Origin of the sequence: Actinomyces sp. HMSC065F12, assembly GCF_001814535.1 — a bacterium.
Taxonomy (GTDB): domain Bacteria; phylum Actinomycetota; class Actinomycetes; order Actinomycetales; family Actinomycetaceae; genus Pauljensenia; species Pauljensenia radingae_A.
Genome location: NZ_KV816968.1, coordinates 101,200 through 158,870 on the forward strand (window position 1 = coordinate 101,200; position 57,671 = coordinate 158,870).

At 56.8% G+C, this 57,671-nt stretch carries 49 protein-coding genes, 2 tRNA genes and 1 pseudogene (1 of these 52 running past the window's edge); 39 read left to right on the top strand and 13 right to left on the bottom strand.

What is annotated here, in order from left to right; genetic code table 11:
- From murJ to HMPREF2975_RS04740, 5 genes are all read left to right on the top strand, one after another.
- On the top strand, nt 1-3,205 hold a 3,205-nt coding region (murJ, locus tag HMPREF2975_RS04720), incomplete at its 5' end, for a murein biosynthesis integral membrane protein MurJ (RefSeq protein ID WP_193599990.1).
- A gap of 11 nt (nt 3,206-3,216) precedes the next feature.
- The gene (gene trxB / locus HMPREF2975_RS04725; protein ID WP_070726062.1) at nt 3,217-4,269 is read left to right on the top strand and encodes a thioredoxin-disulfide reductase; all 1,053 of its coding nucleotides are present in this window, start codon (nt 3,217-3,219) and stop codon (nt 4,267-4,269) included.
- Entirely contained in the window at nt 4,266-4,622 is a 357-nt protein-coding gene (locus HMPREF2975_RS04730) for a thioredoxin family protein (RefSeq protein WP_070726064.1), read from the top strand. Before trxB ends, HMPREF2975_RS04730 begins: the two co-directional genes overlap by 4 nt.
- Before the next feature lie 123 nt (nt 4,623-4,745).
- Nucleotides 4,746-6,065 carry an aminotransferase-like domain-containing protein gene (locus HMPREF2975_RS04735; RefSeq protein WP_070726066.1) on the top strand — a complete coding sequence of 440 codons (1,320 nt, stop codon included), beginning with the start codon at nt 4,746-4,748 and terminating at the stop codon, nt 6,063-6,065.
- Nucleotides 6,066-6,156: 91 nt separating this feature from the next.
- The gene (locus tag HMPREF2975_RS04740) at nt 6,157-7,116 is read left to right on the top strand and encodes a D-alanine--D-alanine ligase family protein (RefSeq protein WP_070726068.1); all 960 of its coding nucleotides are present in this window, start codon (nt 6,157-6,159) and stop codon (nt 7,114-7,116) included.
- A 72-nt stretch (nt 7,117-7,188) separates the two neighbouring features.
- On the opposite strand, the gene HMPREF2975_RS04745 is transcribed toward HMPREF2975_RS04740, so the two are convergent.
- The 9 genes and pseudogenes from HMPREF2975_RS04745 to rpmH all read right to left on the bottom strand — a co-directional run bounded on the left by HMPREF2975_RS04745 (nt 7,189) and on the right by rpmH (nt 14,851).
- Nucleotides 7,189-7,845 (bottom strand): HAD family hydrolase, encoded by a 657-nt coding sequence (locus HMPREF2975_RS04745; protein ID WP_070726070.1) that lies wholly within the window; start codon nt 7,843-7,845, stop codon nt 7,189-7,191.
- A gap of 418 nt (nt 7,846-8,263) precedes the next feature.
- Nucleotides 8,264-9,178, bottom strand: coding sequence for a ParB/RepB/Spo0J family partition protein (locus HMPREF2975_RS13060; protein ID WP_413772595.1), 915 nt, complete (start codon nt 9,176-9,178; stop codon nt 8,264-8,266).
- A gap of 1,015 nt (nt 9,179-10,193) precedes the next feature.
- A complete protein-coding gene (locus HMPREF2975_RS04755) occupies nt 10,194-11,078 on the bottom strand; it encodes a ParA family protein (protein ID WP_058237591.1) in 885 nt (294 codons plus the stop codon).
- Between the two features lie 48 nt (nt 11,079-11,126).
- Nucleotides 11,127-11,816 (bottom strand): 16S rRNA (guanine(527)-N(7))-methyltransferase RsmG, encoded by a 690-nt coding sequence (rsmG, locus tag HMPREF2975_RS04760; RefSeq protein WP_070726072.1) that lies wholly within the window; start codon nt 11,814-11,816, stop codon nt 11,127-11,129.
- Nucleotides 11,817-11,967: 151 nt separating this feature from the next.
- Nucleotides 11,968-12,471, bottom strand: a pseudogene (locus HMPREF2975_RS04765) (protein jag); the annotation flags it as partial.
- A 93-nt stretch (nt 12,472-12,564) separates the two neighbouring features.
- A complete protein-coding gene (gene yidC, locus HMPREF2975_RS04770; RefSeq protein ID WP_070726181.1) occupies nt 12,565-13,935 on the bottom strand; it encodes a membrane protein insertase YidC in 1,371 nt (456 codons plus the stop codon).
- Nucleotides 13,925-14,335: a membrane protein insertion efficiency factor YidD gene (yidD, locus tag HMPREF2975_RS04775; RefSeq protein ID WP_070726074.1), complete on the bottom strand. Its 411-nt coding sequence runs from the start codon at nt 14,333-14,335 to the stop codon at nt 13,925-13,927. Before yidD ends, yidC begins: the two co-directional genes overlap by 11 nt.
- Complete coding sequence (rnpA, locus tag HMPREF2975_RS04780) at nt 14,332-14,706, bottom strand: ribonuclease P protein component (protein ID WP_058237587.1); 375 nt, start codon at nt 14,704-14,706, stop codon at nt 14,332-14,334. Before rnpA ends, yidD begins: the two co-directional genes overlap by 4 nt.
- A gap of 7 nt (nt 14,707-14,713) precedes the next feature.
- Complete coding sequence (rpmH, locus tag HMPREF2975_RS11960; RefSeq protein ID WP_083314406.1) at nt 14,714-14,851, bottom strand: 50S ribosomal protein L34; 138 nt, start codon at nt 14,849-14,851, stop codon at nt 14,714-14,716.
- 473 nt (nt 14,852-15,324) lie between these two features.
- Here rpmH and dnaA point away from each other — a divergent pair, with 473 nt between their 5' ends.
- The 11 genes from dnaA (at nt 15,325) to HMPREF2975_RS13065 (ending at nt 26,772) form a co-directional block, all read left to right on the top strand.
- Nucleotides 15,325-16,731 carry a chromosomal replication initiator protein DnaA gene (gene dnaA / locus HMPREF2975_RS04785; RefSeq protein WP_070726077.1) on the top strand — a complete coding sequence of 469 codons (1,407 nt, stop codon included), beginning with the start codon at nt 15,325-15,327 and terminating at the stop codon, nt 16,729-16,731.
- A gap of 531 nt (nt 16,732-17,262) precedes the next feature.
- A complete protein-coding gene (dnaN, locus tag HMPREF2975_RS04790) occupies nt 17,263-18,396 on the top strand; it encodes a DNA polymerase III subunit beta (protein WP_070726078.1) in 1,134 nt (377 codons plus the stop codon).
- 4 nt (nt 18,397-18,400) lie between these two features.
- Complete coding sequence (recF, locus tag HMPREF2975_RS04795) at nt 18,401-19,654, top strand: DNA replication/repair protein RecF (RefSeq protein WP_070726080.1); 1,254 nt, start codon at nt 18,401-18,403, stop codon at nt 19,652-19,654.
- A complete protein-coding gene (locus tag HMPREF2975_RS04800; RefSeq protein WP_413772596.1) occupies nt 19,641-20,360 on the top strand; it encodes a DciA family protein in 720 nt (239 codons plus the stop codon). Before recF ends, HMPREF2975_RS04800 begins: the two co-directional genes overlap by 14 nt.
- Nucleotides 20,361-20,575: 215 nt before the next feature.
- Complete coding sequence (gene gyrB, locus HMPREF2975_RS04805) at nt 20,576-22,612, top strand: DNA topoisomerase (ATP-hydrolyzing) subunit B (protein ID WP_070726082.1); 2,037 nt, start codon at nt 20,576-20,578, stop codon at nt 22,610-22,612.
- A gap of 72 nt (nt 22,613-22,684) precedes the next feature.
- Nucleotides 22,685-25,270, top strand: coding sequence for a DNA gyrase subunit A (gene gyrA, locus HMPREF2975_RS04810; RefSeq protein ID WP_070726084.1), 2,586 nt, complete (start codon nt 22,685-22,687; stop codon nt 25,268-25,270).
- Nucleotides 25,267-25,671 carry a DUF3566 domain-containing protein gene (locus tag HMPREF2975_RS04815; protein ID WP_070726086.1) on the top strand — a complete coding sequence of 135 codons (405 nt, stop codon included), beginning with the start codon at nt 25,267-25,269 and terminating at the stop codon, nt 25,669-25,671. Before gyrA ends, HMPREF2975_RS04815 begins: the two co-directional genes overlap by 4 nt.
- A 122-nt stretch (nt 25,672-25,793) precedes the next feature.
- Nucleotides 25,794-25,867 (top strand) — tRNA-Ile (locus tag HMPREF2975_RS04820).
- A gap of 33 nt (nt 25,868-25,900) precedes the next feature.
- Entirely contained in the window at nt 25,901-26,053 is a 153-nt protein-coding gene (locus tag HMPREF2975_RS12505; protein ID WP_227469239.1) for a DLW-39 family protein, read from the top strand.
- A 78-nt stretch (nt 26,054-26,131) separates the two neighbouring features.
- A tRNA-Ala gene (locus tag HMPREF2975_RS04825) sits at nt 26,132-26,207 on the top strand.
- A gap of 376 nt (nt 26,208-26,583) precedes the next feature.
- Nucleotides 26,584-26,772: a cyclase family protein gene (locus HMPREF2975_RS13065; protein WP_227469257.1), complete on the top strand. Its 189-nt coding sequence runs from the start codon at nt 26,584-26,586 to the stop codon at nt 26,770-26,772.
- Nucleotides 26,773-26,799: 27 nt separating this feature from the next.
- Here HMPREF2975_RS13065 and HMPREF2975_RS12250 read toward each other — a convergent pair whose 3' ends face one another.
- Together HMPREF2975_RS12250 and HMPREF2975_RS04830 are read right to left on the bottom strand one after the other, a co-directional pair.
- Entirely contained in the window at nt 26,800-27,003 is a 204-nt protein-coding gene (locus HMPREF2975_RS12250; RefSeq protein WP_141757292.1) for a hypothetical protein, read from the bottom strand.
- A 179-nt stretch (nt 27,004-27,182) separates the two neighbouring features.
- Nucleotides 27,183-28,220, bottom strand: a complete 1,038-nt coding sequence (locus tag HMPREF2975_RS04830) for a sugar-binding transcriptional regulator (RefSeq protein ID WP_083314408.1) — start codon at nt 28,218-28,220, stop codon at nt 27,183-27,185.
- Nucleotides 28,221-28,384: 164 nt separating this feature from the next.
- On the opposite strand from HMPREF2975_RS04830, the gene HMPREF2975_RS04835 reads away from it, so the two are divergent.
- From HMPREF2975_RS04835 to HMPREF2975_RS04930, 20 genes are all read left to right on the top strand, one after another.
- Entirely contained in the window at nt 28,385-29,398 is a 1,014-nt protein-coding gene (locus HMPREF2975_RS04835) for an ABC transporter permease (protein ID WP_070726186.1), read from the top strand.
- 124 nt (nt 29,399-29,522) lie between these two features.
- On the top strand, nt 29,523-30,533 hold the full coding sequence (locus HMPREF2975_RS04840) for a substrate-binding domain-containing protein (protein WP_193599991.1): 1,011 nt from the start codon (nt 29,523-29,525) through the stop codon (nt 30,531-30,533).
- Nucleotides 30,534-30,619: 86 nt separating this feature from the next.
- On the top strand, nt 30,620-32,113 hold the full coding sequence (locus tag HMPREF2975_RS04845; RefSeq protein WP_070726090.1) for a sugar ABC transporter ATP-binding protein: 1,494 nt from the start codon (nt 30,620-30,622) through the stop codon (nt 32,111-32,113).
- Between the two features lie 125 nt (nt 32,114-32,238).
- A complete protein-coding gene (locus HMPREF2975_RS04850; RefSeq protein WP_070726091.1) occupies nt 32,239-32,859 on the top strand; it encodes an SIS domain-containing protein in 621 nt (206 codons plus the stop codon).
- A gap of 1 nt (nt 32,860) precedes the next feature.
- Nucleotides 32,861-34,330 carry a xylulokinase gene (locus HMPREF2975_RS04855; protein ID WP_193599992.1) on the top strand — a complete coding sequence of 490 codons (1,470 nt, stop codon included), beginning with the start codon at nt 32,861-32,863 and terminating at the stop codon, nt 34,328-34,330.
- 16 nt (nt 34,331-34,346) lie between these two features.
- The gene (locus HMPREF2975_RS04860; protein ID WP_070726095.1) at nt 34,347-35,090 is read left to right on the top strand and encodes a beta/alpha barrel domain-containing protein; all 744 of its coding nucleotides are present in this window, start codon (nt 34,347-34,349) and stop codon (nt 35,088-35,090) included.
- A 516-nt stretch (nt 35,091-35,606) separates the two neighbouring features.
- Nucleotides 35,607-35,891, top strand: a complete 285-nt coding sequence (locus HMPREF2975_RS04865) for an N-6 DNA methylase (protein ID WP_227469241.1) — start codon at nt 35,607-35,609, stop codon at nt 35,889-35,891.
- Nucleotides 35,881-36,933 carry a hypothetical protein gene (locus HMPREF2975_RS04870; RefSeq protein ID WP_227469244.1) on the top strand — a complete coding sequence of 351 codons (1,053 nt, stop codon included), beginning with the start codon at nt 35,881-35,883 and terminating at the stop codon, nt 36,931-36,933. The genes HMPREF2975_RS04865 and HMPREF2975_RS04870 overlap by 11 nt, the downstream gene beginning before the upstream one ends.
- Nucleotides 36,934-36,972: 39 nt before the next feature.
- On the top strand, nt 36,973-37,728 hold the full coding sequence (locus HMPREF2975_RS04875) for a cyclase family protein (protein ID WP_070726096.1): 756 nt from the start codon (nt 36,973-36,975) through the stop codon (nt 37,726-37,728).
- Between the two features lie 936 nt (nt 37,729-38,664).
- The gene (locus HMPREF2975_RS04880; protein WP_070726097.1) at nt 38,665-38,985 is read left to right on the top strand and encodes a PadR family transcriptional regulator; all 321 of its coding nucleotides are present in this window, start codon (nt 38,665-38,667) and stop codon (nt 38,983-38,985) included.
- A gap of 9 nt (nt 38,986-38,994) precedes the next feature.
- The gene (locus HMPREF2975_RS04885) at nt 38,995-40,047 is read left to right on the top strand and encodes a permease prefix domain 1-containing protein (RefSeq protein ID WP_070726100.1); all 1,053 of its coding nucleotides are present in this window, start codon (nt 38,995-38,997) and stop codon (nt 40,045-40,047) included.
- 309 nt (nt 40,048-40,356) lie between these two features.
- Nucleotides 40,357-41,466, top strand: coding sequence for a lipid II:glycine glycyltransferase FemX (locus HMPREF2975_RS04890; protein ID WP_193599993.1), 1,110 nt, complete (start codon nt 40,357-40,359; stop codon nt 41,464-41,466).
- 152 nt (nt 41,467-41,618) lie between these two features.
- Nucleotides 41,619-42,995, top strand: a complete 1,377-nt coding sequence (locus HMPREF2975_RS04895; RefSeq protein ID WP_083314424.1) for an anaerobic sulfatase maturase — start codon at nt 41,619-41,621, stop codon at nt 42,993-42,995.
- Entirely contained in the window at nt 42,992-43,873 is an 882-nt protein-coding gene (locus HMPREF2975_RS04900; protein ID WP_070726193.1) for a sulfite exporter TauE/SafE family protein, read from the top strand. Before HMPREF2975_RS04895 ends, HMPREF2975_RS04900 begins: the two co-directional genes overlap by 4 nt.
- Before the next feature lie 250 nt (nt 43,874-44,123).
- Nucleotides 44,124-45,431: an ABC transporter substrate-binding protein gene (locus HMPREF2975_RS04905; protein WP_227469246.1), complete on the top strand. Its 1,308-nt coding sequence runs from the start codon at nt 44,124-44,126 to the stop codon at nt 45,429-45,431.
- A gap of 112 nt (nt 45,432-45,543) precedes the next feature.
- A complete protein-coding gene (locus HMPREF2975_RS04910) occupies nt 45,544-46,644 on the top strand; it encodes a carbohydrate ABC transporter permease (protein ID WP_083314412.1) in 1,101 nt (366 codons plus the stop codon).
- Nucleotides 46,641-47,714 (top strand): carbohydrate ABC transporter permease, encoded by a 1,074-nt coding sequence (locus HMPREF2975_RS04915; RefSeq protein WP_227469248.1) that lies wholly within the window; start codon nt 46,641-46,643, stop codon nt 47,712-47,714. Before HMPREF2975_RS04910 ends, HMPREF2975_RS04915 begins: the two co-directional genes overlap by 4 nt.
- Entirely contained in the window at nt 47,711-49,159 is a 1,449-nt protein-coding gene (locus tag HMPREF2975_RS04920) for a GH1 family beta-glucosidase (RefSeq protein ID WP_070726104.1), read from the top strand. The genes HMPREF2975_RS04915 and HMPREF2975_RS04920 overlap by 4 nt, the downstream gene beginning before the upstream one ends.
- 10 nt (nt 49,160-49,169) lie before the next feature.
- The gene (locus tag HMPREF2975_RS04925) at nt 49,170-50,189 is read left to right on the top strand and encodes a LacI family DNA-binding transcriptional regulator (protein ID WP_058237570.1); all 1,020 of its coding nucleotides are present in this window, start codon (nt 49,170-49,172) and stop codon (nt 50,187-50,189) included.
- Between the two features lie 36 nt (nt 50,190-50,225).
- The gene (locus HMPREF2975_RS04930) at nt 50,226-53,399 is read left to right on the top strand and encodes a DEAD/DEAH box helicase family protein (RefSeq protein WP_070726106.1); all 3,174 of its coding nucleotides are present in this window, start codon (nt 50,226-50,228) and stop codon (nt 53,397-53,399) included.
- Between the two features lie 2 nt (nt 53,400-53,401).
- Here the strand turns inward: HMPREF2975_RS04930 and HMPREF2975_RS04935 are convergent, their stop codons facing one another.
- Both HMPREF2975_RS04935 and HMPREF2975_RS04940 read right to left on the bottom strand, forming a co-directional pair.
- Nucleotides 53,402-54,115 (bottom strand): response regulator, encoded by a 714-nt coding sequence (locus tag HMPREF2975_RS04935; RefSeq protein ID WP_070726107.1) that lies wholly within the window; start codon nt 54,113-54,115, stop codon nt 53,402-53,404.
- Nucleotides 54,112-55,449 (bottom strand): sensor histidine kinase, encoded by a 1,338-nt coding sequence (locus tag HMPREF2975_RS04940; RefSeq protein WP_070726109.1) that lies wholly within the window; start codon nt 55,447-55,449, stop codon nt 54,112-54,114. The genes HMPREF2975_RS04935 and HMPREF2975_RS04940 overlap by 4 nt, the downstream gene beginning before the upstream one ends.
- A gap of 115 nt (nt 55,450-55,564) precedes the next feature.
- Between HMPREF2975_RS04940 and HMPREF2975_RS04945 the strand changes: the two genes are divergently transcribed.
- The 3 genes from HMPREF2975_RS04945 to hemG all read left to right on the top strand — a co-directional run.
- Complete coding sequence (locus tag HMPREF2975_RS04945; RefSeq protein WP_227469250.1) at nt 55,565-56,482, top strand: ABC transporter ATP-binding protein; 918 nt, start codon at nt 55,565-55,567, stop codon at nt 56,480-56,482.
- Nucleotides 56,479-57,552 carry an ABC transporter permease gene (locus HMPREF2975_RS04950; RefSeq protein ID WP_070726113.1) on the top strand — a complete coding sequence of 358 codons (1,074 nt, stop codon included), beginning with the start codon at nt 56,479-56,481 and terminating at the stop codon, nt 57,550-57,552. The genes HMPREF2975_RS04945 and HMPREF2975_RS04950 overlap by 4 nt, the downstream gene beginning before the upstream one ends.
- Before the next feature lie 116 nt (nt 57,553-57,668).
- Nucleotides 57,669-57,671, top strand: the 5' end (the start) of a protein-coding gene (hemG, locus tag HMPREF2975_RS04955) for a menaquinone-dependent protoporphyrinogen IX dehydrogenase (RefSeq protein WP_070726115.1). The gene runs 537 nt beyond the window's last position; 3 of the gene's 540 nt are visible here — the first part of the coding sequence; its start codon is at nt 57,669-57,671; its stop codon lies beyond the right edge, outside the window.

Consider the following 57,671-nt stretch of genomic DNA (forward strand, 5'->3'; position numbering starts at 1 on the left):
ATTCGTGCGAACCGCGCTGCTGATCATCGCGATCGGTGAAGGTGCCGGCTCCGTGTCAGCGACCTTCCAGGTGGCCAACACGCTGCCCAACACGGTCTACAACATTCTGGCGGCAGGTGTCATCGACGCTGTCCTCGTTCCGCAGATCGTGCGCGCACTGAAGTCACGTTCTGGGGATCGTTACGTCTCGCGCCTCCTCACGCTGGCCGGACTGATCCTATTCGGCGTCACTATCGTGATGATGGTGGGCTCGCCGCTCCTGGTGACATTGTTCGCCTCCAGCTACGAGGGTCCCGCCCGCGCACTGACCATCACCTTCACATTGCTGTGTTTGCCGCAGATTTTCTTCTATGGGGTGTACAACCTGCTGGGCGAATTGCTGAACGCGCGCGGCATGTTCGGTCCCTATATGTGGGCGCCGGTGCTCAACAATGTCATCGCCATCCTGGGTCTGAGCATCTTCCTGATCTTGTGGGGCCCTCACCACGGTGTCTTCCCGATTGAAGAATTCACCTCTTCTCAGTTCTGGGTGCTGGCCGGATCGGCCACGCTCGGCGTGATCCTCCAGGCATTGATCTTGCTGATACCGCTGCGTCACGCTGACGTGAAGCTGCGCATCGACTGGCATTTCAAGGGCACGTCCTTCAAGTCCGCCTCACGCGTGGCCGGCTGGACGTTCGCCACGCTCGGCGTGAGCCAGATCGGCATTATTTCAACGACGAACCTGGCTACGCAGGCTGACCACTGGGCCACTCTGCATGACGCGTCCATTGCCGGTTACGTGGCCTACACGGCAGCGTTCATGGTGTACATGGTTCCTCAGTCATTGATCTCCGTGTCGCTGGCGACCGCGATCTTCACTCGGATGGCCAATGCGGTCACCGAAAATGATCACCGGGAGGTCGCGCGGAATTTCCACACAGGCGTCAATGTCATCACCTTGTTGACGCTGCTGGCTGCAGCCATTTTGATCGCGGCAGCTGTGCCGGTCATGCAGCTGGTGTTGCCGATGGCCTCGCCGGAGAATGTGCGCGCCTACGCGGCAGTGTTGATCGCCCTGATGCCGGGCGTTGCTTCGACCGGCATGGTGCTGATGAGCCAACGCGTCTTCTTCGCCTACGAGGATGCCAAACCTGTTTTCCTGATGGGAATCGTCCCGACGATCATTCAGATCATCGTCGGATGGTCAGTTTTCTTCCTGGCAGGACCCGGCTGGTGGACCATCGGGGCCAGCGCAGCTGAAACGGTGTGCCGACTCCTCCAGGGCTTTATCGCCGTCTTCTGGGTTGCGCGAAAGATTCGCTACGTCAACCCGGGTCTGATTGTCGCCAGCTATATCAAATACTTCACTGCCGCCGGTGTGGGGGGTCTGGCCGGTGGTGTGGCTATCTGGCTGATGGGGGCTTCCACCCCGATCGATCAGTGGGTGGCGCGTTGGCTGGTCGCAGCTGTGAAAGCCGTGGCGGTCGCCCTCGTCGTCACCATCGTGTTCGCATTGATGATGCGTCTGCTTGATCCTGCCTCCACCAGTGATGCTGTGCGCAAGGTGAACCGTCGACTACCCGTACCAGCGTTGATCCGCAAGGTGTTCGTCGTTGAAGGAGCGGGCGCATCCACCGCCTCTTTTGCTTCACACGCACGTACCACCGTGCCGCAAGCCCCCGACGCTGAGCGCGACGAGTCGGATTCAGCTGCCGCAGATCACGCGCAGCCGACAGCGGATTCTGGTGAGCAGCAAAGCACGCGGGCCGACGCGGTGGTGGACGGGTCCTCGCACGATACCGATTCGCAACGCACGCAGATTCACTTCTTTGACTGGTCAAAGTTCCTGGGTCGCGAGCAGGCTGAGGTTGGTCAGGAACTCACCGACGCGCAATACGACACCACTCTTCATGCTGACCCGTTCCCCGCTGACGCTCATCACAGTGATGACCCGGCCCAGGTGGAAGAGGATGCACAGATCCTCTCGAGCATTCTGCAAAGAGGGTTTTCACCTTCAGATCCGACGAACACGGGTGAGATGCCGGTGGTCAGCAGGTGGGGTGCCGCGACGCCGGAGCCGGATGCTCAAGACGGCCTCGCCTCGGCGGTGACGCCCGACGAAGAGACTCCACACTTAGTACAATCCCAAGCGAACGACCTGCGCGCCTCTGAACCGACGCCAGCTCACACACCTAAGGAGCATCCCGTGCCCTACCCACCCGAACCTGATGAGAACGACGAACTCGATCAGTTTGGCTCTCATGAACATGGCGCTCATCAGCCCGCGCGTCCCAGCTTCGATGAGATTGCGTTCGGCAGGCTCACCGATCATGCCTCCTCGGGTCACGAGTCGAGTGATCACTCCGTGCCGCCGGCAGCTGCCGCTTCAGGTGGCATAGGTGCGGCCGGCGCTCTAGGTACAGCCGGCACAGCAAGTACGACGGGAACAACCGAGGCTGCGGGAGCTGCGTCTGAGACCAGGCAATCTGCAGCAACCGAACAGCCCACAGCAACCGAGCAGCCCGAGCCGGCCTCGAACGCATCTTCGACGACAAGCCGTGCCCTCACCACGCGCATCAATCCCACGATTCCGACCGTGATTTTTGCGGCGATCCTGGTCATCGGTGGCGGGCTGTGGGGTGTCAAGACCATGCTCGCACCTGTATCCGGCGAAGGCTTCTCATTCAGTCCTACCCACAACGAGCAGGAATCCGGCCAATCTGCAGAACAGTCAGGATCCGGCCAGTCAGGATCCGATCAACCTGTCGAACCGGAAATCATCCGTCCGCAGGTCACCTCCGTGGATGCTTTGTCGTGGCGTAACGACAATGGTGACAACCCGGACCAGGCGATCTACGCCATCGACGGGAAACTGGACACCGCATGGAGGTCGCGTTCCTTCGACTACAACCAGTTCCCGCCCGATGAGATCGTCTCACTCAAACTGAACCTGCAGGAAAAGGCCACCGTGTCCAAGGTGACTGTCCACATGGCTCCGGGCACTACCGGAGGCGAGCTGGTCCTCACCTCCGTCGACCCGTCAGTTGACGTCACCGCTGCACGTCACGGCACAGAGCTGGCAACCACGGCAATGAGTCCGACAACTGACATCACATTACCGGAGCCTGTTGAGACCCAGGGCCTCGTGTTAATGTTCCGCTACATGCCCTCGTCTGACGAAGGTAGCAACCAGGCGTGGGTCTATGAAGTCACTGTGGAATGACAAGGTGCATCATGACTGATTTTTCCGTCTCCTCTATCCCCTCTATCAACGCAATCAGCCTGGGCGACAGTCAGGCGGACGATGCAACGGCCCCTCAAACCGCCGACCAGGCCACCGAGGCTACACAGTCTCACACCGACGGCACCGTTCATGACGTCATCATCGTCGGATCAGGCCCCGCCGGATACACGGCAGCTGTCTATACCGGGCGCGCCGGCCTGAAGCCCATCGTCATCGCAGGTGAACTGGACGCAGGTGGCGCCCTGATGAACACGACGGACGTGGAGAACTTCCCCGGTTTCCCTGAGGGTATCCTCGGGCCCGAACTCATGGAGAATATGCGTGCCCAGGCCGAACGCTTCGGTGCCGATATTCGTTTCGAGGATGCCCGCAGCGTCAGCCTCGAGGGCGACGTCAAGACCGTGACACTCGATGACGAGACACTGCAGGCTCGCACCGTGATCCTTGCGACCGGCAGCGAATACCGCCACATGAACGTGCCAGGTGAAGATGAGCTTTCCGGCCACGGCGTCAGCTACTGCGCCACCTGCGACGGCTTCTTCTTCAAGGACAAGGACCTGGCGGTCATCGGTGGCGGCGACTCCGCAATGGAAGAAGCAACCTTCCTGACTCGTTTCGCACAGTCCGTCACGATCGTTCACCGTCGCGACGAACTGCGCGCCTCCAAAGTGATGGCAGACCGCGCCAAGGCTGACCCGAAGATTTCCTTCGCGTGGAACTCGACAGTAGCCAGCGTCGAGGGCGACACCGAGGTGGAAGGCCTCGTTTTGCGTTCCACCGTTGACGACTCTGAGACCACCTTGCCCGTCCAGGGCGTGTTCGTTGCGATCGGACACCTGCCACGCACCGACATCGTGCGCGGCCAGATTGACCTGGACGAAGCCGGTTACATTACCGTGAACGAGCCGTCGACCCACACATCACTGCCTGGCGTATTCGCCTGCGGTGACGCAGTGGACCACATGTATCGGCAGGCCATTACGGCAGCGGGATCAGGGTGCCGAGCCGCCCTCGACGCTGAACGGTACCTGGCAACACTGTGAAGCGTGTCGACCTGCGTGAACTCGACACGCTCCTTTCCGACGACCGCATCGTTTTCATTGCATGCCTGGCCCACTGGAGTCCCGAATCGCGCATGGTTGAGCCGGTTTTCGACGAACTTGCAGGTGAATTCGCTGCAGATGTCACGGTTGTGGCTGTCGATACCGACGCCCCGCAGTTCGTCACCTTTGCGAAACGATGGCATGTGACGTGGGTTCCCAGCGCCGTCCTGATCAATCCGTATGACGACGAGCAGCCCACCCGCACGTGGGATGGTGCGCAACCGAAAACCGAGTTGCGTCACGGACTGGACAGTGCTTGCGCGATGAAACATCGGCGCGCTAGTGTGACCTGATTCATCATATGTCGCCTCACGAGTGTCACCGTTACTGACCGTGTGTGAAGTGGTGGCACACTGGTGATAGAACGTGTGATCAGCACTTGCGTAGCACAATGGAAGGAAATCGTTGTGAGCCAGATGCCCGGCCGGGAAGCCGCTCAGCATGGAAACCGTCTCGACCCATGGTTTGACCATTATGCCGAGCGAGCTCACAACCTGCGCGCCTCTGAAATCCGCGCGTTGTTCTCGGTAGTGTCGCGCCCCGAAGTTGTTTCACTGGCTGGCGGCATGCCCAACCTGAAGGACCTGCCTATTGAGCGCCTGGCTGACTCGGCGCGCGACTTGATTGCACGCAACGGCTCGGTCGCAATGCAATACGGCTCCGGTCAAGGCTGGGAACCGCTGCGCGAACAGATCTGCGACGTCATGTCCTATGACGGCATCGCAGGTGCCGACCCCGATGACGTTGTCATCACCACCGGTTCGCAGCAGGCCCTGGACCTTGTTTCCGAATTGTTCATTGACGAGGGTGACGTTGTCATCGCGGAGTCGCCGTCATATGTGGGAGCCCTTGGTGTGTTTCGTGCGCGTCAAGCCGATGTGGTGCACGTCGACATGGATGCCGATGGCATCATTCCGCAGGCGTTGGAGGATATGATCCACTCTCTGCGTAAGTCTGGAAAGACGATTAAGTTCCTGTATACGATTCCGAACTTCCACAACCCAGCGGGCGTGACGCTGAGCGAGGAACGCCGACCGCAAATCGTTGAGATCTGCCAGCGTGAACACGTGCTGATCGTGGAAGATAACCCCTACGGACTGCTCGGCTTCGGGTCAGATCCGCTTCCCGCATTGAAGTCCTACGCACCGGAAGTCGTGGTCTACCTGGGATCGTTTTCCAAGATGTTTGCACCGGGCTTCAGGATCGGATGGGCCTACGCACCCCACGCAATCCGCGACAAACTGGTCCTGGCCAGCGAGTCAGCGATCCTGTGCCCCTCGATGGTGGGTCAGATGGCGATCGGCGGGTACCTGGTTGATTACGACTGGTACAGCCAGGTCAAAACCTTCCGTTCCATGTATCACGAGCGTTGCGACGCAATGATGAAGGCGTTGGCTGAGTACATGCCGGACTGCACGTGGACACATCCTGAGGGCGGCTTCTACACGTGGGTCACGCTGCCCGACGGCCTGAACGCCAAGGCGATGCTGCCGCGCGCGGTGCGAGCCCAGGTCGCTTACGTGGCCGGAACTGCCTTCTACTATGATGGGCGTGGTACCAATCACATGCGATTATCGTTCTGCTACCCCACTCCCGAGGAAATTCGCGAGGGTGTGCAACGTCTGTCCACTGTGGTCAACGCTGAGAAGGAGCTGGTGGACATGTTCGGTGTCGGGTCGGTCCCTGCGAACGCGCACATCGATGTCGAGCCCACACTGCCGACTTCAGATAACTGAATAGGTCCGTGAACCTGCCTGAGCGCACTGTTCACACCACTCACGTTCTTTGACAGATATTGCCACGACTACCTCAGGAGGTATCGACGCTATGACTCGTCAGACAGATCACCCACAGCGGGTGTTGATCATTGCTGGTGGACTTACCCACGAGCGCGACGTGTCCGTGCGGTCGGGCCGCCGCGTGGCATCCACCTTGCATCACCTGGGCCACAAGGTATGCGTGTGCGACCTGGACAGTGAATTGCTGACAGGTATCAAGGATTTTCAGCCCGATGTGATCTGGCCGCTGATTCACGGCTCCCTGGGCGAGGACGGATCCTTGCAGGGCTTGCTCGAAAACCTTGATATTCCCTTCGTCGGGTCGAACTCGGCTCAGGCCATGATGGCGACCAATAAGCCCACAGCCAAGAGCCTGGTTGGTTCATCGGGTTTGAACACTCCCGGATGGGTGACACTCCCTCAGCAACTTTTCCGCCAGGTTGGCGCCTCCGGTGTGCTGGATTCACTGGATCAGACAATGCACTACCCGGCGATCGTGAAGCCGGCTGATGGTGGATCGGCCCTGGGTCTGTCGAAAGTGACCTCGGCTGAGGAGCTGCGGCTGGCGCTGGTTGACGCCTTTGCCTATGGTGAGCGCGTCATGATCGAGAATTTCGTGGAAGGCACCGAAGTTGCCGTCTCTGTTCTTGACCTGGAGAACGGGCCCACGGCCTTGCCGCCTATTGAGATCGTCACCGATGACGGGCGTTACGACTACGATGCCCGCTACACCACGGACAGCACGGAATACTTCGTGCCCGCCCGTCTTGACCAGGATGTTCTCGATCATGCCCAGGGAGCAGCGTTGGAGATCCATGCGTTGCTGGGATTGCGTCACCTCTCCCGCATTGACCTGATCGTTGATCCTGCTGGAACTGTGTGGTTCATCGATGCGAATGTGGCACCCGGAATGACAGACACGTCGTTGTTCCCTCAGGCTGCAGATGCGCAGGATTCATTCAGCGCGGTGTGCGACCGCATCGTGCATTTCGTGGCCTCAGATCTGTGAGGTTGTGGTCGAGCGTGCTTTCCGAAGGCGCCCTCGTCACTTCAGCACTTCAGCGAGTGTCTGCAGCTCGTGTCAGCTCGCTGCGACGCATTCGTCGAGCAGGTTGAGGTTGACCAGCGCCTCACGCGCGGTGGCTGGGTCGGTCCACTGAATGGTGTGCATTCCTGCCAGTGTGGCGGCGCGAATATTGGGCTGTCGATCGTCAATGAAGAGAATGCTGTCCGCTGGCACCCCTGAACGGGCGATTGCTTCTTTATAAATGCGTTGTGCCGGCTTGCACACGCCCAGCGGAGCGGAGAATGTGAAGTGGTCGAAGGCCTCAGCCCAGGACAATTGCGGGAAGCGGTCGGCAATCGCGTGCGGCGCGTTGGACAGGATCCCCAGGTTCATTCCGCGGGCTTTCAGTTCGCATACGAGTTCGAGGGCGTCCGGGTCAGGCAGGTCGAAGCGTGTAATGTCTTCCTGGACGAGAGCGGCGATCGTGGCATCGCTGAGTTCACCCAATCCGCAATCTCCTGCGACGTGGTCCCAGAATTCACGGTCTGAACAGCCAGCATCGTAGGCATCACGGTGGAACCAGATGGAATGATCAACCAGCTTGACGGTGTCTGACGGGGTGGTATCCATATTCATGACCTGAGCCATCTTCGCCGCATCAGGTCGGTGTGTGACAAGCACACCACCAATGTCGAACAATACGGTGCTGATCAGGCACTGCGCATTCCCCATTGCTGCTTAATCTCCTACTGGACCGGTGGACGGACTCACCGCTGGTTGCGCTGGTAGCGTTTCCGGCAGCTCACCCGTATTCGTATCGCTGCTCTGATTGTCTCCGTTTTTCAGATGTAATGGGATAGTTTGTGATCATTCACACCGGCTTCACGAATAGTATCGATCACAGTCTGCGGCGCACGGCCGGTGAATTCACGGGTGCATTCCTCGGCGCCTTGCGCCACCGCATCACATCATCACGGTGTGACAGCGTCATGGCACCATGCCGCTAGCGCATAGCATGACAGCGCGACACCCATATCATCTCTAGTGGTCTAGTCCTCAAGACTCATTAACCCATCCTGAGACGCTTGTTGACAATAAATGTCGGCATCACGATCGCGCACGTGCGGCCCTGTCTATATCTGCGTACGCGTTACCTGGCCTGTGCGCGCAGGACTGCTGCGATGCGTTCCAGGTCCTGTGCGCCGGCAAACTCAATGACGATCTTGCCTTTGGTGCTGCCTTCGTTCACCGTTACACGGGTATCGCACAAATCAGACAGTTCCGCTGCCACGTGGCGCCCCAACTCAGAGAGCTGCTGAGGTTTGCGGATGCGTTGTACCCGTGCAGGCTTAGGCTTGTTGAGCCGAGCGATTTCTTCCGTCGTCCTCACCGAGAGCCCTTCTGCTACGATTCGGTCAGCCAACAGCTCCATTTCATCTGGTGTTGGCAAAGAGAGCAGGGCTCGTGCGTGGCCAGCAGAGATCACGCCCGAAGCAACTTTTCGCTGCACGGCGGGTGGGAGTTTGAGCAATCGCAAGGTGTTGGCAATCTGCGGACGCGATCGTGCAATGCGCCTTGACAGCTCTTCCTGCGTTGCTCCAAAGTCCTCCATCAGCTGAGCATAGGCCGAGGCTTCTTCAAGTGGATTGAGCTGGGCGCGGTGGAGGTTCTCCAGCAGGGCATCTCGCAGAAGGTCTTCATCTTGGGTCCTTCGGATAATGGCGGGAATGGTGTCGACCTCAGCGATTTCAGAGGCGCGCAGACGTCGCTCTCCCATGATGAGTTCATAGCGCGCTTCCGGCTTTTCCTCGATGTATTCACGCAATGTGTCAGGCGTATCAGACGTGATTTCGATGGGTCGAATGACAATCGGCTGCAGCACCCCGACTTCTCGAATCGAAGCGGCCAGTTCATTGAGGTCATCTTCGTCAAAAACGCTCCGAGGCTGACGGGTATTCGGCACAATCCACTGAGTTGGAATCTCAGCAAAGGTCGCACCGGGAACTTCGACCAGGTCAGACTTCTCGTCACCAGTACCTGCGTGACCAGCGTCTGATCTCGGCACTGCTTCTGCGTTATTTGATCCCGAGTTTTCTTTCGGCGCGTGATCTCCGTCAGGTCTTGGCGAATCGGCGGCCGACGGCGGTGTTTCACGTGAAACATTCGCAGGTGTTCCTTCAAGGACCTCAGCAAAGAGCCGTGACCTCGACTGACCTTTACGAGGTGACGCACCCTCACCTTTTCGCGACACTGCGCCGTCATCCGATTGTGATTTGCGGGCTGCACCTTTTCTTGTTCCAGCAGATGTTACACGATTCTTTCTCGTTGAATCCTTGTGGGCGCGTTCAGAACCCAAGTTGCGGGACTGACTGGATGCAAATGCGTCCGACGACTCTGACACAACGGTTGTTGAACTCCCCGTACCTTCTGACTCGGGCGTGGTCGTGCCCTTCCGGGTGTGTGCTGTCCGACGTGACGAGCGCGGAGACAACAAATCTCGTTGTGACCCCCCACGAACTGGAGCATGGCTACCCGTATGCTCTGGAAATAAGACATCAAGCGGCCGCGACACCGAATGTGGATTCTCGCTCTGAGAATCTGGAATCAGTGCCGCCAATCCACGTCCCAGTCCTCCGTGCCGACGAGTCGATTTTCCTGAATCGGACGATTGATGTGCAGTGTCTTTCTTCCTGGCCATCGTTCCCAGCGCTTCACTTTCTTCGGTCGTATCGATGCTTTCGATTCTACAGTTCTCTGAGCGCCAACGAATGTTTCACGTGAAACATTGCTGTGAGCACATTCGATTGCAACCTTGTCCACCCTCCAAACAAAGGGCGCTCGATATCACGAGTTGCAGGAGTCCCTATCCACCATCATGTCGGGTTCACATCGCGCCTGGTCATCTAACTTGACCGGGCTTTTGTCATCACTGACCAAACGGGCCTCTTCGCGAATGTTTCACGTGAAACATCTCCTGCATTCGCATACAACCTGACTGACTCACAGGCCCGCCACCCGCACAGACACTGGAACTGTAATTATCCTTCACAGGTCACGGCCACGCAAAATGACGCGATCAGTTACTTCTGTGCCCATCGCTGCGTCAACTCAAGCGCCGCCTTGCGGTACGCAATAGCACCGGTCGATCGCGGATCATAGGTTACTGCAGTCTGCGAGTAACTCGGCGCCTCGGAAATGCGAACGGATCGTGGGATGACGGTTGTCAGCGTGATGTCCCCAAAGTGTTCGCGCACTTCAGCTGCAACCTCTTCGCTCAACTTGGTACGCTTATCGACCATCGTCAGCACAATCGTCGAGATCCTCAACCGCGGATTGAGTTCAGATCGAATCCGTTCGATCGTTGACCATAGCTGGGTCAAACCTTCCAGCGCGTAATATTCGGTCTGAATCGGAATCATGACCTCGTCGGCACACACCAGTGCATTGAGCGTTACCAATCCGAGCGACGGGGGACAGTCAATCAGGATGACATCCACGTCACGGTTCACTGACAAGAACTCCGAAACCGCATCGGACAGCAAAAACGCACGACGCGGCAAATCCACCATTTCAATTTCAGCACCCGACAAGTCAATGGTCGATGGGCACACCCGCAAGCCTTCCACATCAGGGCAGTCCTGAATCACGCCTGCCAACGATGCTCCCTCCACCATCACGTCATAGATTGACGGAGTGCCCACGCCATGTTCTGCACCCAACGCCGTCGACGCATTTCCCTGGGCATCAGCATCAATGACCACAACATTCAACCCGCCAAGAGCCAGAGCTGCAGCAAAGTTGACGGCGGACGTCGTCTTTCCAACGCCACCCTTCTGGTTGGCAACGGTCATGACCACAGGGCGCTCTGGCCGCGTGAAGACCGCGTGCTCGAGCATACGAAGATCAGCATAGTTCTGCTGAAGACGCCGCGATAGGGGAGCGTCACCTTGCGTCAATTCGCTCATCTCAGCCTGCCTTCTTCTTGTCTACTCTGTCAGCCGCTGGTTCCGAGGTCACACATCGCGACGGGCAACGACCACATAGGTCGATTCATCTTCCATCACCGACGGTACTTCATGAACCTCAGCGAGGAGATGATGGCGCTTCAATTCGTTGCGTGCGTCCTCAACTTCGAGCGCAGCACGACGACCTTTCAACGCCATCAACTGACCATGAGGAGCAATCAGCTTGGACGTCATTCGCACGAGCTTCGACATTTTCGCCACCGCACGAGCCGTCACCACATCAGCACGACCCTTACCGCGCAGATCTTCCGCGCGAGCCTGGTGGATTGTCACATTGTCCAAACCCAGCTCATCGATTGCGTCCGCCAACCATTCACACCGACGCTCCATCGGCTCTGCCAAGTGAACGTCAAGTGATGGTTTACAAATGGCAATAATTAGGCCAGGAAATCCCGCGCCTGAACCCACATCAAGCACCTGTCCACGCTTAGGCAGAAAATCCAATACCGCAGCTGAATTCACAATGTGGCGCGACCACAATCGTCCGGCTTCACGCGGTCCGATCAAGCCGCGCATCTCTCCCTCGTCAAGCAGCATGTCGACCAGGTGCTCCAATGCCGAGAAGCTGGTACCGAAATACTCGCGCACAGCTTCGGTGGGCTCTTCGGGGATCACCAGGTCAGCGTCGCCGGTGCCGTCAGGTACACTACCGGCCGCAGGCGCCGCATCCTCACTCATCGTCGCGCTCAGCAAGTTCCGAGGTTGCCTCCGCTACATCAGAAGCCGGAGCAACAAAGTCGCCTTCCTGCAATTCCTCCAGAGCGCGCACCTCGTTAACAGATTCGTCATCGCTGTCTGAATCCTCGAAGTCCGCGTCGTCATCAACGTCGTCGCTCTCATCGTCACGCGGATCGGAGATCACGACATAGCGATGTGGATCTGCGCCTTCCGATTCGGAGTGCAGGCCAGCCTCGGCCACCACGTCGTGACACACCTTGCGCTCAAACGGGTTCATCGGTTCAAGCTTTTGCGGCTCACCCGTCGCATTCAGGCGGTTAATGGCCTCTTGTGTCAGCTCACGAAGCTGGACGCGGCGATCGGCACGGAAGCCCGCGATGTCCAGCATCAAGCGTGAGCGTTCGCCCAGCTCGGTTTGTACTGCCAGGCGCGTGAGTTCCTGCAGGGCGTCGAGAACTTCACCGTCCTCACCGACCAGGTTTTCCAGACCAGTCGCGTTGTCAGCCACGATTTCCACCGACGCGCGACCGTTCTCAACGTCGATCTCAATGTCACCGTCAAGATCGGCAATATCGAGCAGTTCCTCCAGGTAATCTGCCGCGACTTCGCCTTCTTCTTCCAGACGTGACAACGTTTCGTCTTTCTTCTCACTCATTGAGATGTCCTTCCGTGGGGCTCCACTTGTTCAGGTGCGGGGGATCGGCGGTGAGTGTCACTGTCGCTGTGTGTCAGTGCCACCACTTTCCGATCATTTTCTCTTCTTCTTCTTGCGTTGGCCTGGGTTGTTGCGTTGACTCTTGCGCTGTGCGCGGCGGCGTTCCACCTCTTCAGGGGTCAGCTCGCTCTTGGCACGGTCGCTCGCCTCGCGGCGAGCTCGCCGATTCTGTTCGGCACGTTCATGCTCGGCAGCCAACTGACGTTCCTTAGCTTCTGCCTGCTTGCGCTGTTCACGACTCATCCGTCGGGGCTGTTCACGCTTCGCAGCCTTCTCCTGGCGCACCACGCTGCGCTCCTTGGCACGGTGGACGCCACGCATCCACGTTTCGTCAGGCAACGTCGTCCACTCCTGCAGCGCCAGGTTACGGTATACGCCCACCACTTCACCCTCACTCATTGATTCAGGGAAGTTGCCGGCTACGCGCTGGCTCCTGGCCTTGCTCTTGATTTCCTTGAGCGATGTTTGGTTCAGCTGTGCGACAGCCTCAGGATCAGATCCGAGTTCCTCACGCTTGCGGTCGTATTCCTCGAAGTAAGGCTTGGCCCACTCCTTGTACCCACGTTCACGCTTGGCCAGCACGTCCTTGTAGGCCGGTGAACCGGGGGTCGGCATCACAGTCATCATCACCATCTGCTGGCCGAAGGTCCACGCGGTGGAGATCGACAGATAGATCATGATGCCCATCTGCACCACAAATGCCGTGAAGACAAACATCAACGGCATCAGGTACATCATCATCTTCTGGGTGCGCATCATCGGGTTTGATGAATCCTGAGCCTGCTGCGGCATGTTGCGTTCCATCGAGATCTTCATCGTCAGGAACTGCAGCACGACCATGAAGATGGCCAAGATGATGAAGACCGCCAGGCCCACACCCGTCGATTCGGTCAAGCGCCCTGACAGTGACACACCTGCCACCGTCGTCCGCTCGATTTCCTGAGCCAGCGCCTGATCGATCGGACCGATGTGGTCGCCAAGATTGAACGTTCCCTGCGCAACGGCACCCGCGTTCCACAGTGCGCGGTACATACCGAACAGAATCGGCATCTGAACCAGCAGCGGCAGACACGAGGCAAAAGGATTCGTCCCGTACTTCTTGTTGAGCGCCTGCATCTCCTCGCTCATCTTGAGACGAGATGCCTGGTCCGTCTTGCCCTTGTACTTTTCCTGAATCTTCTTCATTTCAGGCTGCATGACGGACATGGCTCGCTGCGAACGCAGCTGCTTGACGTACAGAGGTGTAATCAGTGCGCGCACCACAATCGTCAGCACGATGATCGACACAATCCACGCCACACCTGGCCCACCGCTCATTCCGAGCGCCACCAGCATATCGTGGATCTTTACCCACACCCATGCGATCGCAACGGTAAATGGGTAAATGATCTTGTCAAACCACATGGACATCTCCTTCATGTGTGTCTCGCACAGGCGAATGTGCGCATGTCTGATCGATCGTATCGTGAGTGCACGAGGGCGACTCGTCACAATCGCTAAGCCCCATTACGGGGAAGTCATCGGGGTCCAGATAACCCGCCCAATCGTCAGGCGGAACCCAGGGGGGTGCACTCCACTGGCCGTGAAGCGGCACATGGTCGACACCACCATTGGACCACGGGTTGCATCGCAGGAGCCGCCATGACGCCAGGAGTGTGCCTTTGATGATGCCGTGAACTTCGATCGCACGCACGGCGTAAGCCGAACATGTGGGTGCGTACTTGCATCGTGGTGGCAAACCGGGAGAGATGAAGCGCTGGTAGAAACGTATGGGTGCCAAAGCGATGGTGCGCAGGAGGCTCATTTCTGGCCCCGTTGCTGCTCGCGTTCATCCCACTTGCGCCATGCCCGCGTCAGTGCCCGATCCAGGTTGACGCCCAGTGTGGCCGAGTCCTGACCCAGAGCTCGGTGCCCTGCGCGGACAACAATGCGCGCACCGTCGGGCTGGTCAGCTACTCGCGCGGCCATGAGGTGGCGCAGGCGACGCTTGATGGTGTTGCGTCGTGTTGCCAACGCGACTTCGCGCTTGGGCACGATGAAACCGACGAGGCGCTTGGAAGCATCCTCGTCGGTTCGGCAATGCACCACGACCATCGCATTACCGCTGCGAGAACCATGACGGATTGTCGTTGAAAAATCGGTCGAATCCACCATGCGATGCGCGCGCGGCAACACCGAAGTCTCAGGCAGAAAGACGTGCGCGGCCTTTGCGGCGACGGTTGGAGATCACCGCGCGACCTGCACGTGTCCGCATACGCAAACGGAAACCATGCGTACGGGAACGACGACGGTTACTGGGCTGATAGGTCCTCTTCACCATGACGCTACTCCTTGACGGTGGAACCCCTCGTTCCACTCTTCCTTTATTTCTTTCACCGCGAGTATCCACCGAGTTGTTCTCGCAGGACGGTTCACGGCGTGCTCATGCGAGCACAGACAGATTTCAAGCGTAGGGGTTTGACCCAGAGCCGTCAACGCAATCGAGGCCAATTGTCACCGGTTCCACACTCCCAATTTTCGTCCACAACTGTGGACTGGCCCGTGGATAACTTTTTCCACATCCGTGGATTTCCACATGTTATCCACAACGGTGTAATTTACGGATTTTCCGCAGCATCTCTGAATTCGGCTTTGTAACTACACGTGTGTCATTTGCCAGCGTGTTTTCCACAGACCTTTCCCCAACTTGTGGATTACGCTCAGATCGATACAGTGAGTTATCCGGACGTCGTCACAAACTGGTAGCGTTCAAGTGTTGAATGTCACGTCGGTTTCGCAGGTAAGGTAAGAACAGTGAGCAAGTCGTTATCCGATGCGTGGGCAGACGCCCTCGAATCGTTGAAATCCGTTGATTTAGGGCCATTGGCGGCGTCATTCATCAACATGGTGAAACCTCTGGGCGACATCGAAGGCACCATCTTACTGGCCGTCCCCAACGAATTCACCAAAGGTTTCATTGAGACACGCGTTTCCGACGACGTCACGCAGTCACTGTCCCAGGCACTGGGTCGCAACGTGCGCATCGCTGTCACCATTGACACCTCGCTTGCACCGCTTGAAGACGAGAGCGCATCACCCGACGATGATCATGTTCCACCTTTGCAAACTCCGCGCGACGCCGGGGCCTCGCGCGTGCTCGATGCTGTGAATATCGATTCAACGGAAACCCGGCTCAACCCTCGCTATACGTTCGACACATTCGTCATTGGCCCCTCGAACCGTTTTGCCCATGCGGCGGCAACGGCGGTGGCTGAAGGACCGGCCAAGTCCTATAACCCCCTGTTTATCTACGGTGGGTCAGGACTGGGAAAGACTCATTTGCTGCACGCGATCGGTCACTACGCACTGTCGATGTATCCGCATCTGCGTGTGCGCTACGTCAATTCCGAAGAATTCACGAACGACTTCATTAACGCTATTCGCGAAGACCGCGCGGAGGAATTCCAGCGCCGCTACCGCGAAGTGGACATTCTGTTGGTGGACGACATCCAGTTCATTCAGGGCAAAGAGCAGACCGTCGAGGAGTTCTTCCACACCTTCAACACCCTGCATAACGCTAATAAACAGGTCGTTCTGACTTCGGATCTGCCGCCCAAACAGCTGTCAGGCTTTGAGGACCGGCTGCGTTCGCGCTTCGAGTGGGGTCTGCTCACCGACGTTCAGCCACCGGACCTGGAAACGCGTATCGTCATCTTGCAGAAGAAGGCCGTTGGCGAGGGGATCGAAGTGGATCCGGCTGTGCTGGAGTACATCGCCTCGCGCATTTCGTCGAATATTCGAGAACTCGAGGGTTCGCTGCTGCGCGTGACGGCTTTCGCCAATATCACGCAGCAACGCATTGACTTGCCGCTGGCTGAGATGGTCCTCAAGGACATCATTTCTGATCCCGATGACACGGAGATCACGTCCGCACTGATTATGGGTCAGACCGCGCACTACTTTGATGTCACGCTGGATCAACTGTGTTCAACTGACCGTTCCCGCACGGTGGTGGAAGCACGCCAGATCGCCATGTATCTGTGTCGCGAGTTGACAGATCTTTCATTGCCCAAGATTGGCGCAGCGTTCGGCGGTCGTGACCACACCACGGTGATGCATGCCAATAAGAAGATCACCGAGCAGATGGCGGAAAAGCGTGACATTTTCAACCACGTCACCGAGTTGACCAACCGCATCAAGCAAAAAGCTCGCAATTCGTAAGGATCGCCCGTACCGTTGAGCCACGAATTGACGAAGGGGGCGCGTCCAGCCGCATATTCCTTACTTACCCACCGCTGGGGATAAAACTGTGGATATCCTGTGGGTAATGACAAGAAATTTGTGATTCGATCTGTGGATCGATGCCTGCTCGTTGTGGATGCACGGACCGGTCTTGTGTGAATCCACAATCGGCTCATAAAGTGTCCACATCTCGTGCCCACATTTGTCCACGTAACGAATCGTTGAAATCGCGGGGGTTGACGGGCTTTTCCACACTTTCCACATGTCCTATGACGATGAAGAAAAAGAAATAAAAGATGAAAAAGTGGAAAACTCACAACAAACGATGGGTGGCCGATTAGTGAGTTCGCGAAGAGCTCGACGAAGCTCATCACACGGGTTCGTGGTCAGTTCTGATTTAATCCACATATTTCGCCTTGGGGTCAACTTCTGCATGAGAATCGAGTAGAGTTGGTTCGGTTCATCAAAACAGCTAATGAGTGCTCGCACGGGGAGTTGGAGGGGTACAGAATGAAGTTCACTGTCGCCCGTGACATTTTGTCGGAAGCCGTATCGTGGACTGCCCGAGCGTTGCCGCAACGGCCACCCAGCCCGATTCTGGCAGGTGTCAAACTCAGCGCAGATGCTGAGATCGTCACGCTGTCGTCATTCGACTACGAGGTATCCGCGAACTCGCATATTCCTGCCGAAGTACATGAGCCCGGTGAGGTTCTCGTATCGGGTCGCCTGCTGGCCGACATCTGTAAGTCACTGCCGCAGCGTCCGGTCGATTTCACTGTTGACGGACCGAAAGTGACGATCACCTGCGGATCGTCTCACTTTGTGCTGGCCGTGATGCCACTGGATGAGTACCCGCTGCTGCCCGAACATCCCCAAACACGCGGCACTGTTGATTCTGAAACACTTGCCCAGGCCATCGGCCAGGTCTCGATCGCCGCGTCGCGCGACGACACGTTGCCACTGTTGACGGGTGTGCGTATGGAGTTTGAAGGTGAGCGCATATCGCTGATCGCCACTGACCGCTACCGCCTAGCTGTGCGTGACCTGGAATGGGAACCCAGTGACCCGCAGTTCTCCGATGCGGCACTGGTGAAGGCCCGGATTCTGAGCGACGTGGCCAAGTCCACCGCATCAGGGTCGCGCGTGACGATCGGTCTGTCACGTGAATCCAAGCCAGGAGCATCATCTCTGATTGGTTTTGAGGCATCGGGTCGACGCACCACCTCCACGTTGATGGACGGGGATTACCCGCCGGTATCTCGACTTTTCCCGGAAACCACACCGATTCAGGCTGTATGTGATCGTCACGTGCTGCTTGAAGCGGTCAAGCGTATGGCGCTGGTGGCTGAGCGTAAGACGTCGGTGCGGATGGCATTTTCAGAAGGTCAGGTGGCCCTCGAAGCCGGCCAGGGTGAAAGCGCCCAGGGTTCGGAAGCAATTGAAGCTCAGGTCAACAACGAGATCACCACAGGATTCAACCCGTCGTATCTGATTGAAGGCCTGTCGGTACTGTCGGCCGACTTTGTGCGCTTCGGCTTTACACACCAGTCCAAGCCGGTTGTCATGACTGGTCAAAGTGAACTCGATGGGGGAGAGGACACCAGTTTCCGCTACCTGCTGATGCCCATCCGCTTCGGAGCGTGAGTGTGTGCGTATCTCGCACGTCGCACTTGATGATTTCCGTTCCTACCGTCACCAGGTGTGTGAACTTCCCGCTGGAGTGAGCGTTTTCGTTGGCCACAACGGTCAGGGAAAAACGAATCTTGTTGAGGCCATCGCCTATTTGTCAACGTTTTCGTCTCATCGGGTCGCTGCCGACACGGCACTGGTGCGGGTACCGACCGGCGAGGAGGCTCCTCCTGGTGGTGCCATGATCCGCGTGAAATTGGTGACAGGGGAGCACACGACGTCGCTGAGCGGGGACAACAGTGACAATGCTTCGGATACGTCACAGGCAGGTGAATCCTCCGAAAGGCGCGATCAAGCCGGCAGGCGCGACCAGGTGGTGGAACTGGAAGTGGTGCGCGGAAAAGCCAATCGGGCGCGCCTGAATCGCACCACGCTGGCGGCTAAGAAAATCCTCGGAATGGTCAGGACCGTTGTGTTCGCACCCGAGGATCTGTCCATTGTGCGCGATGCACCGCAGGTCAGGCGCCGTTTCATCGACGAATGCGCGATCCAGCTTCACCCGACGTTCAGCGCCGTTCGTGCAGATTTTGACCGTGTGGCACGCCAACGCGCCGCAGTGCTCAAAGCTGCCAGTGCACGTGTGCGTCGTGGACAGGTCCCTGACCTGTCAACGCTGGAAATCTGGGATGACCAATTCGTGGAACTGTCTGCGCAGGTCACACTTGAGCGCCACCGCGTCGTCATGTTACTGAGTACACCGGCATCTGATGCCTATAGCAGTGTGGCTGACTCGCCTCGAGAATTTTCAGTGGGCCTGGAAGCCTCCGTGTCAGCCTTCAGCGATATCGACGTCACTGACCCGACCGCGCACATTGAGGCATTAAGACAGGCCCTCCAGCATGTTCGAGACGATGAAGTGCGACGCGGTGTGAACCTTGTGGGTGCCCACCGCGACGACCTGGAACTGACTTTGGGACACTTACCCGTTAAAGGCTATGCATCTCACGGCGAATCATGGTCGGCTGCCCTGGCACTTCGCCTGGCATCCTTTGAAGTCCTGAGTGACGAGGGAGAACGGCCAATCCTCATCCTCGATGATGTCTTTGCTGAACTCGATGCGCAGAGGCGTCAAGCCCTTGTCGAGGTCATCAGGCAGGCAGATCAGGTGCTCATTACTGCGGCAGTTGAGAGCGATGTGCCCGATCAGCTGGACGCTCACATTTTTCGCGTCCACTGGGATCCAGAAGATGGCTCGGTGATTGAGCGTGAATGAAAATTCCGGACTGCTTTCTGATGGTGAGCGCACCGATGTGATCGCGCAGGCCACTGCTCGCATGCAGCGTGCCATGCTGGCTCGGGGAGCCACGCGCAGCACTCATCCGCGCGCTGCCGGCTCTTCTGGGCGCACTCAGCGCGATGAGTTCGCCCATGGCGCTCACGCTGGTGCAGGTGACACCGGTGCATCGAACGGTGATACACACAGTGGTCAGGTCACCCTCGAACCTCGCAATGCACGCGAGGAACTGCGTGCGCGCGCCATGCTGGGACCCCTGTGGGCATTGCGGCATCGAAGCGGGGCTGGGCGCGCCGGGCGTGTGGGACTGGCTTCTGGTCGCTTGCGGTGGAATGAACCGCGCTCCATTGGACGTGTCATCAAGAAGACCACGCATGATCGCGGGTGGGATTCCTCGACCGCGATGGGGTCCGTTATGGCGCAGTGGCCGGTGATTGTTGGAGACAACGTCGCCCAGCACTGTTCAATCGAAACCTTCAATGACCGCACACTCATTGTGCGCTGTTCATCAACGGCGTGGGCCAAACAGCTCGTGCTGCTTCTGCCTCACATTGAGCGCCGAATTGCCGAAGAAGTCGGTGCCGGAGTGGTCGATCAGGTCATCGTCCGCGGCCCGTCGGGTCCCTCCTGGAACAAGGGCCGATGGTCAGTGAAGGGCAGAGGTGTGCGTGACACGTATGGGTGACCCCTCCCACACTTCACAAGAACCTGTCTTTTCGCAGCTCACGAGGACTTTAGCGTGGCCTACACCAACGTGAAATCAAGTCGAAAAACCCTGTTTTTTGGTAAAATATAAACAGATTATGAGTAGTGTGTCATGTGGACACACGGTCCCGGAATTTTCCGGGAGGGCAGCCAGCCCGCGGTGCGCAGCACCATCACAATGAGGGGAGCCGGTGAGTGGCGGACGAAGGGATCAATTCCCAGCCAAATGAGGACCAGGGGCATTACGGGGCATCAGACATCACCGTTCTGGAAGGTCTGGAGGCTGTTCGTAAGCGGCCTGGCATGTATATCGGTTCAACGGGAGAACGCGGCTTGCACCATCTGGTGTATGAAGTGGTCGACAACTCCGTTGACGAAGCTTTGGCTGGATACGCCGACCACATCGAGGTAACGATCCAGGCTGATGGCGGCCTGAAGGTAGTCGACAACGGGCGTGGTATTCCAGTGGATATTCACCCTACCGAGGGGCGACCAACTGTTGAGGTCGTCATGACGATTCTGCACGCTGGAGGCAAGTTCGGAGGCGGCGGGTACGCTGTTTCCGGCGGTCTGCATGGCGTGGGTATTTCCGTCGTGAACGCTTTGTCCACCCGGGTTGATACTGAGGTGCGTCGACAGGGGTACGTGTGGCGCATGTCCTTTGCCGATGGCGGGGCAGTGGTCTCTGAGCTCGAACGTGGCGAGGAAACCGACGAAACGGGCACTACCCAGGTGTTCTATCCAGATCCACAGATCTTCGAGTCCACTGAGTTTGACTTTGAGACGCTGCGTCACCGCTTCCAGCAGATGGCGTTCCTCAATAAGGGGCTGCGCATCACGCTGACCGATGAGCGCCCCTGGGTTCAGGACGAGGGCGACGAGATCACCGGGGATGACGAAGGCCCAGCTGACGATCCTGTTCCAGGGTTCCGCCGCGTGTCCTACATGTATGAACATGGCTTGCGCGACTACGTGGAATTCCTGGATTCGAGCCGCAAGACTGACGTCATTAACTCCGAGATCATTGATTTTGAAGCTGAAAACGATCCGGGCACGATGTCGCTGGAAATTGCGATGCAGTGGACAACGGCGTACTCGTCGAGCCTGCACACCTACGCCAACACGATCAATACGACCGAAGGCGGCACACACGAAGAGGGCTTCCGCACGGCACTGACCACGGTGATCAACCGTTATGCCAAGGAGCGCGGAATCCTCAAGGACAAGGACGAAAACCTGTCCGGTGAAGATGTGCGTGAAGGTCTGACGGCGGTGATCTCCATCAAGCTGACCGAACCGCAGTTCGAAGGCCAGACCAAGACCAAGCTGGGGAACACAGAAGCCCGCACATTCGTCCAGCAGCAGGTCTACCAGCACCTGCAGGACTGGTTCGATGCGCATCCTGCCGACGCCAAGGCGATCATCATGAAAGGTCAGCAGGCTCAGTTGGCGCGCGTCGCGGCACGCAAGGCCCGTGAAGCCACTCGGCGCAAAACCGCCCTGGACACGCTGTCGATGCCGACGAAGTTGCGCGACTGCTCATCCAAAGACCCCTCAGTGTGTGAAATCTTCATTGTCGAGGGTGACTCGGCAGGTGGTAGTGCCGTCGGTGGGCGCGACCCGGAACACCAGGCGATTTTGCCACTTCGCGGCAAGATCCTGAACGTTGAAAAGGCTCGCCTTGACCGCGCGCTGAACTCTGAGACGATCCAGTCTCTCATCAGCGCCCTGGGCACCGGCATTGGTGAAGAGTTTGACATCAACAAGTTGCGCTACTTCAAGATCGTGCTGATGTCAGATGCTGACGTGGATGGCCAGCACATCGCGACCTTGCTGCTGACGTTCCTGTACCGCTATATGAGACCACTGGTGGAGCAAGGCTACGTGTACCTGGCGACACCTCCGCTGTATCGACTCAAGTGGACGAATGCTCCGCACGAATACGTGTATTCGGACAAGGAGCGTGACGACTGTCTTACTGAAGGACTCAAGGCCGGTCATCGCCTGCCCAAGCACGGTGGCATCCAGCGTTACAAGGGCCTGGGTGAGATGAACGACCAGGAATTGTGGGAAACCACGATGGATCCTGCGCACCGAATTTTGAAGCAAGTCGAGGTGGGCGAAGCAGCAGCTGCCGACCAAATCTTCACCCTGCTGATGGGTGATGACGTGGAATCCAGGCGTTCGTTTATTCAACGAAACGCTCAGGATGTGCGATTCATTGACGCCTAGCGCCGCGGCGCAACGACAGTGATCCGACCATCGTCAACAACCTACTGATCAGGGACCAAGGAGAGTTTCATCGTGAGTGACGAGCCCACCACAGAGATTGAATCAACCGCTCCGCACGGACGGATTGATCAAGTCGACCTCGAAATGGAAATGAAGAGGTCGTACCTTGATTACGCCATGTCGGTCATTGTGGGCCGCGCCCTTCCGGACGTGCGAGACGGCCTCAAGCCGGTTCACCGCCGCATCCTGTATGCCATGTACGACGGCGGATACCGCCCCAATGCAGGTTTCTACAAGTGCATGCGCGTCGTCGGTGACGTGTTGGCGCACTACCACCCTCACGGTGACAGCTCCGTGTATGGCGCTTTGGCTCGCCTCATCCAACCGTGGTCAATGCGTTACCCGCTCATTGCCGGTCAGGGTAACTTTGGTTCTCCCGGTAACCTGGGGCCTGCTGCCCCTCGTTATACCGAATGTAAGATGGCGCCCCTGGCGATGGAAATGGTGCGCGACATTGATGAAGACACTGTTGACTTCCAGGACAACTACGATGGGCGCACCCAGGAGCCTACGATCCTGCCGTCGCGTATTCCGAACCTGCTGATCAACGGGTCGGAAGGTATTGCCGTGGGTATGGCCACGCGCATCCCGCCGCATAACCTGCGTGAGGTGGCCGAGGGTGTGCAGTGGGCACTTGAGCATCCTGATGCCACGCGTGAAGAACTGCTGGCAGCTCTCATGGAACGCATCAAGGGCCCGGATTTTCCTTCCGGTGCGACGATCCTGGGTCGCAAGGGCATTGAGGATGCCTACCGCACTGGCCGCGGCTCGATTATTCAGCGCGCCATTGTCGAGGTTGAGGAAATCCATGGCCGCACGTGCCTGGTTGTCAAGGCGCTGCCTTACCAGGTCAACCCCGATAACCTGGTCCAGAAAATTGCCGACATGGTCAAGGCCGGCCAGATCCAGGGTATTGCGGATATCCGTGACGAAACGTCGGGCCGTTCAGGCACGCGCCTGATCATGGTTCTCAAACGCGACGCGGTTGCCAAAGTTGTCCTGAACAACTTGTACAAGCGCACGCAGCTGCAGGACTCGTTCCCGGCGAATATGCTCGCCCTGGTGGACGGCGTGCCGCGCACACTGTCGCTGGATGGATTTATCCGTCACTGGATCAGACACCAGATCGAAGTCATTGAGCGGCGCACTCGCTTCCGTTTGAACAAGGCGCGCGAACGCCTGCACATTCTGGAAGGCTACCTCAAGGCGCTCGATGCCCTCGATGAAGTGATTGCGCTGATTCGTCGCTCTCCAACAGCCGACGATGCGCGCACCGGCCTGATGGACCTGCTCAACATTGATGAAGCGCAGTCTGATGCCATTTTGGCACTGCAGTTGCGTCGCCTGGCCGCCCTCGAACGTCAGAAGATTCTGGACGAGCACGCACAGTTGCGTGACCATGTGGCCGACCTGGAAGACATCCTGGCCACCCCGCAACGCCAGCGCGACATTGTGTCCACCGAGCTGGCGGAGATTGTCGAGCGCTACGGTGATGAGCGTGTCACCACGATCGTGCCGTACGCGGGCGAAATGTCGATGGAGGACCTCATCCCCGAAGAGGACGTGGTGGTGACCATCACCCGTGACGGTTTCGCCAAACGTACCCGCACCGACAATTACCGTTCGCAAAAACGCGGCGGCAAAGGTGTGCGCGGCACTCAGCTCAAGGGCGATGATGTGGTGGAGCATTTCTTTGTCACAACCACGCACCAGTGGCTGCTGTTCTTCACGAACCTAGGTCGTGTTTACCGCGCGAAAGCGTACGAGATTCCGGAGGGCGGTCGCACCTCCCGCGGTCAGCACGTTGCGAATCTGCTTGCGTTCCAACCCGATGAGCGCATTGCACAGGTCCTGGCTATTCACGACTACGACGAGGCTGACTACCTGGTGCTGGCCACACGGTCCGGTCTGGTGAAGAAAACGCGCCTGTCGGAATACGACAGTGCCAGAACCGGCGGCATTATTGCGATCAACTTGCGTGATGATGACAACGGAGAGCCTGATCAGCAGGTGTCTGCTCAGCTGGTGAACGCTGATGATGATCTGATCCTGGTGTCCCGTAAGGGGCAAGCGGTGCGATTTACTGCCAGCGATGAGCAGCTGCGTCCGATGGGGCGCGGCACGTCGGGTGTGCGCGGCATGAAGTTCCGTGACGGCGATGAGCTGCTGGCGATGGAAGTTGTGCGCGAGGGTGCTGACCTGCTGATCGTCACAGATGGTGGCTACGCGAAGCGCACCCCGTTGAGCGAATATCCTGTGAAGGGTCGCGGCATTTTCGGCGTGCGAGTAGGCAACTTGGTGGATGAACGAGGTGCACTGGTGGGCGCCCTCGTTGTCGACAGTGACGAGAATGTCATGGTGATTACCGAATCCGGTAAACTTGTCCAAATCAACGCGTCCGACGTGCGTGCCACCGGGCGCAACACTATGGGTGTCATTTTCGCTCGCCCGGATGACGATGACCGCATTATTGCGATTACGCGTCACACGGAGGATGACGAAGATGAGGCCGTTGATGAAACCGCCGACGAATCAGCTGCACAAGAGGCTGATGAGCCTGTAGCGTCAAGTGCAGAAACTGAGGAGGACGAGCAATGAGCGATCTTGAAGACCTCGATCAGCCGATCCTGGATGAGGATGTACCGCGCAGAGTCGACCTGTCGGTAGCGCGCGTGGACCCGTGGTCAGTCATGAAGGTTGGCTTCCTGTTGTCCGTGGCGCTGGGGATAGCGTTGGTGTTCGCCACCCTGGTGTTGTGGCTGATGCTCGACTCCATGCACGTTTTCGGCGACATTGAGGAATTCCTCAAGAATCTGAGCGCGGAACGTTTCGTCACGCTCATGGAGTACCTGCATTTGTCGAAGGTGCTGTCCTACGCGACCATTGCGGCGGTGGCCAACGTCATCATGATCACGGCGATGTCGACGCTGGGTGCGTTCCTGTACAACATCATCGCCTCATTGGTGGGCGGGGTGCGCGTGTCCTTGATGGATGAGTAGAGGCGCGAGCGGTGGAAGATGGCGACTGTGGTGTCGGTGAATGTCATAGACGTCACTAGGCTCTCGTTTTGTTGTCGCACCGATGCTCGGGTACGATAGTTCGGTGCCCTTGGGGCGCGGATGGGCCTATAGCTCAGTTGGTTAGAGCGCAGTCCTGATAAGACTGAGGTCGCTGGTTCGAGTCCAGCTAGGCCCACTGTCCACACTCAGCTGAATGGGAGGCGGAGCGGTGAAGAAGGCGATCACGACCATTGCGGCGCTTGCCGGTGCTGCGATAGCGGGGATTGTCGTTCGTCAAATTGCTCAGGACCTGTCCAATAACGCTGATCTGTGGAGGTCCGTCACCGACGAATATGAGCCGGAATCTTCCACCGCTCATTAACGACGGCGACCCGACCCGACCGCTTTCTGGGCGGTTGTCTGGAGCTGTCACCGTCAGGTACGGTAGGAACTCAATAACGGGGCTATGGCGCAGCTGGTAGCGCACCTGCTTTGCAAGCAGGGGGTCGTGGGTTCGAGTCCCACTAGCTCCACCACTGGACGCTCATTTTGACAGAAAAATGAGCGTCTTTTTTGTTGACTGTCTCAGGGTTGCATGATGGCTGTGGAGCAGGCACGGCTTCCTCTCAACTCTCAGCTGTCTGGCCTACGGTTTCCAAAAACTCACCACCGTTCGTTCTCGTACATGGTGCATCCGGGGCCTTGCGTTTGCCACGCACACAAGCGTGGTCTGAGTTTCGAAACATCAACATACTGACATGGAAGGCATGCTCGTTACGAAAGTATGATTCCGATAACTAGGCGCAAATCACTGACATAACCGCGTTGTGCTGCGTAGGATCAAGACACCTGAATAATGCGATGCGCACCTACAAGGCAGTGGAGGCGGACATGTCATCTTGAATCATTGATCTGGAGCAGGCCCGCTTTGACGGCATGCCGATCCTCGGGTCGCATCGACCCGGATACTCCTACCACCTGTACCGGCGCCACCGCGATACGCTGCGCGAACAACCGGGCACACTGCCCCGCTCGAGTTCTTCGGGTGTTCTTGTCATGAATGAGCACGCTGGAACACACATTGATGCACTGTGTCACTAGGCAGAAGACCTCCAGTTCTACGGATGCTCATCTCGCGCAGACGCCCTCGAAAATTACGATGGCTTCACAGAAGGCGGTGCAGAAACGATCCCCATTATTGACGCGCCTGCGGTGCTGTTGGATGTGGCCGCGCTCAGTGAAGGTGGGGCAGTGCCACCTGGCACGCAGGTCGGTGCCGAACAGCTCGACGAATGCGCACGCCACCAGAACACGCCCATTAGATGCACACATTCGGAAATGGGATCCTAGCCGTCTTAACATACTCGAAGTGTGGACACATACCCCGTCTGTCGTCTTGGGACGTAGCGCTTCTACTTTTCTGCTTTAATGAACAAGAATGGCCGTTTTTGAACCGACGTGGACAGTGGAATTTGCGATTGGAGGCGTGCTGAGCTCCTCTGAAAAGCCTACTAGCCGTGTTTCACTCGGGAGTTCGCTGAGGGCTCTGTCACATCTTCTGAGTCGAGTAGGTACAGAATCTCATACGCCGCCTCCCTAGTCGTAACGAGGTGAGTGGCGATTCCAGCGCGCGCGATGGCTATGATTGCACTCGCTTTTTCTGGCTCTCCTGCAACCGCTAAAACGGCAGGCGTAGCCCTGAGCTGGTCAACTGATACGGACAGCCGCCGCTCATTAAGTGAAGACTGAACGTAATTGCCTTTGGCGTCAATGAATATTCCGGCACAGTCAGCAACCGCACCTAACCGGTCTAGTTCTTCAATCTCCGATTCAGATAAATAACTGGTAAGCTGTGTGATCCGCTCTTTCCAAGAGCCAACCGATATGAGCGCAATATCGAGCCCATCATATTTCTGAAGGACTTGTTTAATATTTGGTTCTTCACGTAAGCGTGCTGCCGCTGAAGAAGTTGAAGAAAACAGCGCCGACATTAAAGCGTAGGAGCGCCCGCCGGCGTTACTAGAAATATTGCTCATTACTTTCAAGGGAGACTGGTTGGGATCATATCCCAACATGCCAGTCAACTGAACTAGATCAACTTGCGGCAAGTTTTCAATGAAAAGTCCCACCCTGACCAAAGTGCGCCCCCAAGATATGCCAATAGACATTCCCGGCTTAGCCAATTGTGTGAGTAGTGTTGCTGCGCCTGCTGCCAGCGCGTTGTACCAGTTTTCTGGAAGGGTTTGTGTGGGAACGACTGTGACGTGTTTTAATCGAAGACGTCTAGCAACGGAAGCCGCGACGCTTTGTGACTGGTCATCTACTTCGGCAATAGAAATGCGAACTATTCCTACTCGGCGAGCCTCCTCAAGAAGTCGAGCCACTTTAAATCGTGTAATGTCAAATTCTCTTGCGATCTCAACTTTGCTGCGGTCTTCTAGGTAGAACGCCTTTGCAACTGCGGTCATCAGTTTGCTGTCAGCGCGATCCATACTCTTACCTTCGGCGAGTCTTGCTTTTGAAATTGATTGTAATGGTGCAACGTGCATGATTATCCAGTTTATGTGTGGGTAGCGTCATAAAAAGGTTGACCGAAATCCACGCAAGATACTGTTGTCAGTTGACTGCTCATATGAGCAATGCTAGCATCCCTCATATGAGCAGCGCGAGTAGTGCTCGCTTGTATGAGGTTTGCGATTGCAAAGGAGCGATTATGCGCAAGAGGTTCCACCTTCCCCAAGAGCTTGGGGTGTTTATTGTGGTGCTTTTGGTTGCCCTTTTGATGGGTGCCATTTCGCCAGAGTTTAGAACTGCTGGCAACATGAGCGTCTTGCTGCTCAACGGCTCAGTGGTAACTCTGCTTGCCTTGGGTCAAGCATGTGTGCTTTTGACAGGCGGTATTGATCTTTCCGTTGGCTCGAACATCGCTTTGACCGGGATGATTGCAGCATTGGCGATGCAGCATGGAGTGCCTTGGTGGATGGCGGCACTTCTGGCGATCGTCACCGGTGTAGCAGTGGGCCTGTTTAATGGCATGGCAGTGCATTACGGCAAGATGCCCCCGTTTATCGTCACATTTGCAACCTTTGGCATTAGCGCGTCAATTCCTAAGATTCTTACACAAGCTAAGTCGGTTACGATCTCTGATCCGATGTTTGCGTTTTTCGGGCGTGGAAAGTTCCTAGGAATTCCAATTCCTATCATTATCGCGCTGCTCGCTGCTCTAGTGTTGGGCCTGATGCTCAAGCGTACGGCGTCAGGTGTACATATTTATGCGGTGGGTGGCAACAAGGAAACTGCGCGATTAGCCGGTATTAATATTGCCCGCACTACGATCTTGGTTTATGTGATCTCCGGTGTGACGGCATCGTTGGGCGGTATTATTACAGCTTCCAGGCTTATGGTAGGCTACCCGACTGCTGGAGCGGGAAATGAGCAGTTTTACTCAATTGCATCTGCTGTCGTTGGCGGCGTGTCGTTGTTTGGCGGCGTCGGTACCATTCTGGGCGCATTCCTCGGTTCATTGCTTATCGCAGAAGTTTCAAACGGTATGAACGTTATAGGCGTCGACTCATACTGGCAGTCATTGGTTATCGGCGTGATCATTTTGCTTGGCGTGCTGTTTGATACAAATAAGAATTCCTTCCGGGGTCGGATGCGCAAGCGCCAAGCGAGTAAGCAGAGAGAAAAAGTCCAACAGATAAAGAAAATGCCGAGTGGAATGTAACTGCTTAAGTGGACGTGTGTGAATCGAAGGCGAGTAATGAAAACACACGACACAAGATAGTTCGTAACTGTTACGAGTAGAGGAACGCACGAGCGGGGTTACCCGTACAACAGAAAGGAAAATCATGAAACTGAGAAAGGTGCTGGCGCTCAGCTCACTTACGGCGCTCTCGCTTGCTGGATGTGGCGCAGTAGATACTGGAACTGGAGCGGAAGCTGAATCAAGCGGAGGTGAAGGTACGGCTGCGGAGGTTCCCGTACCTGAAGCCTGTTCACAAAAGGGAGCGCTGGTTTCTGTATTGTTACCAAACCAGACGAATCCCTATTACGTGGCCATGAAAGAAGGCTTTGAGACTGCAGCGGCAGAGAAGGGCTTTAAAGCCGAGGTGCAGATTGCTGAGGACGACGACGCTCAGCAGCTTGCTCAAGCCGAGGCAGCGCTGCAGAAGAATCCATGCGCGTTAGCACTAAATCCGGTTAAGTCTGAGCCGGCCGCAGCAATTGTTAAGGCTGCCAATGACGCAGGGGTTCCAGTATTTACTGTTAACGTGATTGTGGATGAGAGTGCTCTTAGTGCTCAGGGCGGAACGATTATGCAGTACTTGGGTGCGGACAATAAGGCAGGTGGCTCCCAGGTTGCCGAGATGGTTCTGGAAGATATGGGCAAGGATGCCGAACTCAACATTGGTTTCGTCACTGAGCCGGATGAAGTACCCGTTGCGATTCGTGACGAGGGTTTCACCGAGACTATTTCGGGTAACCCGAATGCCAAAGTAGTTGCGAAGGTAGACGGCAATGTTGTGGCTACTGACTCACTGTCGGTAACCAGCGACATGTTGCAGGGCAATCCAGACTTGAACGTGATCTTTGCTTCCACAGGACCCGCAGCGCAGGGAGCTATCGAGGCAGTCAAGGCCGCTGGTCGCGATGTAAAGGTATATGGATTCTGTGCTCCCGACCTAGCAACTGACGATCTATATCCCGGCTGTGTCGCTCAAGAGCCTGCCGATTACGGCAAGCGAGTGATCGAGCAAATTCGCTCATTTGTAGACGGGGAGACTCCTGAGGCTGAAATTCTTCGTGAGCTGAAAGCGTTTCGGCATGGAGAAACTCCAGCGCCGGGTGAAGTTGGCTAATTGAGATTGGAAGGGGCCCGCGTATAGAGCTTATTCTCACGGGCCCCTTCTAAGAGCATTAAGTATAAGAACTTTAGGAGAAGACAATGGCTGCTGGACTGGTAGCGAGAGATCTGCTTAAAGATTACTCAGGCGTGGAAGTGCTCAAAGGCGTATCGGTTGCGCTTCATCCTGGTGAAATAATCGGACTCGTTGGGCACAACGGTGCAGGAAAATCGACTCTCCTAAAAGTATTTTCTGGTGCCCATCGTCATTCAGGGGGAGTGCTAGAAGTAGATGGCGAAGAAGTAAATTTTGCATCGCCGTCCGAGGCGATCGCTGCGGGTGTTTCTACCGTCTATCAAGAGCTATCTTTGCTCCCTAACTTAACCGTTACCCAAAACGTATGGCTGGGTAGAGAGATTCGTCGGCACGGTCAACTCCAACTTGCTGAGATGAGTAAGAAAGCACAGGAGATATTGGACCGCTTCGGAATTGATGCCGACATAGATTCCAAGGTTGGCTCTTTTCCAATGGCAACCCGTCAGCTTCTGGAAATCGCCATTGCAGCCAGCAGAGAAACCAAATACCTGTTGCTAGATGAGCCAACTACCTCGCTGGAGGGGGATCAGGTAGATCAGCTTCTCTCTTACATCCATAAGCTTGCGCGAGAGATGAGTATTGGTGTACTGATCGTTAACCACAAGTTGGATGAGCTCTATCAAGTGGCTGATCGAATTGTAGCGCTAATGAACGGCCGGATAGTCGTCGATGCGGATGCAGCAACAGTGGATCGTTCTCAGGTGGTGCGGGCCATCGCTGGCGATGAGGCAATCGCAGAAGAAGAAAGTCCTACTGAAGCCAATGCAAGGATCGGTAGAGAAGCTCTCGCCGTGAGAAACCTTAATTCGGACAAACTACACAATATCTCCTTTACTGTACATGAAGGAGAGATTCTCGGAATCTATGGATTGAACGACTCTGGAAGAACAGAAACTCTTCGGAGTATTGCAGGTCTGCTTAAGTTTGATTCTGCAGAAATGAAGGTTTTTGACGAACCTTATTCCCCCCGCACTCCGAGCGATGCTATTGCTTCCGACATCGCTTTTGTTACAGAAGAGAGAAAGTTCGACGGAATAGTTCCGTTGATGAATTCGTACCAGAACTTAGCACTGCCGGTACTGAAGAAGTTTAAGAAAGCGGGATTACTAGATCTCGCAGCATTGCGAAAACGCGGCGCTGTTCAACTTAAAGATTTGGAACTACGGGGCAGCCCCTCGCAGCCAGTGAATTCTCTTTCAGGTGGTAATCAACAGAAGGTTCTTCTGGGACGAGCTTTAGTACAGGAACCACGAATCCTACTTTTAGATGAGCCCACCAAGGGCGTCGATATTGGCGTAAAAAATGAGATTTATCGGCTGTTAAAGCGGCTAGCACGGAAAGAAAACATGGCGATAGTCTTTGTATCTTCGGAAGAAGAAGAGGTCCTTTCCCTTAGCGACAAAGTGCTGATATTGGCACACGGCATGCCTGTAATAGAAGCTACGTCGGCAGCGCTGCTCAGTCAGGCCAAGCTCCGGGAACTCTCTTGGACGGAATAGATTCGAAACAAGACTTGGATATAGACCAACCACGATAGATAGATTTCAAGTCGAAGCTGGCACAGTGTCGCTACTGCCAGATTGATTTTGAAAACAGTGGGGATTACTTAAGCAGTGGAGGAAAAATGAACAACTCACAGATGATTGCAAAAGCGCGTAGATACGTGGAACTGGAAGCTCAGGCAGTCGCGGCAGTCGCTCAACAGCTCGATGAAACATTTGTTCGAGCCGCTGTTGCGATAGCCAAGTGTGGTGGCAAGGTCTTTGTTACCGGTGCTGGAACGTCTTCTTTCATCGCGCGGCGAATGGCGCATCTCATGGCAGTTTCAGGAACGCCGGCTCTTTTTATCCCAGCAATGGACGCGCTGCATGGAACCATGGGGGCAATAGAATCTACGGATGTATTGATTGCCATTTCTAAGAGTGGTGAATCCGACGAGGTCTGCAAATTAGTGAAGCTTGTTAACGAAAAAGAAGTTCTTACCGTTGGTCTCACTGAAGGAAGGGGGTCCACGCTCTACGAGGAGGCGGATATCCCCTGCATTACGAACACGATTGATAATGCAGATCCAGGTAACTTCATAGCTATGGGTTCCACGTTGGTTGCCGCTGTATGGGGCGACGCATTAGCTCGCATTTTAATGGATGTTGGCCATTGGCAGCTCGATAAGTCTTTGGATCTTCATCCGGCAGGTGGCGTGGGAAAACGCGTCGATGAGTTGCGCCAACAATTGCGGGGCGAATGAGGTGGCGGAGTATGTACTAGGAGTAGACTTATCTACTCAGTCCGTTACGGTTGAAGCTCGCACTACGGACAACTTCGAATCGGCTGGAATGGCTTCGTCCCCATTACCTCCAGCGGTCGCACCTTCAGCTGAACAAAACCCGGAGGACTGGTGGCAGTCTCTAGTAGCTGCTCTTCGGAAGCTAGGTGAGAGCGGCATCGATCTGAGAAGTATTCGAGCGATTTCAGTTGCCGGGCAGTGCCATGGACTTGTTGCTCTAAATTGCCAGAATGATGTTATCCGCCCGGCCCAACTATGGAATAACACATTAGGCACGCCCCATATATCTGCGCTTGTTGAAAAATTGGGAGCACAACGTTGGGCAAGAGAGTGCGGAACAGTTCCATCACCTGCTTTCACTGTTTCCAAATTGGCATGGCTAATGGAAAACGAGCCGGAAACTGTGAATCAGTTGGAGAAGATTCTTCTCCCTCATGACTACCTAAACTTCCGTCTTACGGGTAATTATGTGACTGACAGATCCGAGGCATCTGGAACAGGTTACTTTAATTCATGCACAAATAGTTGGAATATTTCTCTACTAGAAGATTGTTTCGGTGACGCTAAAGACTGGGCGCGGTTGATGCCTCACGTTCTTGATCCTCAAGGTCAAGCGGGCTTACTAACCCCTGAAAGCGCCACCCAGCTCGGACTGGAGACAGGAATTCCCGTTGGTCCAGGGGGAGGGGATCAGCACCTAGCTGCTGCAGGAATTGGATTACAACCAACAGACGTTTGTTTTTCTCTAGGGACTTCGGGTGTTGTGTTCACGATTTCCGAAATTCCTATAGCTGATACTAGTGGAATGATTGATGGCGTTGCCTCCACTACAGGAACGTGGCAGCCATTGGTTTGCACGCAAAACTTAACTCAGGTAACGGATCTTTTCGCTCAGCTAATGGGAGTTGAGGTTAGTAAACTTGGCGAGATGGCGGTGCAGGCCGATCGTAGATCGCCTCGACCGGTGCTGGTTCCCTATCTGGGTGGTGAGCGTTCACCTAATTATCCTGGGGCTAAAGGTTTACTGGTAGGTATTGATTATGGAATTACTAGGCATCAGCTGGCATTAGTAGTAATTGAAGGGGTGTTGCTCGGGCTGGTTCGCGGGCTAGCGCAAATCGAGCAGCATGGTGTAGACACTAGTGGGCGTGTGGTCGCTATCGGAGGGGCGGCGCGTTCGCGAGGAATAATACAAATTTTGGCCGATCTAATCGACAGGCCTGTAAGTATCCTTGGCTGTCCGGAAGCGACTGTGCGTGGAGCTGGACTGCAAGCTCTGGCTGTGCTGAAAGGCGTGGATTTTGCAAGTTTGCGCGACGAGTATGCACCGAGTTGGGAGACTCCCGTTGTGCCGCGCAAGGAACCAGCATGGCCAGATCTATACGACACTTACATCCGTAGTTGTGCGATAGCAGGCCGGTGGGATGTGTAATCAGACAAACAAAGTGATGGAAAACTTTGGTGATGACTTGGATCGATCTAATTTAGAGAAAGTCTGGCCTTCAGTATTTTCTGCCATCTCTTTAGCTGCTGTTTGCGAAGCACAAACTAAGCGGCGCCTTGATAGGGACTTAACGAGTGGAACGCGAACCCTCGAAAAGATCATAGAAGAGGTTGGTAGGGGGCCTTGTCGAGGCGTACACATTGACTTGATGGACGGTAAAGCGACGCAAGAAAAATCGTGGACTCCTGAAGAAACGGTGAAAGCTAAGTCGGCCCTCGGGCTTGAGTTCCATGTGATGACGCAGCAATCGGCATCTGATGCACTGCTACTCTTGAGAGCACGCCCACGTTCTAGGGTGATTGTAAGCTTGGCAGATCTGCCGAAGTTGGTGGCTGAAGTTGGCGGTGCCGGTGAAACTGCAAAGCTAGCGAAAGTGTCGCCGAGTGGTAGGGGTAATATAGGCGCTTCGTTGAAGCCAGATGAACATCCACGAGATATTCCGGTCGAACTAAATCAGCTAAGTTGCGTCCTTATCATGGGCTACGAACCAGGTGATTCAGACGGTATCTTTATCAAATCGGTGCTAGATAAGGTTCCAGAACTTATTCGAATGCGTAAAGAATCTAATACGAGCTTCGCCATCAAAATTGATGGAGGGGTTAAGCTTTCGGATGTGCCTTACCTAGAAAAAATAGGAATAGATGAGTTTGTGGTGGGCCGGGACTATTTCAGGCACTTTTTAAAATGACGTATCTTCAAATAAACGGCAAATCTATCTTTTTGCTATTTGATCTTTTCTCAAAGTTTGGTTATTATATTTCCATTTATTGAAAAAGTGTGCTAATTATGAGAACCTCAACGAAATGTTTCGGTTCTGTGTGTGCTGAAAGTTGTCGCTGTCATGACTGAAATTGTTTTATGTCACTGAAAAAATCGTATAAGTCACCTCTTTAAAGCATCGGAGTGCATGAACCAATATAAGATCACTTAAGATAACAAAATGTCGATCACGTGTATGCGCACGACATGTTTAGGTGCCATGTTTTATTTCTTAAGAAGTATCCAGTGCGCTAACATGCGGCAGGGAAGTATCACACAACTTGGCGCAATTTCTAGACAAGAAGTGCTGTATTCTTATGAGTTGTCTTGCTGAATTGCGTAGCGCTCTTCCAGAATCTATGTCGTGGGTCACAAAAGGTAGTCTTGGGGGGTAAGGTCCCGTGTGGCACGCCGCGAGTGGCAGAATGGGGGGAATGGCTTTCCAATGGGTGAGAAGGAAATATTCGTCAAGTCCAAAGAACGTGTGACCGAGCACGGCGAAGTATTCACTCCGCCGCATATTGTTGATACAATGTTGGATCTGGTCAAGGGGGAGTCTGAACGTATTGACTCGCGGTTTCTCGAATCAGCCTGTGGTGAAGGCAACTTTCTGAAGCAAGTGCTTAGGCGTAAGCTGTCGACGGTTCAGCAAAAGTACGGAAAGAACGAATTTGAGCGGCGTCACTATGCTTTGCTGGCATTCTTATCACGTTCTCATAGTGGCAGGTAAAGGTGCAGGTGTTGGCATAGAAGCTCTTCCACCGGTACGTCGCGCAATAGGAGATGGAATCGAGACAAAAACGATCACGCTTTCTTGTGGAAAGCTGACCACCGGTGTCACGGTGAAGCAGTGGTCATCGATCTTGATGTTGCGTAACCTCGCCAGTCCAGAGACTTATTTCCAGGCAGCGTTTCGTGTGCAGTCTCCGTGGTCCATTAAGAACCCAAATGGCGACAATCCCTCAAAGGAGGAAGTCCTCAAGCCTGTTGCTTTCGTCTTCGATTTCGCACCGACTCGAGCTCTTCGGCAGGTAGCAGACTATGGTGCTGGGCTCAATCCGCAGATGTCGAACCCGGAGAATGCCGTTGCTGAGTTGGTGAGTTTCCTTCCAGTGCTCGCTTATGACGGGGCGAATATGACGCAAATAGATGCCGGAAGCATCCTTGACATCGCAATGTCAGGCACGTCAGCAACCTTATTGGCGCGCAAGTGGGAGTCTGCGATTCTGGTGAACGTAGACAACGCTACGTTGCGCAAGATTATGAACAACGAAGCCGCAATGGAAGCCATTATGAACATCGAGGGCTTCCGCTCGCTTGGGTCAGACGTCTTCGAAACGGTCGTTAACAAGAGCGAGTCAGTGTCGAAAACCAAGAAGCAAAAAGGCGACACTCTTTCAGGAGACAAAAGAAAGGAACTTACAGCAGAGGAAAAGGAATACAAGTCCAAGCGCAAGCAGATTCAAGAGAAGCTCATCAAGTTCGCTACGCGCATTCCGGCATTTATGTACCTGACAGACTTCCGGGAAAATACGTTGCAAGACGTAATCACAAAAATAGAGCCTGACTTGTTCAAGACAGTAACTGGTTTGACAGTTGATGATTTTCATCTCCTCGTAGACTTGGGGGTATTCAACTCGATCCACATGAATCAGGCCGTTTTCGCGTTTCGTCGTTATGAGGACGCATCGCTTAGCTACACAGGCATCCGCTCGCACAAAGAGCTCAGAGATGTGGGCCTCTTCGACACAGTCATCACTCTTGAGGACTGAAATATCGCGGCGTGGACCGACGAAAGTGCGGAGGCGGACATGACACCTCAGATCATTGACCTGGAACAGCAACGCTTCGACGGTATGCCAGTTTTGGGATCCCACCGACCCGGATACTCCTACCATCTGTATCGCCGCCACAAAGACACCCTGCGCGAACAGCCCGGCACACTGCCGCGCTCCAGCGCCTCCGGCGTGATCGTCATGAACGAGCACGCCGGAACACACATCGACGCGCTATGCCACCAGGCAGACGATCTGCACTTCTACGGGTGCTCATCTCGCGCAGACGCCCTCGAAAATTACGACGGATTTTCAGAAGGAGGCGCGGAAAGCATTCCCATCATTGATGCGCCCGGCGTGCTGCTCGACGTGGCCGCGCGATCAGAAAACGGTCGCGTCCCACCCAGAACCCAGGTCACCGCGCAGGACCTCGAAGACTGTGCACGCGACCAACGCACCCACATCGAACCGGGAAGCGTGATCTTTGTTCGACTGGGCAACGACATCAACTGGGATAATGCCGAGCGTTACCTCGACGGCCCCGGCATTCACCCGAGTGCGTCTCAATGGCTGGCGACGTATCGACCAATTGCGGTAGGCACTGATAATGTCGCGTGGGACCTGCCCGGACTGAGCCGATGCCGGCTGGGCGGAAGTATCCTGATGCGTCGCCAGGTCAGATTCGCCAGCGTCAGTGGCCCCAGTGGAACATCCACTGATCAGCGCAATCGATGCACTGATGGTCACCAGAGTCTTCGCCAGGTGGCGCATAAACGCACTCTCACTTTCTAACAGTGAATTAGGAATTGCTTAGTTACGTTAGGCACAACTTTTAATGAAAGCAACATCGATGAGCGTGATCTGCCCTGCACCCCCTGATCCGCCACGCCGGCGCTCGCCTTAAACACTGCGCGTAGCGCACACTGTCCGAACTTTTCGCTCGCCTCCGCAATCCGCCATGCCAGCGCTGACCGTCGGCGCTGATCGTCAAGCAGCCGTCTGCGTGCACAATCTCCTCAATCTAGAGGAGAAAAACGCACAATCCCCTAGATTTAAGGGAAGAAAATGCACGAAGCCCTAGATTTAGGCAGAAAATTGCACAAACCCCTAGATCAACAAGGTCTGTCGCGGGCGTCGCTGAAGCTAATGCCGGCTGACGTGGACACATGGAAAAGAGTGCTGAAAAGGCTCTCTTTTTTCCAGGGCATCGTGCACGAGGTCGCCTTAGATCTAGGGGAATGTGCATGTGGTGGCCTTAGATCTAGGGGAATGTGCACAACGAGGCGTCAAATTTAGGGTTTTGTGCGAGGAAGCGGCGGGACTGGGTTGGAGGTGCGCAAGAGACGGTGAGTGGGGTGAATGAGCCGAGGATTCGGCGCGATGGGAGTGGTGGACGAGGGGAAGTCGCATGATCAACACTGATGCGAGAGGTGTCGATATTGCACGGAATCCGGGCGAGCGAATTCGATTCGATCGACACTGATGCACGAGGTGTCGACGGCTTCGGCCTCTAGGAGGTGCAGCGCGTGATCTTCGGCTCAGTCGCTGCCAACACACGTAAGGCGGAAATCACCGCACCATGAAGTGACCCAAACTACTTGATGTGACGTAGTAGTAGGTGTACAGTGTTTACTACATCAGACGTAGTACTTCACATGGAGTACTTGCTGAGGGGCATACACATCACCACAACAGTGCGGCGACGGCATCACAAAGGGAGGAACCCACATGGTCAGTAGTGAAGTTCTGCGCGGATGCACGGAACTGATGATTCTGCGAGTTCTGCTCGACTCGGACAGCTACGGCTACGAAATATCCAAATCCATCACCGAACTGAGCAACAGTGACTTCGTCATGAAGGAAACGACGTTGTACTCCGCATTCAAGCGCCTTGAAAAAGGCGGATATGTGACCTCGTATCCCGGCACCCGAACCGGCGGAAAACCTCGGACTTACCTCCATATCACCACAGAAGGACGCACCTATTACCATGACAAGTGCTCCGAGTGGAACGACACCAAAACCCTCGTTGATCAATTCATTCGTTGAGGAGTAACCATGAAAGCCATCGAGCAATATCTTGATTACATGTTCGCATCTCTTCCCCACACCCCTGAAACCGCGCAGGCCCGCAGTGAAATGCTCGAGCTGATGGAAGACAAATACGACGAACTCCTGGCGCAGGGACTGCCCGAACACTACGCACTGTCCCAGGTCATCGCTGATTTCGGAGATGTTGATGAGTTGGCAGCAGAAATGGGAGTAGCCGCTCCAACCCAGGCCGCATCACCCCAGTCGGCAGCGGCAAGCCAGGCGGGCGATCCCCAGGTGACAGCACCGACCGAGCGCACAGTCACCCTGGCTGATACACCGATTCAGATCAGTCCTGAACGAGCCGCCGAGTTCATTGAGCATCGACGCAAACGGGCACGCCCCATCGCCTTGGGAGTGGCAGCATTTATCCTGTCTCCAATCGTTTTGGTCTCCGGTAGCATGGCTGCTGACGGACGCGGCGAGAGCGTTGAGATGATCGCTGGCGCCATCGGACTGACAGTGGTGGCAATTCTGGTCTGCCTCGGACTGTACTTCATGCTGAAGAACCCCTACTCAGGTGAGTATGAGGAAATGTCGAAGAAGGTTCTGGCGCCCACCATTGCCGCAACGTATCGAACTGAGCAGCAGAAGAAGGAGTTTAAGCCGACATATTCGCGTGCCGTCGCGATCTCCGTGATCTCCTACATCGTCGGGCTACTGGTTTTGATACTTGGCAGCATACTGTCTGACGTGTTCGGGGACGAGATACTGGCAATCTGCTTTGCTCTCTCCCTGATCATCTTCGCCGTCGCGACCTACAGCATTACTGCAGTTCAGACTGTTATGAACGGCATGAACGTCATCTTGCAGGTTGAAGAGTACGACCTGGCCAAGAAGACCTCACACAGCCCTCTGGGCATGATCAGCGGAGTGTACTGGCTGCTGACCGTTGCGATCTTCCTGGCGGTGTCATTCCTGGGCAGTTGGGAAACCTCGTGGCTGGTGTGGCCGATCGCCGGACTGATTTACGGCGCGATCGTGGTGGCCACGAACTACATGTTCAGCACGGAAAAGTAGAAGCATCGCAATCATCTGAGCTTCACCCCGACGGACGGTCCCTCGAGCGGCCCGATCGACAAGGTGAGGTGTCAAAGGCTGGAGCCTTTGTGGTGTCGGCCTCAAGTGATCGTAGTGAGATCCTCGGGATGATCCAAATGCTACGATGAAGAATGGCAGCTCGTTACTGAACCGTTGTTGTCCGTTCAGGATCTCGAAAGATTCGGCGCAAGATCCTCCTACAGTGACGTTTTTCCAACGAGTATGGCCGGTTGGTGGGATACGGATCATCATCCCTGCTCCGTAGGTCAGACACAGAAGGTGAGCGTCGTGGGTCGCAAAGAAAAAAGTGCGCCCGTTTCGCGCGACCCTTACACTGCAGCGGAAGTATCGGCTGATTCGCATATCCAGACACTGACTGACGAGGAATACGAGGCATTCCTGTCACGTGCGCAGTCATTGGTGCCGATCGAGGCGACAGTGCAATGGGATCGCGTGGACGCACTGCATGAGGGCCGCGACCTTTTTGAGGGGTCCCGTCACCTGTGGACTGATGGGCACTATGAAGCAGTCTTAACCTTGAAGTCGTATGAGACTCATCGTGTACCGTTCGTGTGGTCTCGTGGCGGGCCGGTCTGGAATGAGCGCCCCCCTGCCTCAGTTGAACGACGCATGGTCGATAACCTGGCCGCGTACGTCAAGAAATCACGCAGTGATGCCACGTTCCTCAGAATTGTGGCGAGCCCTCAGGCGCAGTGCCTGCCGTGCAGCGAAGCCGTGGCCTACGACCGTACGGTGATGCTGGACCTTAAGGGCGATGAGGACTCCGATGTGCTCGCTCGCATGAAAAAACGAGGGCGACGCGATGTGCGGAAAGCCCTGCGCGAGATCGATCAGAGTGCCATTCACACCTATACCGCTTTGAGCGCCGAAGAATTCCACCCTCTTGTCGAGATCATGAACAGTCTGGGCAGCGCGGAACACTTCGCCACCTTCACGGGCGATTACTACCATGACTTCCTGACTGCATTGGCACAGGGGGATGCGGCAACACTGATAATCTACGCCCCCGAAGGTCAATCTTCGGCCTGGTTGATGATGACCCATGCGTACGGCCTCGCCACCTACTACTTTGCCGCTGCCACGCCTCAGGCCAAACGCGAACTGGCTCCCGACGCCTTGGTGTGGAAGATGATTCAGGCGGCCCGCGAACGCAAGTGCCACACCCTGGATCTGATGGGAATCGGCTCAGAAGACGCTCCCCAGTTCGCCCACCTCGATACGTTCAAGACGAAATTTGCTGCCGAACCGACACAGGTGTGGACGTACGGGGAAATCCCGATCAACATGCTTCGTTACCGCCTGGTCCTGCGTCTCACCGAACTGCATGATCAGCTGGCGCGCATTCGAACAGTGATGCGGCACGCCCCTCGTCAATAACGAGGGAGCCAACTGTCGGGCAGGGACGCGATCACTGCACGATGTGACGTTGCATAAGACATCCCGCCCGGGCCTTGATGCGGTGGCGCCTGAGCGAAAACCGTGACTACGCTGAATCAAAACGGCTGACGATGAACGGGCAGGAGGTATCCATGACACGCGGATCATCTCCAGCGCCGGATCCCGAACCCGCAGCAGACTCCGTGCCGGCACTGACAACACTGCCGTTTCCACATGTGCGCACCGAGGCCCCTTCCCTCGACGGGACACCTCTGGCACGCGAAAGATTTCCTTTCTCCGTCGTTGCCAAACCCGCTGGTGCGGCGTGCAACCTCGACTGTCAGTACTGCTTCTTCCTGTCGAAGGAACTGCTCTACGACGTGCCGCGCCAACGCATGAGCGAGGACACGCTGGAGCGATACATCGCAGAGTTCCTGGCCGCCAGCGCTGACGGCGAGGTGACGATGCTGTGGCAAGGTGGCGAGCCCACCTTGCGCGGACTCGACTTTTTCAGACGTGCCGTCCAGCTGTGCGAGGATTACCGCCGCCCCTCGCAACGCGTTGTCCACGCGATTCAGACCAACGCCACTCTGATCGACCGCGACTGGGCGCAATTCCTGGCCAAGCACGACGTCCTGGTTGGTGTGTCGATTGACGGGCCTGAGGCGCTGCACGATGCCTACCGACTGAATAAGGGTGGCCGCGGCACACACACGATGGTGATTCGAGGGTGGCGATACCTGCAGGAAGCCGGTGTGCGCTGCAATGTCCTGTGCACCGTTCACCATGCGAACGAACACCACGCCCGCGAAGTGTACGAGTACTTCCGCGATGAGCTGGGCGCTGAGTTTATGCAGTTCATTCCCATCGTGGAGCGCGTCGACCCCGAATATGCTGATCTGGCTGAAAACGGCTGGCGCGGCGAAGGGGAGCGCGCTCCGAGCGTGTTCTACCGTCAGCATGGCTCGGATGTGACATCACGCAGCGTGGACCCTGAGGCGTACGGCCAGTTCCTCTCCACCGTTTTCGACTGCTGGGTTAAGCGCGATGTGGGGCGCGTCTTCGTCCAGGATTTCGATTCAGCCTTGTCTGCGCTTTTCGGTGCCGCGTCGGTGTGCGTGCATGCGCCCGAGTGCGGATTCAATTTCGCCATGGAATTCAACGGCGATGTGTACGCCTGCGACCACTGGGTTGAACCTGACTGGCTTGTGGGAAACGTGGCATCGGACGCGTTTGCTGACCTGGCCCGAACTGACACGATGGGCCGCTTTTCACGCAAGAAACGCCTCGAGCTGACCGGACAGTGCCGGCGTTGCCCGTACCTGCAGCTGTGTTATGGCGGATGCCCGAAGGACCGCTTCGTTCGCTCGGTCGACGGAGAGTACGGGCAGAACTATCTGTGCGCCGGATACGAGCACTTCTACCGACACATCAGCGCTGACCTGGAGCGCATGGCGGGCCTGATTGTCTCGGGCCGGCCCGCCAGCGACATTATGAATGACACGCGAAAGGGAACATGCAGGACATGATGAGCATTGGTGCAGCGTTGGCAGTCGGATTAGCGGTGGGTGTCGTGGTGGGCGCGCTGGGCGCCGGCGGCGGCATCTTGTCCGTCCCGATCCTGGTGTATCTGCTGGGGCAGAGCCCCCATTCTGCCGCCGCGTCGTCGCTGGTCATCGTGGCTCTGACCGCCGTCGTGTCAATCGTTGACCACCAGCGCCACGGACGGGTTCGAATCAAGGAAGGGCTCATTTTCGGAGCCCTGTCGTGCATCGGGTCCCTGGCCGGTTCACGCCTGAGCGTGCTGGTAGACGGCACCATCCTCATGCTCTGTTTTGGCGCATTGTTGCTGTGCGTGGGCACACTCATGATCTGGCGAGTGTTGCGCCGTGCCGGATCGTCATCCGGCGATGCGTCCACAGATGCCCTCGACGATACTCCCGCTGATGGTGCTGATGGCGACGATGCTGACCCTTCCTCCACCCGTATTGACGAGGGTGCCCGCGCGCCTCGTCGTCTTTTCTCACTGGACGGCGTCAACGTCTGGGCACTGATCGCTGCGGCAACACTGACAGGCTTCCTGACTGGCTTTTTCGGTGTCGGCGGCGGGTTCGCGGTTGTTCCGATGCTGGTGCTGGTGCTGAAATTCCCGATCAAGGAAGCGTCAGGCACGTCGCTGTTGATCATGATCATTGCCTCAGCGATGGGACTGCTATCTCGGGTGGGAACTCACGTGAGCGTCGATTGGGTTGTGACACTGTCGTTCGCGGCTGCCTCAATGGTGGGTGGAATCTTCGGCGGAAAATTGACCACTCGAGCCAAAGACAGCACCCTGACACTGACTTTCGGTGGGCTGCTGTTAATCGTCGCCGTAGCGACGCTGGTCTCCACAGCTGTGGCACTGTGAGCAACGGTTGCCGTCAGGCACAAGAAGTACCGACGAAAGCCTGAACACCCGCCTTGTGAGAGGTGTTACTAAATTGTGTCCATTTAACGGTGGCAGCCTACTCACTATGGTGGCATGATGGGAAACATCCTGTTGAGAGCGCTCTCAGCCTGTGAACACAATGAGAGAGCGCTCCCAAAGGTGGCCTTATCAGGGCGCTGGTCCATGCGCATCGGCAATGGACGACACCATCACATACGAAGGAGTAGTTGTGAGATCGAGAAAAATGATGGGCACCATCGGGGTGTTCTCAATTGGCGCACTTGCGTTGGCAGCCTGCTCGTCAGGCGGAGGATCGGAATCTTCAGCATCAGGCGAGGCTGGCGGCGGATCAGACGGCGACATCACGCTGACTGTCGCAACATTCAACGAATTTGGCTACGACAACCTCTTTGACGAATACATGGAGTCACATCCGGGCATCAAGGTCGAGCAGAAGAAAGCGGCCACCTCGAACGAAGCCCACGACAACATGCTCACCCGTCTGGCAGCAGGATCCGGCCTGTCGGACATCGAAGCAATCGAAGTGGACTGGTGGCCCGAACTGAAGCAGTACCCAGATGAATTCGTCGATTTGAGCTCACCTGACGTTGAGGGTCGCTGGCTGGACTGGAAGGCCGAAGCTGCGATGACTGAAGATGGCAAGCTGATGGGATACGGCACGGATGCCGGTCCGGAAGCCATCTGCTACCGCGCAGACATGTTCGAAAAAGCCGGCCTGCCAACTGATCGCAATGAGGTGGCCAAGCTGCTGGAAGGCGACTGGGACAAGTACTTCGAAGTCGGCAAACAGTTCGTCGAGGCAACCGGAATTCCGTGGTTTGACGGTGGAACCGGTACCTACCAGGGTATTTTGAACCAGGTTGAACAGCCCTTCGAAGAGTCTGACAATACCGTGATCCCGCTGGACCAAAACGACACCATCAAGAAGGTGTACGACCAGGTACTGAAGGCGTCGGTCGAGGATAACCTGTCTGCCCACCTGTCACAGTGGTCGGAAGACTGGACCAACGCATTCCAGAATGATGGTTTTGCCACGATGCTGTGCCCGCCGTGGATGCTCGGCGTTGTCGAAGGAAATGCTGAAGGCGTCGAAGGCTGGGACGTGGCTCCTGTCTTCCCCGGTGGCGGTGGCAACTGGGGCGGCTCCTACCTGACTGTTCCTGCGCAGGGCGCACACCCGGAGGAAGCCAGGGAACTCGCAGCATGGCTGACCGCACCCGAACAGCAGATCAAGGCATTTGAGACCAAAGGCAACTTCCCCTCGCAGCTGGAAGCACTGGATTCTCCGGAGCTGACCGAATACACCAACGAGTTCTTCAACAACGCTCCGATCGGGCAGATCTTCTCTGACATGTCGAAGAAGATCACGGTCCAGCCGTACAAGGGACCCAACTTCTTCGCTCTGACCACGCTGGTCACCGACGGCATTACGCGCGTCGATGTCGACAAGACTGATGATGCCCAGGCGTCCTGGGACAAGGTTATTGCTGAATACAACCAGCTTGATCTTCAATAACTCCTCACTGTGAGACTGTGGCGGGCTCAAAATGGGCCCGCCACAGTCCCCAGCTCATCGGATCCATCTTGCACATTCGTGCTTTTCTACCTGAAAGAACACAGGAAAACCCATGTCGAGCGATGCTGCCACTGCGCGCGTTACATGGCGAGATCGTCTCAGTAGATTCGAGTACAAAGCCTCTCCGTACCTGTACATTTCGCCATTCTTTATTGTTTTCTCCGTGACCGGATTGTTCCCCCTGGTCTATACAGCCTGGGTGTCCGTCCATAAATGGCACCTGATCGGTGGGGATAAAGGGTTCAACGGAGTTGAAAACTACGCAGCCGTTCTGGACCATTCAGTCTTCTGGATCGCGCTGCGCAATACATTCTCAATTTTCTTACTGTCCTCAATTCCGCAGATCATCGCCGCGATATTCATTGCCTGGGTGCTCGATGCCAACTTGCGTGCCAAGACATTTTGGCGCATGGGTGTGCTGCTGCCTTACGTTGTGGCGCCTGTGGCCGTGGCCCTGATCTTCTCGAAAGTTTTCGCTGACCAGTCAGGCATGATCAACACGCTGCTGGGCATGGTGGGCATCAGTCCGATCGGCTGGCATGCCAACGCTCTGGCCTCCCATATCGCTATTGCGAATATGGTGAATTTCCGCTGGACGGGGTACAACGCTCTGATTCTTCTGGCCGCCATGCAGGCGATTCCGCGTGAACTGTACGAAGCGGCAACCGTTGACGGGGCAGGCCCGGCCCGCCAGTTCTTTTCGGTGACGATCCCGCAGCTTCGGTCGACCATTATTTTCGTTGTCATCACCTCCACTATCGGCGGCCTGCAGATCTTCGACGAGCCGCGCATGTACGACACGATGGGTGGTGGCGGCGCCGACAACCAGTGGCTGACCCTGACGATGTACCTGTACCAGGTCGGGTGGGGCGCGCAAAAGAGCTTCGGTAAGGCATCTGCCGTGGCATGGCTGCTCTTCCTCATCATCGTTTTCTTCGCGGCGATCAACTTCCTCCTGACCAAGCGAATTTCCTCCTCCGGTCAGAGGGTTTCCCGTGCTGAGAAGCGCGAGGCGCGTCGGCGCGCCGTCGAAGCACAACATCGCTCCGACAAATCGGGTGCGCAGCACGAACTGGTTGCCACCTCGGCCGCACACTCCGATCACCGTTCGGCACATTCAACTTCTGCAGGGAAAGGAGCTGACCTGTCATGAGTACCCTTGAAGGTGCTTACCAGCCGTCGATTGCCATGATTGAGCAGCGATGCGGCAAAAGGGCTGCGCGCGCAGCGGCGCGCGCGAGAGCCAGGCAAGACCGTCGTCGCACCATCAGGGCACGGACTCAGGAAGGAAAGAGCCAGGCTGCCTCGTCAGTTCAATCAACTGCTCATGAGCTCTCCGAACCTGTGCGGAAAAAGCGTGGCCGGCGCGCGGACACACCCGAACATCGTGGTTTCGGCACGACCCAGCGGCCGCGGTGGTACAAGTACGCACTGCTGGTAGTGATCCTGCTGATCTCTGCTTACCCGCTGTACTTCGCGTTTTTGCTCGCTTCGTCCACCGCGCCTGACATTGCCAAGAATCCGATTCCCTCCCTGATTCCGGGCGGGCACCTGATCGAGAATATTCAGCGCGTCCTCAACTCCGACATCAACGTGTGGGGGGCGTTCATCAACTCGGTGATCGTCGCAGTGATCTCGTCCGCCTCTGTGGTGTTCTTCTCGATGCTGGCGGGTTACGCGTTTTCGAAGCTGCGTTTCCGCGGGCGTGAACCGCTGCTGACCTTCATCATCGCGACGATGGCGGTGCCCGCACAGCTGGGCGTTGTCCCGCTGTTCATGGTGATGACAAAACTGGGATGGAGCGGCAAACTCGCCTCCGTCATCGTGCCGGGCATGGTCAGCGCATTCGGCGTGTTCTGGATGACGCAGTACATCCGCGACGCACTGCCCTACGAACTGATCGAGGCAGCCCGCGTGGATGGCGCCTCCATGTTCCGCACGTTCTGGTCAGTGGCGATTCCAGCTGCACGACCCGCCGCGGCGATGCTTGCCCTGTTCACGTTCGTCGGCTCATGGACCAACTTCTTCTGGCCGTTCATCGTTCTGGGCGCGAAAAACCCAACACTGCCCGTTGCACTGCAACTGCTGCAAGCCTCCTACTTCAAGGACTACTCCCTGATCATGGCAGGCGTCGTCGTGGCAACGGCACCACTGATTATTCTGTTCTTCCTGGCCGGACGACACCTCGTCTCGGGCGTCATGCAAGGAGCTGTCAAAGGATGACCACACTCACTTTCCCTGAAGATTTTCGATGGGGCGTCGCCACCGCGGCAGCTCAGGTTGAAGGCGGCGCATACGAGGGCGGGAAAGCTGCGTCCATCTGGGACGTTCACTGCCAAACCCCGGGCGCCATCATCGACGGATCCACTATTGACGTCGCATGCGACCACCTCCACCGCATGAAAGAAGACGTCGCCTTGATGAAAGACCTCGGTGTCGGCACCTACCGATTTTCCGTGTCGTGGGCGCGGGTCATGCCTGACGGGCACACTCTCAACGAAGAAGGCCTGGCGTTCTACAGTGACCTGATCGATGAGCTACGCGCAGCGGGAATCAAGCCGTGGCTCACGCTCTACCACTGGGATCTGCCGCAGGTCCTGCAGGACGAGGGCGGCTGGACAAACCGCCACACCGCCGAACTGTTCGCTGATTACGCAGCCGCCGTATACGACCGTTTTGGCGCCCGCGTGGACGTGTGGACAACGCTGAACGAACCGTGGTGCTCGTCATTCCTCAGCTACGCATGCGGTGAGCATGCACCCGGTCACACCAGCCCTGATGAGGCTGTGGCGGCGGCGCACCACCTGCTGTTGGCGCACGGACTGGCGATACGTGCCATCGACGCCCTCGCCAATGAAAAAGGTGAGGAGCCGACGCGTGGAATTACCTTGAACTTCACTGTCGCACACCCCGCTGACCCGGATAGCGAGGCTGATCGTGATGCCGCCAGACGAATTGACGGGCTACACAACCGTATCTTCCTCGACCCCATTTTCCGCGGCGAATACCCTGCTGACGTGGTCGAAGACATGCGTCTGGAAGCCGACATCATGCAGTATGTACGCCCCGGAGACATGGAGACGATTCATGTGCCGATCGACGTGCTGGGCGTCAACTTCTATAACGGAATGGCAGTGGCCGCACCTGAGGATGGATACAGGAAATCGGTGCCTGCACCGAATGCGCAGGGAGTGCTGCGGTCCAGCCCGGAAGTCGGTTCATCGTCTGTGCGCGTAGTCTCGCGCAACTTGCCGCTGACAGATATGGGATGGGAAGTCGACGCTCACGACCTGTACCTGCTGCTCACCGACCTACATCAGAAATACACCGGGCCGGCAGGAGCTGACCTTGTGGTGACCGAGAACGGTGCCGCCTACCCTGATGCTGCTGATGAGCACGACTACGTTGACGATTCACACGACCGTTTGGTGTACATTCGTGATCATCTGGCAGCTGTTCACCAGGCAATTGACGAGGGCGCCCGCGTGCGCGGCTACCTGGAATGGTCACTGATGGACAATTTCGAATGGGCATTGGGATATTCGAAGCGATTCGGCATCGTGCGCGTCAACTATGACACGCTCGAGCGAGTACCGAAGGCTTCAGCGCTGTGGTACCGCGACGTCATGCGCACCGGAACGCTGAAGATTCCAGACGCCCAGGAATAGAGGATGAGTCATGGGAGTCCCACGCACGGGCGCAGTGCGCCTTGAGGACGTGGCGCGTGCAGCTGGCGTGTCACGTGCAACGGCATCGCGTGTCGTGCGCGGGGATGCCCGTGTGTCACCGCAGAAAGTGCGCGCCGTGCAGCGCGCTGTCAAGGAGCTGAACTATCGGCCTAACCGTGCGGCCCGTTCGCTCGTGACACGGAGAACTGACACGATCGCGCTGATTGTGCCTGAGCCGGATCAACGCATCTTTTCCGACCCGTTCTTTTCTTCGGTTGTGCAGGCGGTTGTCTCCAGCCTGGATGACACGGACGTGCAACTGGTTCTGGCATTTGCAGACAAGGAAGGCCACCACCAGCGCCTGCGACCATTCCTGTACGACGGGCATGTGGACGGTGCGATCGTGACTTCTCATCACCAGATCCCCGGCCAGGTTGAAACCTTCATGCACGCGCCCATTCCAATCGTGTTCATCGGACGACCCGAACAATCCACCTCCTTTGAGTCGTGGGTCGATGTGGATAACAAGCAGGCTGGTCGTATGGCTGCCCGCCGACTGGTCGAGGGTGGATCGCGCAAACCGGCTATTATCACCGGATCAACGGATATGGTGGCAGCGCAGGATCGTCTGGCTGGTTTCTGTGATGAGCTGCGAACTCACGATATCGAGGCACTCGTTGTCAACGGCTCGTTCACTGCTGAATCGGGAGCCCGGGCGGGGTATCAGTTGATAGAGCCGATTCAGCGCGGCGAAGTTGACGCTGTTTTTTCCTCGTCGGACCTGATGACGATGGCCGCAATCAATGTGTGGCGTGACCAGGACATTCGCATACCGGATGATGTTTGCGTGGTGTCGATCGACAACTCGGAAATGGGAGCGAGCTTCACTCCGCCATTGACGTCACTGACGAACCCTGCTGATCAGATGGCTGACGTTGCCACGCGGATGCTGCGTGACCTGATCAACGGCGAACATACGGAAGCTCCTGTCTTGCTGCCCTGTGAGCTGGTGGTCCGCGCATCAGGTTAGAGTGGAGCATGCACAAGCCCGAATCGAGCGCACGTGATGACGACTCAGCTGTGCCTTGTGATGCGCACAGGAACAGGCGTCAGCGCTGTGATACCGATAGCTGTGAAGAGGAGCGAGCGCCCACTGAGCACGTGGCAATTCACGGGAACCCTGCGCACGTACCAACGCGACATTCTTGCCACTTTGACACCAGGCCCGGATCATCCCCTGCATATTGTGGCGCCGCCAGGAGCAGGCAAAACACTGGTCGGCCTGATGCTGGCCATGCGTTCAGGATGGAAAGCCGTTGCACTGGCTCCCACGACAACTATTCGCCATCAATGGGCTCTGACTGCCACGAAGCTGAGCCGGGCGGCCGCCGCCTATGCACCCGTGCCGGACGATGAACCTCAAGCTACAATCAGCGAAGATCCGGAACTGGTCGGCGATTTCACTGCGCTGACATATCAGGCATTGTCCACCGTCCGCAGCACAGATGCTGTTGCTGATTTGGCGCGGGAGCAGTGGATCGACGACCTGGTGGATGCGGGCCGCTCAGTGCAGGCGGCTGACGAATGGTTGAAAGATCTGAAGAGCTCAAATAGCGCGGCTTATCGCTCCGGCATTTCTCGTCGAGCCTCCAAGATCCGCACAACCCTGACAGCGCAGGATCCTAAGCTGGTGGAACGCGTACTGCACCCTCATGCAATTGCTGCAATTGATCGGATAGTTCAGGCTGGCGTGCGCACAGTCATCCTTGATGAATGCCATCATCTGCTTGACCACTGGGCACTGGTTATCGGACTGCTGTTGGCGCGTATTCGTGCCAGTGGCCGCGAACCGATCGTGATCGGTCTGACCGCCACGCTGCCCAGTGTGGACGATGGCCGCGCATTTGACACCTATTCAGGTCTGTTCGGTGACGTCGACTTTGAGGTTCCGACCCCTGCCGTCGTTCGGGAAGGCAACCTTGCACCATACCGGGATCTTGTGTGGTTCACTGAGCCGGCAGATGATGAAATCACATTCCTTACCTCTCATGATCGCCAATTGCGTAGATTTTTGAAGGCAGTTTTTGCAGGGGGTGAAGGACTCGACTTTTTGTTGGAATCAATAGGTTTCATAGGTATAGACGGCGAGCAGCCTACAGGTATAGATGCACAATTGGAGGCCGATTATGCATTCACGGAATCAGCTGCGCAGATTCTGATTCACACCCACGGTGATCACCCTGCAGCACTCACACTGCCCAGACTGATCGGCAACAGACGCCCCAGCATCGACAGCGCCATACGGGTGTGTGCACGCTTCGCGTTGGAGAAGATTCTGCCGGATGCGAGCCGAGCCGATGAATGGCACGCGATGCGCCGCACACTCAAAGACTTTGGATATTACCTGACTGACAGAGGGATCCGTGCGGGTCGGAATCCGGTTGACACCGTCATGGCGCAGTCACACGCCAAGAACGATGCGGCCGTCGATATTGTGCATCACGAGCTGGCAAGCGCGGACGGTCAACACGTTCGGGCAGTTATCGTGTGCGACTTTGCCACTGAAGGGAATCGACGAGGGCGCTCCACCGGCCCCGTTGCCAGCGCGGTGGAATGTTTTGCCCGAGTGTGTGCTGACGCGACAACAGCGGGACTGCACCCGATTTTGCTGACCTCACAGCACCTGCATGTTGCCAGCGCTGACGCGCAGTGGATCATTCCCGCCCTTGAAGAACTCAGCGGTCTGCGCCTGGCAGTTGATAGCGGTGACGAGAACGAGCCGGAACAGGCAGACCACCTGGTGACCAGAGTCAAAGTGGAATCATCCTCCCCTTCTGCGGCAGTGCTTGTCAGAGCGGTATCCACACTGATGGAGCAAGGCACAGTACGTCTGCTGGTCGGCACCCGAGGCTTGCTGGGGGAGGGATGGGACTGCCCGGCCGTCAACACGCTGATTGACCTGACCGCTGTGGCCACATCAGCTGCAACTCAGCAGCTGCGTGGGCGCACACTGCGCTTGGATCCCCAATGGCCAGGAAAGGTGGCGCACAACTGGGGAGTGATCTGTGTGATGCCGCCGCGTATCTCCCTGGATTCTGATGCGGAAATATCGCGTATGAATCGTCGCCACGAACAGTTGTGGGGACTGGATGTCACCCTGCCAACCGGTCATGCCCCGCAGGCCAGCGACTACTTGCAAGTCAGCGACCGCCCGCACCCCGGCAACCAGCCGCAGCCCGCCAACACCCTGCTATCAGGTCAGTTCCCACAGATCGTCACCGGCATCGATCACTCGCTCACGCTCACTGGGCAAGCCAGGTTGCGCGCACTTCTTGAAGGCGACAGGCGTGCCACCATCAACCAGCTCAATGAGCAGACACTGCAGCTCATAGCGTCACGAGCCGCCACCTACGAACAGTGGGGTATCGGCCAGCCCTATTCAGGCGACACCAGCCACGACACGGCAGTGTCGGCCGGAAAGAATCCAACGTTCTATTCGCCGCCCACCCTCTGGACAGCCGTGGCCCTCCTTTCCGGCCTGTGTGCCCTGCTGGCCGGCATCATCTGGCCAATGCTCGTCATGTGGGGCACGCACCCTGTCCGCATCCTGATAGCACTGGCATTCATGGTGGTGCTCCTGGGCATCGCAGGCGCATGGCGGCTCCCCGTTGAAATATGGCGCATGTTACGAGGGCGTTCACACCCCGCCCGCGTCTATGCCGGTGCCACTGTTGCCGTCTCCCGCGGCCTTGTCGCCTCAGAACGCGGCCAGCGCCTTGTCTCACTCGATGAGGTTCAGGTCCGCCCTTACGGCGCGGTCACAGTGGGAACCCAGGCAATGCCCGCCGGCTATGTCGTGTCTTTGCCGGATGTGCCCGATGCGAGTGCACGCACCATCATCGATGCAGTCAGTGAAGTCTTCGCTCCCATTGAGACACCGCGGTTTCTGCTGCGCGTGACCTTTCAGGGAGATTCGCAGCGCCCGTCGACGCTGCTGTTGCGCATGGTCAGCTGGATCGCGCAACGGATCTCACCCTCGGCACTGTACGTGCAGGTTCCCAAGGAGGTGGGAAGGCGAAAAGCCGGAGCCAAAGAATTCGCGCGCGCCTGGGCCGAACTGATTGGACCATGCCAGCTTGTGGAGGTATCGGGCGTCGAGGCGATGAGGCCGCTGGCGCAGGCTCGCCTGGCCAGCCGCAACAATCAGACGTATTCACGGGTACGCACCGTGTGGGCCTGACGTCAGCTGCGCGGTCTGATGCCGTGCGCATGTGCCCACACCACCAGTTGAATACGATCACGAGCGTGCACCTTGCGCAGCAAACTCGACACGTGAGTTTTCACCGTGGATTCACTGACAAAAAGAGCCTCGCTGATTTCCGCGTTGGTGTGACCGGCTGCCAGAAGTTCGAGTACCTCGCGCTCGCGGTCGGTCACATTGGCGGCTTTCAGAGCCTGGCGTGGATCCAAAGCGTGGCCCGCATCCATTTCAGAGCCACGAGTACCACTTTCGCCACGAGCACCTTCGCTCCGCTGACGCATCGCGTTCATGACAATGCGCGTCACGTCATCATCCAGTATCGCCTTGCCTTCAGCGACGCGCCGAATCGCGTCGAGAAGTTCCTCAGGCCTGCACGTTTTCAGCAAAAACCCGCTGATGCCGGCAGAAACAGCATCAACAACGTAGTAATCATCTCCAAACGTTGTCAGCATGATGATCTCCGGCCCGCTATCTGCACATTCGTCCACAATCTCGCGCGCCGCGCTGAGCCCATCTTTCACGGGCATCTCAATATCCATGCAGATCACATCCGGCCTCGCACTGCGTGCAATGTCGAGTGCCTCCAGTCCGTTCGCACCTTCAGCGACAACCTCCATATCGTCAGCAGTGTTGACAATGATGCGCAGCCCGGAACGCACCAACGCCTGATCATCAACGAGGGCGACTCGAATCATGCCATCTCCTGCCTGGCGACTGTGCTGGGATCACGATCACCGGTCGATTTCATCAGGGGGACATGTGCGCGCACGACGAACCCGCTGTATTGACCGGGATGCGCTTCGACAGTACCCCCGACCGCACCGATACGTTCACGCATACCACGCAACCCCATTCCCGTTGACGTGCTCGCCGAATGCGCGGGCCGCCCTCGTCGATCGGCAATCATTGCCCTGGACGTGTCAACCACTTCAACCTCCACCGCATCTGAGGCGAACCGGACGATGACCTGGACGCGGCTGCGTTTCGGCGCGTGTTTACGCACGTTCGTCAGCGCCTCCTGAGCCACGCGGTATAGAGCGACGTCGACCAACATCGGCACCGGACGCGGCTCACCCACCACAACTGTGGTTACATCCATACCGATGTGCGCGGCCTCTTCTACAAGGGAAGGGATCTGTGCGATGCCGACGGTCGGCCCGTCTTCACCATTGCTCGGGTCACGTAACGTGTGCACGAGGCGGCGCAGCTCTGTGACCACGGCGGACGTGCCTTCCTCGATGTGCTCCAGGGCGGGGCCGATCTTCGAAGGATCCGATGTCAGGTTCAACCGGGCAGCGCCGGCATGGATGCCGATGACAGAGATGTGGTGAGCCACCACGTCGTGCAGTTCGCGCGCAATAGCCAGTCGTTCCAGCACGACAGCCTGGGTAGCGGTGGTGCGACGTTCCCGTTCCAACTCTCCGCCTTGCGCTTCGAGGCGTGCCCGCGTGCGTGCCCACTGCCAGGAGGCTTCACCGACTGCGCAGGCAAGTGTCAAGTTCAACAGGTTTGTCATGACGGTGATGAGAATGACCGTGGCATAGGCAGAAAAGACGCCGGCGCGGGAGATACCGGGGAAAAGTTCGACATTGGAGGAGGCGAGGATGAGCCACACGACGCACCAGATCACGATCGCCGCGGTGCAGACCAGCCGCATCACCAATGCGCGCACGCGTTGGCGACCCCACGCGCCCACCGTGTACAGAGCGATCGACAGGCACAGGGAGGTGACCAATTGTTCGGGCACGCCAAAATGCGCATTGACCAGGAACGCCGCCGTGATAATGAGGGCCACGGTGCAGGGAATGCGTCGGCGCAGCGCGGAAGCTGTAAACGTGATCGCCAGGGAGGCGAGCGTCAGCCACATGGGGGCAACTTCCGTGAATATGCCCGAACGCAAGTAGAGTGGAACCGTCAGAGCTGACCATGCGGCCAGCACGCAGGCCAACACAATGTCACGCCTGAGCCCCTGTTCAGTGGGACGCGGCCTGACCCATGTGGAGTTCAACTCGACAATCGGACCCGTCATGAATCCAGCATAAAGTCATGATCCTGCGGGCGCGGGGTCAGGGAGGTGGCGGGAAGCGAAAATCAGTCGCACGACCGATAGGAATCATCCGCCAGACGGATGCGGATCGGCTCAGGTGGCACGTAGCGTAAGCACCATGCTGGAAGTTCGAAATCTTAACCGGTCATTTTCCGGCCACCAGGTCCTCCACGATCTGTCCATGACTGTTGCCGATGGGCGCATGACGGGTTTCGTTGGCGGAAACGGCGCCGGGAAAACAACGACGATGCGTATCATCATGGGCGTCCTGGAAGCTGACTCGGGTGAAGTCCTGATCGATTCACACACGACGAGCACCGCTCAGCGCGCGCAATTCGGATACATGCCAGAAGAACGCGGCCTGTACGCGAAAATGCCGCTGCGCGAACAACTCATCTACCTCGCGCGTCTGCACGGCGTGTCCGCGCACGACGCATCCACGTCCACTGATGAGCTGCTTGATGAACTCGGCTTATCGGAACGCGCTGCGGAACCGGTGGAAAACCTGTCGCTTGGCAATCAACAACGCGCCCAGGTCGCGGCGGCGATTGTGCACCACCCGACAGCGCTGATCCTCGATGAACCCTTTTCCGGTCTGGATCCTTTCGCGGTGGATGTGGTGCTCGGCGTCCTGCAACGCATATCGGACACAGGTATTCCGGTGCTTTTCTCTTCTCACCAGCTCGACGTGGTCGAGCGCCTATGTGAGGACCTCGTCATCATCAGCGACGGTCACATCGTGGCCGCGGGAGAGAGGGAAGAGCTGCGCGAACAGTACTCGGACCGCTCGTTCGAAATCGAAGTCAGCGGTGACTGCGGGTGGATTCGTGACATGCCCGGAATCGAAGTCAGCGCCCTGGAAGGCGGATTTGCACGCTTTTCAGCACCCGACGAGCAGGCAGAACAACGCGTCGTCGAGCAGGCTCTGCACCGTCGCGACGTAGCGGGTCAGCTCTTGCACTTCGGCCCCATCGTCCCCTCACTGGCACAAATCTTCAAAGAGGTCATCGAATGAACTGGTTCCAGCAAGTCGTGCTGATTACCGCACGCGAGGCAAAAACACGATTCACGTCCAAAGCTTTCATCGTCATGGTGTCGATCGTGGGTCTTGGCGTCCTGGCGGGCACCATCATCCCCGGGCTGCTCGGCGGCGATGATGAGGTGCCTTCGGTCGCCACTGTCGGACCCTCCGTTACGCAGATGGCCACGAGCGTGGGGCTGGATGCCACCGAAGTTGCTGACAGGTCCGGCGGTGAAGAACTCCTGCGCGACGGCAGCGTCGAAGCCGTCATTGACGAGGGTGACTCACCCGTTGGCCTGACAGTGGTGGCACTGGAAAAAGAACCGGCCAACGTGATCAATGTATTGGCGGCCTACCCAAAGGTTGAACTTCTGGATCCACCACAAGTGGACAGCATGATGGCGTTCATGATCTCGCTCATCTTTGCGGCCCTGTTCATGCTCAGTGCGGTCACATTCTGCAGTTACGTGGCGCAAGGCGTCGTGGAGGAAAAGTCGAGCCGCATTGTGGAGATTCTGCTGGCCACGACGGGTGCGCGCGCACTGATGTGCGGCAAGATCGCAGGTAACACGATCGTGGCGTTCACTTGTATCGGTGTGGCTGCAATTCTGGCGACGACGGGTCTGCTGGTGACGGGGCAGGATTTGCTGCTCGGTGAGCTGGGATCGGCTCTGATCTGGTTCGTGATTCTGTTCCTGTTGGGCTTCATCGTGTTGGCTGCGCTCTATGCCGGTGCTGCTTCACTGGTGTCACGCCAGGAAGACGTCGCAGGAGTGACCGGGCCACTCATGATGCTCATCATGATTCCGTACGTTCTGGTCATCCTCTACTTTGACAACACCACGGTCATGGCCGTCATGAGCTATGTGCCATTCAGTGCTCCGATTGCGATGCCGATACGCCTGTACATGGGAACGGCACAGTGGTGGGAGCCGTTCATCAGCACGGCGATCCTGATCGTCACCACGGTGGCGTTGGTGTGGTTGAGCTCGATCGTGTACGAGCGTGCGGTGATGCGCATCGGCAAGCGCGTTGCACTCAAGGACGCGATCAAAACGGTGTGAGCAGCGGGAACTGTGCGCGCAGCACGCTCTTTGCCACAGTCTGTCATATTACGAGCCGCAAAACCGCACTATGATGTGGATCCGTACCTGACATGTGACGGACAGGAACTGGGTTTATG

Excerpts from the sequence above, each read along its gene's own strand:
- trxB (WP_070726062.1), top strand. The coding sequence starts at position 3,217 with ATGACTGATTTTTCCGTCTCCTCTATCCCCTCTATCAACGCAATCAGC.
- HMPREF2975_RS04735 (WP_070726066.1), top strand. The coding sequence starts at position 4,746 with ATGCCCGGCCGGGAAGCCGCTCAGCATGGAAACCGTCTCGACCCATGG.
- HMPREF2975_RS04740 (WP_070726068.1), top strand. The coding sequence starts at position 6,157 with ATGACTCGTCAGACAGATCACCCACAGCGGGTGTTGATCATTGCTGGT.
- HMPREF2975_RS04745 (WP_070726070.1), bottom strand. The coding sequence starts at position 7,845 with ATGGGGAATGCGCAGTGCCTGATCAGCACCGTATTGTTCGACATTGGT.
- HMPREF2975_RS04755 (WP_058237591.1), bottom strand. The coding sequence starts at position 11,078 with ATGAGCGAATTGACGCAAGGTGACGCTCCCCTATCGCGGCGTCTTCAG.
- rsmG (WP_070726072.1), bottom strand. The coding sequence starts at position 11,816 with ATGAGTGAGGATGCGGCGCCTGCGGCCGGTAGTGTACCTGACGGCACC.
- yidC (WP_070726181.1), bottom strand. The coding sequence starts at position 13,935 with ATGTGGTTTGACAAGATCATTTACCCATTTACCGTTGCGATCGCATGG.
- yidD (WP_070726074.1), bottom strand. The coding sequence starts at position 14,335 with ATGAGCCTCCTGCGCACCATCGCTTTGGCACCCATACGTTTCTACCAG.
- rpmH (WP_083314406.1), bottom strand. The coding sequence starts at position 14,851 with ATGGTGAAGAGGACCTATCAGCCCAGTAACCGTCGTCGTTCCCGTACG.
- dnaN (WP_070726078.1), top strand. The coding sequence starts at position 17,263 with ATGAAGTTCACTGTCGCCCGTGACATTTTGTCGGAAGCCGTATCGTGG.
- HMPREF2975_RS04815 (WP_070726086.1), top strand. The coding sequence starts at position 25,267 with ATGAGCGATCTTGAAGACCTCGATCAGCCGATCCTGGATGAGGATGTA.
- HMPREF2975_RS12250 (WP_141757292.1), bottom strand. The coding sequence starts at position 27,003 with ATGTGTGCATCTAATGGGCGTGTTCTGGTGGCGTGCGCATTCGTCGAG.
- HMPREF2975_RS04830 (WP_083314408.1), bottom strand. The coding sequence starts at position 28,220 with ATGCACGTTGCACCATTACAATCAATTTCAAAAGCAAGACTCGCCGAA.
- HMPREF2975_RS04835 (WP_070726186.1), top strand. The coding sequence starts at position 28,385 with ATGCGCAAGAGGTTCCACCTTCCCCAAGAGCTTGGGGTGTTTATTGTG.
- HMPREF2975_RS04840 (WP_193599991.1), top strand. The coding sequence starts at position 29,523 with ATGAAACTGAGAAAGGTGCTGGCGCTCAGCTCACTTACGGCGCTCTCG.
- HMPREF2975_RS04845 (WP_070726090.1), top strand. The coding sequence starts at position 30,620 with ATGGCTGCTGGACTGGTAGCGAGAGATCTGCTTAAAGATTACTCAGGC.
- HMPREF2975_RS04850 (WP_070726091.1), top strand. The coding sequence starts at position 32,239 with ATGAACAACTCACAGATGATTGCAAAAGCGCGTAGATACGTGGAACTG.
- HMPREF2975_RS04860 (WP_070726095.1), top strand. The coding sequence starts at position 34,347 with ATGGAAAACTTTGGTGATGACTTGGATCGATCTAATTTAGAGAAAGTC.
- HMPREF2975_RS04865 (WP_227469241.1), top strand. The coding sequence starts at position 35,607 with ATGGGTGAGAAGGAAATATTCGTCAAGTCCAAAGAACGTGTGACCGAG.
- HMPREF2975_RS04875 (WP_070726096.1), top strand. The coding sequence starts at position 36,973 with ATGACACCTCAGATCATTGACCTGGAACAGCAACGCTTCGACGGTATG.
- HMPREF2975_RS04880 (WP_070726097.1), top strand. The coding sequence starts at position 38,665 with ATGGTCAGTAGTGAAGTTCTGCGCGGATGCACGGAACTGATGATTCTG.
- HMPREF2975_RS04885 (WP_070726100.1), top strand. The coding sequence starts at position 38,995 with ATGAAAGCCATCGAGCAATATCTTGATTACATGTTCGCATCTCTTCCC.
- HMPREF2975_RS04895 (WP_083314424.1), top strand. The coding sequence starts at position 41,619 with ATGACACGCGGATCATCTCCAGCGCCGGATCCCGAACCCGCAGCAGAC.
- HMPREF2975_RS04900 (WP_070726193.1), top strand. The coding sequence starts at position 42,992 with ATGATGAGCATTGGTGCAGCGTTGGCAGTCGGATTAGCGGTGGGTGTC.
- HMPREF2975_RS04910 (WP_083314412.1), top strand. The coding sequence starts at position 45,544 with ATGTCGAGCGATGCTGCCACTGCGCGCGTTACATGGCGAGATCGTCTC.
- HMPREF2975_RS04915 (WP_227469248.1), top strand. The coding sequence starts at position 46,641 with ATGAGTACCCTTGAAGGTGCTTACCAGCCGTCGATTGCCATGATTGAG.
- HMPREF2975_RS04920 (WP_070726104.1), top strand. The coding sequence starts at position 47,711 with ATGACCACACTCACTTTCCCTGAAGATTTTCGATGGGGCGTCGCCACC.
- HMPREF2975_RS04925 (WP_058237570.1), top strand. The coding sequence starts at position 49,170 with ATGGGAGTCCCACGCACGGGCGCAGTGCGCCTTGAGGACGTGGCGCGT.
- HMPREF2975_RS04930 (WP_070726106.1), top strand. The coding sequence starts at position 50,226 with ATGACGACTCAGCTGTGCCTTGTGATGCGCACAGGAACAGGCGTCAGC.
- HMPREF2975_RS04935 (WP_070726107.1), bottom strand. The coding sequence starts at position 54,115 with ATGATTCGAGTCGCCCTCGTTGATGATCAGGCGTTGGTGCGTTCCGGG.
- HMPREF2975_RS04940 (WP_070726109.1), bottom strand. The coding sequence starts at position 55,449 with ATGACGGGTCCGATTGTCGAGTTGAACTCCACATGGGTCAGGCCGCGT.
- HMPREF2975_RS04950 (WP_070726113.1), top strand. The coding sequence starts at position 56,479 with ATGAACTGGTTCCAGCAAGTCGTGCTGATTACCGCACGCGAGGCAAAA.